48 protein-coding genes and 1 pseudogene are annotated in these 56,398 nt (G+C 71.8%); 18 read left to right on the forward strand and 31 right to left on the reverse strand.

What is annotated here, in order from left to right; translation table 11 throughout:
* Nucleotides 1-16: 16 nt before the first annotated feature.
* The 5 genes from AC07FA_RS22195 to AC07FA_RS22215 all read right to left on the reverse strand — a co-directional run bounded on the left by AC07FA_RS22195 (nt 17) and on the right by AC07FA_RS22215 (nt 8,211).
* The gene (locus AC07FA_RS22195; protein WP_479077650.1) at nt 17-3,361 is read right to left on the reverse strand and encodes a S8 family peptidase; all 3,345 of its coding nucleotides are present in this window, start codon (nt 3,359-3,361) and stop codon (nt 17-19) included.
* A 234-nt stretch (nt 3,362-3,595) separates the two neighbouring features.
* A complete protein-coding gene (locus AC07FA_RS22200) occupies nt 3,596-4,930 on the reverse strand; it encodes a M28 family metallopeptidase (RefSeq protein WP_479077651.1) in 1,335 nt (444 codons plus the stop codon).
* 221 nt (nt 4,931-5,151) lie between these two features.
* On the reverse strand, nt 5,152-5,745 hold the full coding sequence (locus tag AC07FA_RS22205) for a TetR/AcrR family transcriptional regulator (protein WP_479077653.1): 594 nt from the start codon (nt 5,743-5,745) through the stop codon (nt 5,152-5,154).
* A gap of 37 nt (nt 5,746-5,782) precedes the next feature.
* Nucleotides 5,783-7,450 carry an AMP-binding protein gene (locus AC07FA_RS22210; protein ID WP_479077654.1) on the reverse strand — a complete coding sequence of 556 codons (1,668 nt, stop codon included), beginning with the start codon at nt 7,448-7,450 and terminating at the stop codon, nt 5,783-5,785.
* Complete coding sequence (locus AC07FA_RS22215; protein WP_479077656.1) at nt 7,447-8,211, reverse strand: SDR family oxidoreductase; 765 nt, start codon at nt 8,209-8,211, stop codon at nt 7,447-7,449. Before AC07FA_RS22215 ends, AC07FA_RS22210 begins: the two co-directional genes overlap by 4 nt.
* 173 nt (nt 8,212-8,384) lie before the next feature.
* On the opposite strand from AC07FA_RS22215, the gene AC07FA_RS22220 reads away from it, so the two are divergent.
* Both AC07FA_RS22220 and AC07FA_RS22225 read left to right on the forward strand, forming a co-directional pair.
* Nucleotides 8,385-9,647: an exo-beta-N-acetylmuramidase NamZ family protein gene (locus tag AC07FA_RS22220; RefSeq protein ID WP_479077657.1), complete on the forward strand. Its 1,263-nt coding sequence runs from the start codon at nt 8,385-8,387 to the stop codon at nt 9,645-9,647.
* Nucleotides 9,648-9,828: 181 nt separating this feature from the next.
* Entirely contained in the window at nt 9,829-10,455 is a 627-nt protein-coding gene (locus AC07FA_RS22225) for a hypothetical protein (protein ID WP_479077659.1), read from the forward strand.
* A 76-nt stretch (nt 10,456-10,531) separates the two neighbouring features.
* Here the strand turns inward: AC07FA_RS22225 and soxR are convergent, their stop codons facing one another.
* Nucleotides 10,532-11,020 carry a redox-sensitive transcriptional activator SoxR gene (gene soxR, locus AC07FA_RS22230; RefSeq protein ID WP_479077660.1) on the reverse strand — a complete coding sequence of 163 codons (489 nt, stop codon included), beginning with the start codon at nt 11,018-11,020 and terminating at the stop codon, nt 10,532-10,534.
* A gap of 118 nt (nt 11,021-11,138) precedes the next feature.
* Between soxR and AC07FA_RS22235 the strand changes: the two genes are divergently transcribed.
* Nucleotides 11,139-11,600 (forward strand): MaoC family dehydratase, encoded by a 462-nt coding sequence (locus tag AC07FA_RS22235; protein WP_479077661.1) that lies wholly within the window; start codon nt 11,139-11,141, stop codon nt 11,598-11,600.
* Here AC07FA_RS22235 and AC07FA_RS22240 read toward each other — a convergent pair.
* From AC07FA_RS22240 to AC07FA_RS22250, 3 genes are all read right to left on the reverse strand, one after another.
* A complete protein-coding gene (locus AC07FA_RS22240; protein WP_479077662.1) occupies nt 11,591-12,211 on the reverse strand; it encodes a TetR/AcrR family transcriptional regulator in 621 nt (206 codons plus the stop codon). The genes AC07FA_RS22235 and AC07FA_RS22240 overlap by 10 nt on opposite strands.
* A gap of 71 nt (nt 12,212-12,282) precedes the next feature.
* Nucleotides 12,283-12,573: a YiaA/YiaB family inner membrane protein gene (locus AC07FA_RS22245; protein ID WP_479077663.1), complete on the reverse strand. Its 291-nt coding sequence runs from the start codon at nt 12,571-12,573 to the stop codon at nt 12,283-12,285.
* Nucleotides 12,574-12,673: 100 nt separating this feature from the next.
* Entirely contained in the window at nt 12,674-13,825 is a 1,152-nt protein-coding gene (locus AC07FA_RS22250) for an acyl-CoA dehydrogenase family protein (RefSeq protein ID WP_479077665.1), read from the reverse strand.
* Between the two features lie 65 nt (nt 13,826-13,890).
* On the opposite strand from AC07FA_RS22250, the gene AC07FA_RS22255 reads away from it, so the two are divergent.
* Genes AC07FA_RS22255 through ppk2 form a run of 4 tightly spaced genes read left to right on the forward strand, consistent with a single transcriptional unit; the run spans nt 13,891 to nt 17,319 of the window.
* Nucleotides 13,891-14,568, forward strand: a complete 678-nt coding sequence (locus AC07FA_RS22255; RefSeq protein ID WP_479077667.1) for a TetR/AcrR family transcriptional regulator — start codon at nt 13,891-13,893, stop codon at nt 14,566-14,568.
* A gap of 14 nt (nt 14,569-14,582) precedes the next feature.
* Complete coding sequence (locus tag AC07FA_RS22260) at nt 14,583-15,302, forward strand: ArsR/SmtB family transcription factor (protein WP_479077668.1); 720 nt, start codon at nt 14,583-14,585, stop codon at nt 15,300-15,302.
* A gap of 33 nt (nt 15,303-15,335) precedes the next feature.
* Entirely contained in the window at nt 15,336-16,325 is a 990-nt protein-coding gene (locus AC07FA_RS22265) for a DMT family transporter (RefSeq protein ID WP_479077669.1), read from the forward strand.
* Nucleotides 16,291-17,319: a polyphosphate kinase 2 gene (ppk2, locus tag AC07FA_RS22270; RefSeq protein WP_479077670.1), complete on the forward strand. Its 1,029-nt coding sequence runs from the start codon at nt 16,291-16,293 to the stop codon at nt 17,317-17,319. The genes AC07FA_RS22265 and ppk2 overlap by 35 nt, the downstream gene beginning before the upstream one ends.
* A 21-nt stretch (nt 17,320-17,340) precedes the next feature.
* Here ppk2 and AC07FA_RS22275 read toward each other — a convergent pair whose 3' ends face one another.
* From AC07FA_RS22275 to AC07FA_RS22320, 10 genes are all read right to left on the reverse strand, one after another.
* Nucleotides 17,341-18,420, reverse strand: a complete 1,080-nt coding sequence (locus AC07FA_RS22275; RefSeq protein ID WP_479077671.1) for a Zn-dependent alcohol dehydrogenase — start codon at nt 18,418-18,420, stop codon at nt 17,341-17,343.
* Nucleotides 18,421-18,460: 40 nt separating this feature from the next.
* The gene (locus AC07FA_RS22280; protein ID WP_479077672.1) at nt 18,461-19,855 is read right to left on the reverse strand and encodes an aldehyde dehydrogenase family protein; all 1,395 of its coding nucleotides are present in this window, start codon (nt 19,853-19,855) and stop codon (nt 18,461-18,463) included.
* A 295-nt stretch (nt 19,856-20,150) separates the two neighbouring features.
* Nucleotides 20,151-21,506 carry an ABC transporter ATP-binding protein gene (locus tag AC07FA_RS22285; RefSeq protein ID WP_479077674.1) on the reverse strand — a complete coding sequence of 452 codons (1,356 nt, stop codon included), beginning with the start codon at nt 21,504-21,506 and terminating at the stop codon, nt 20,151-20,153.
* Nucleotides 21,507-21,641: 135 nt separating this feature from the next.
* A complete protein-coding gene (locus tag AC07FA_RS22290; RefSeq protein WP_479077675.1) occupies nt 21,642-22,892 on the reverse strand; it encodes an MFS transporter in 1,251 nt (416 codons plus the stop codon).
* On the reverse strand, nt 22,892-24,334 hold the full coding sequence (locus tag AC07FA_RS22295; protein WP_479077677.1) for a CitMHS family transporter: 1,443 nt from the start codon (nt 24,332-24,334) through the stop codon (nt 22,892-22,894). The genes AC07FA_RS22290 and AC07FA_RS22295 overlap by 1 nt, the downstream gene beginning before the upstream one ends.
* Nucleotides 24,335-24,469: 135 nt before the next feature.
* The gene (locus tag AC07FA_RS22300; protein ID WP_479077678.1) at nt 24,470-26,650 is read right to left on the reverse strand and encodes a molybdopterin oxidoreductase family protein; all 2,181 of its coding nucleotides are present in this window, start codon (nt 26,648-26,650) and stop codon (nt 24,470-24,472) included.
* A gap of 147 nt (nt 26,651-26,797) precedes the next feature.
* Nucleotides 26,798-27,418 carry a TetR/AcrR family transcriptional regulator gene (locus tag AC07FA_RS22305; protein ID WP_479077679.1) on the reverse strand — a complete coding sequence of 207 codons (621 nt, stop codon included), beginning with the start codon at nt 27,416-27,418 and terminating at the stop codon, nt 26,798-26,800.
* A 119-nt stretch (nt 27,419-27,537) separates the two neighbouring features.
* Complete coding sequence (locus tag AC07FA_RS22310) at nt 27,538-28,827, reverse strand: hypothetical protein (RefSeq protein ID WP_479077680.1); 1,290 nt, start codon at nt 28,825-28,827, stop codon at nt 27,538-27,540.
* A complete protein-coding gene (locus AC07FA_RS22315; protein ID WP_479077681.1) occupies nt 28,824-29,738 on the reverse strand; it encodes a hypothetical protein in 915 nt (304 codons plus the stop codon). Before AC07FA_RS22315 ends, AC07FA_RS22310 begins: the two co-directional genes overlap by 4 nt.
* Nucleotides 29,735-31,831: a right-handed parallel beta-helix repeat-containing protein gene (locus tag AC07FA_RS22320; RefSeq protein ID WP_479077682.1), complete on the reverse strand. Its 2,097-nt coding sequence runs from the start codon at nt 31,829-31,831 to the stop codon at nt 29,735-29,737. Before AC07FA_RS22320 ends, AC07FA_RS22315 begins: the two co-directional genes overlap by 4 nt.
* 168 nt (nt 31,832-31,999) lie before the next feature.
* Here AC07FA_RS22320 and hmgA point away from each other — a divergent pair, with 168 nt between their 5' ends.
* The 3 genes from hmgA to AC07FA_RS22335 all read left to right on the forward strand — a co-directional run bounded on the left by hmgA (nt 32,000) and on the right by AC07FA_RS22335 (nt 35,474).
* Complete coding sequence (hmgA, locus tag AC07FA_RS22325) at nt 32,000-33,337, forward strand: homogentisate 1,2-dioxygenase (RefSeq protein ID WP_479077683.1); 1,338 nt, start codon at nt 32,000-32,002, stop codon at nt 33,335-33,337.
* 53 nt (nt 33,338-33,390) lie between these two features.
* Nucleotides 33,391-34,167: a GntR family transcriptional regulator gene (locus AC07FA_RS22330; protein WP_479077684.1), complete on the forward strand. Its 777-nt coding sequence runs from the start codon at nt 33,391-33,393 to the stop codon at nt 34,165-34,167.
* Nucleotides 34,168-34,232: 65 nt separating this feature from the next.
* On the forward strand, nt 34,233-35,474 hold the full coding sequence (locus AC07FA_RS22335) for a type ISP restriction/modification enzyme (protein ID WP_479077685.1): 1,242 nt from the start codon (nt 34,233-34,235) through the stop codon (nt 35,472-35,474).
* Nucleotides 35,475-35,480: 6 nt separating this feature from the next.
* Here AC07FA_RS22335 and AC07FA_RS22340 read toward each other — a convergent pair whose 3' ends face one another.
* A complete protein-coding gene (locus tag AC07FA_RS22340) occupies nt 35,481-36,191 on the reverse strand; it encodes a TetR/AcrR family transcriptional regulator (RefSeq protein WP_479077687.1) in 711 nt (236 codons plus the stop codon).
* A 63-nt stretch (nt 36,192-36,254) separates the two neighbouring features.
* Between AC07FA_RS22340 and AC07FA_RS22345 the strand changes: the two genes are divergently transcribed.
* The 3 genes from AC07FA_RS22345 (at nt 36,255) to AC07FA_RS22355 (ending at nt 39,316) form a co-directional block, all read left to right on the forward strand.
* Nucleotides 36,255-37,226, forward strand: coding sequence for an ATP-binding cassette domain-containing protein (locus AC07FA_RS22345; protein WP_479077688.1), 972 nt, complete (start codon nt 36,255-36,257; stop codon nt 37,224-37,226).
* Complete coding sequence (locus AC07FA_RS22350; RefSeq protein ID WP_479077689.1) at nt 37,223-38,050, forward strand: ABC transporter permease; 828 nt, start codon at nt 37,223-37,225, stop codon at nt 38,048-38,050. Before AC07FA_RS22345 ends, AC07FA_RS22350 begins: the two co-directional genes overlap by 4 nt.
* Nucleotides 38,051-38,119: 69 nt before the next feature.
* On the forward strand, nt 38,120-39,316 hold the full coding sequence (locus tag AC07FA_RS22355) for a CaiB/BaiF CoA transferase family protein (RefSeq protein ID WP_479077690.1): 1,197 nt from the start codon (nt 38,120-38,122) through the stop codon (nt 39,314-39,316).
* A gap of 43 nt (nt 39,317-39,359) precedes the next feature.
* Here the strand turns inward: AC07FA_RS22355 and AC07FA_RS22360 are convergent, their stop codons facing one another.
* Together AC07FA_RS22360 and AC07FA_RS22365 are read right to left on the reverse strand one after the other, a co-directional pair.
* On the reverse strand, nt 39,360-39,623 hold the full coding sequence (locus AC07FA_RS22360) for a hypothetical protein (RefSeq protein ID WP_479077691.1): 264 nt from the start codon (nt 39,621-39,623) through the stop codon (nt 39,360-39,362).
* Nucleotides 39,624-39,885: 262 nt separating this feature from the next.
* Nucleotides 39,886-40,692, reverse strand: coding sequence for an SGNH/GDSL hydrolase family protein (locus AC07FA_RS22365; protein ID WP_479077692.1), 807 nt, complete (start codon nt 40,690-40,692; stop codon nt 39,886-39,888).
* Nucleotides 40,693-40,888: 196 nt separating this feature from the next.
* Between AC07FA_RS22365 and AC07FA_RS22370 the strand changes: the two genes are divergently transcribed.
* Complete coding sequence (locus AC07FA_RS22370; protein WP_479077693.1) at nt 40,889-41,983, forward strand: DUF5925 domain-containing protein; 1,095 nt, start codon at nt 40,889-40,891, stop codon at nt 41,981-41,983.
* Nucleotides 41,984-42,044: 61 nt separating this feature from the next.
* Here AC07FA_RS22370 and AC07FA_RS22375 read toward each other — a convergent pair whose 3' ends face one another.
* Nucleotides 42,045-42,416, reverse strand: a complete 372-nt coding sequence (locus tag AC07FA_RS22375) for a GntR family transcriptional regulator (RefSeq protein WP_479077695.1) — start codon at nt 42,414-42,416, stop codon at nt 42,045-42,047.
* Nucleotides 42,417-42,510: 94 nt separating this feature from the next.
* On the opposite strand from AC07FA_RS22375, the gene AC07FA_RS22380 reads away from it, so the two are divergent.
* Both AC07FA_RS22380 and AC07FA_RS22385 read left to right on the forward strand, forming a co-directional pair.
* Nucleotides 42,511-43,431 (forward strand): GNAT family N-acetyltransferase, encoded by a 921-nt coding sequence (locus AC07FA_RS22380; protein WP_479077697.1) that lies wholly within the window; start codon nt 42,511-42,513, stop codon nt 43,429-43,431.
* Nucleotides 43,412-43,912: a ribonuclease FAU-1 family protein gene (locus AC07FA_RS22385; RefSeq protein WP_479077699.1), complete on the forward strand. Its 501-nt coding sequence runs from the start codon at nt 43,412-43,414 to the stop codon at nt 43,910-43,912. The genes AC07FA_RS22380 and AC07FA_RS22385 overlap by 20 nt, the downstream gene beginning before the upstream one ends.
* A gap of 14 nt (nt 43,913-43,926) precedes the next feature.
* On the opposite strand, the pseudogene AC07FA_RS22390 reads toward AC07FA_RS22385, so the two are convergent.
* The 5 genes and pseudogenes from AC07FA_RS22390 to AC07FA_RS22410 all read right to left on the reverse strand — a co-directional run.
* Nucleotides 43,927-45,012 (reverse strand): annotated as a pseudogene (locus tag AC07FA_RS22390) (methyltransferase domain-containing protein); the annotation flags it as partial.
* A 36-nt stretch (nt 45,013-45,048) separates the two neighbouring features.
* On the reverse strand, nt 45,049-45,513 hold the full coding sequence (locus AC07FA_RS22395) for a GNAT family N-acetyltransferase (protein WP_479077700.1): 465 nt from the start codon (nt 45,511-45,513) through the stop codon (nt 45,049-45,051).
* Between the two features lie 61 nt (nt 45,514-45,574).
* Entirely contained in the window at nt 45,575-47,074 is a 1,500-nt protein-coding gene (locus AC07FA_RS22400; protein WP_479077701.1) for a tripartite tricarboxylate transporter permease, read from the reverse strand.
* Between the two features lie 3 nt (nt 47,075-47,077).
* A complete protein-coding gene (locus tag AC07FA_RS22405; protein ID WP_479077702.1) occupies nt 47,078-47,611 on the reverse strand; it encodes a tripartite tricarboxylate transporter TctB family protein in 534 nt (177 codons plus the stop codon).
* Nucleotides 47,608-48,591 carry a Bug family tripartite tricarboxylate transporter substrate binding protein gene (locus AC07FA_RS22410; protein ID WP_479077703.1) on the reverse strand — a complete coding sequence of 328 codons (984 nt, stop codon included), beginning with the start codon at nt 48,589-48,591 and terminating at the stop codon, nt 47,608-47,610. The genes AC07FA_RS22405 and AC07FA_RS22410 overlap by 4 nt, the downstream gene beginning before the upstream one ends.
* A 124-nt stretch (nt 48,592-48,715) precedes the next feature.
* Here AC07FA_RS22410 and AC07FA_RS22415 point away from each other — a divergent pair, with 124 nt between their 5' ends.
* Entirely contained in the window at nt 48,716-49,414 is a 699-nt protein-coding gene (locus AC07FA_RS22415) for a response regulator (protein ID WP_479077793.1), read from the forward strand.
* Between the two features lie 211 nt (nt 49,415-49,625).
* On the forward strand, nt 49,626-50,681 hold the full coding sequence (locus tag AC07FA_RS22420; protein ID WP_479077704.1) for a lytic polysaccharide monooxygenase auxiliary activity family 9 protein: 1,056 nt from the start codon (nt 49,626-49,628) through the stop codon (nt 50,679-50,681).
* A gap of 40 nt (nt 50,682-50,721) precedes the next feature.
* On the opposite strand, the gene AC07FA_RS22425 is transcribed toward AC07FA_RS22420, so the two are convergent.
* The 3 genes from AC07FA_RS22425 to AC07FA_RS22435 form a co-directional block, all read right to left on the reverse strand.
* On the reverse strand, nt 50,722-51,618 hold the full coding sequence (locus AC07FA_RS22425; RefSeq protein ID WP_479077705.1) for an esterase/lipase family protein: 897 nt from the start codon (nt 51,616-51,618) through the stop codon (nt 50,722-50,724).
* A gap of 167 nt (nt 51,619-51,785) precedes the next feature.
* Entirely contained in the window at nt 51,786-52,817 is a 1,032-nt protein-coding gene (locus AC07FA_RS22430) for a DNA polymerase Y family protein (protein WP_479077706.1), read from the reverse strand.
* On the reverse strand, nt 52,814-56,302 hold the full coding sequence (locus AC07FA_RS22435) for a DNA polymerase III subunit alpha (protein ID WP_479077707.1): 3,489 nt from the start codon (nt 56,300-56,302) through the stop codon (nt 52,814-52,816). Before AC07FA_RS22435 ends, AC07FA_RS22430 begins: the two co-directional genes overlap by 4 nt.
* Nucleotides 56,303-56,398: the final 96 nt, after the last annotated feature.

A 56,398-nucleotide genomic window follows, 5' to 3' on the forward strand; every position in this document is an offset into this window, starting at 1 on the left:
CCGGCCTGGGTCACCTCTACTTGCCGAAGAAGGCGTTGTGGATCGTGACCGTCGACTGGTTGTCATTCTTGTCGGTGACGACGGCCTTCAGCGAAATCGCCTTGTCCTTCGCAGGGGCGGGCACCGTGATCCTGTCCGCCCTGACCGGTACGGGCAGCCACTTCTTGCCGTCGTACGACACCAGGACGCGCAGGGCCTTCAGGTTGTCGCCGGCCGCCGCCCCCTGCACCTCGACGGGGACGGTCTGCGTGGCGCCTGCCGGAACAGTGGAGTCCAGCGCGAGCTGCGGCAGGAAGCGGACCGTGGAGACCGGGAGCATGGCCGGGCTCTCGGTGCGGGCCGAGTGGAAGGTCCACGAGGCGTCGATCCGGGTCCCGGTGCGGTTGAACGCCGGGTTGCGGTGGATCGTGGTTGCCACCGTGTACGAGGCGGAGTCCGACGGCAGTGTGAAGGGCTCCTCGTCGATGGCGGAGTCCTTCTGCGCGTAAAGCTCCCCGTTGCGGTGGATGGTGGTGCTCGCCCCTGAGTACTGGGCGAACCCGGAATGGCCCGACCCGTCACTGACCAGCGGCAACGCGCCGTAGATGTCGTCGCCGTCGCGCACGATCCCGTCGTTCGCGTTCATCCGCGGCCCCAGTACCCCGACGTTGAACTTCTCGGTGTACGTCGCCCCCGCCTCGAATCGCTGCGGCCCGTCGAGCTGGTAGGCCGAGTCGAAGCTCCGGTAGCCCGCCGGGTCCGTCTCGCCCAGGACACCCGCGACGATGTTCCAGGCGGCCCCGTCGGCCGTGGACAGATACACATGGCGCGTTCCCAGTGCCGACTGCACCGAGTAGGGGGCCTCGACGCCGCCGCCGTAGTCCAGTACGCCGTGGGCCGCGAGGGCACCCTCGAGGCCGGGTACGGACGACCCGATCCTCGCCTTCACCAGGGCCATGTCCTTGAGCGTGTAGGTCTTGCTGTAGCCGGTGGCCAGCTCCTGGACCGGGCCGCCGGTGAGGACGTTGTACTCGCTGGTGCCCCGCGCCCAGTGCGCGGACCACTGCTGGGCGAGGGCGCCCTCCTCCATCCTGGGACCCTGGTACGCGGTGCGCAGGTTGTCGAAGCTGCCGAACTCGCCCCCCTCGATGATGAAGGTCTCGGGTGTGCTCAGGGTGTACATCACTCCGGCGCGCGTGGGGCGTGCGGCCGCGTCCGGCACCTTGAAGTTCACGGGCCGGGTGGTCCGGGCGTCGAGGGTGACCGTGGTGGGACCGGTCACCGAGAGCTGCGGATTGTTGATCAAATCGGCGCCCTTGCGCGGGTCCGCGGGGTCGACCAGCATGTCGGCGGCCAGGCTGTAGGTACCGCGCGGCAGCCGGACCGTGGCGGAGCCCGACGACAGATCCGGGAAGAACCGCTGGCCTGCGGCGGAGTCGCGGTAACCCTTCAGGTCGGCCTGCCAGTTGGTGCTGGCGGCGCCGTCCCGTCCGATGGTCTTGAAGGTGACGTCGTACGACTCGCTCTCGCGGTCCACCGCTGCCGCGGTGCGCACGGTCTGCCCCCCTCCGGACGCGACGACCGTGGCCGAGTACGAGCCGTCGACCGTACCGCCGAGCCGGGTGTCGGCCGTCAGATTCACGGCGGCGTCGCCGCCTGCCGGGACCGTGATCCGCCGCGTCTCAAGGGTGAAGAACCCTGCCGGGGCGGGCTGTCCGTCTCCGCCGGTGGGCGCCGCCAGCGACAGGTCCAGCGTCACATCGGAGGTGCCGTTGTTCCGGTACCTCACCTGCTTGGTGACGGGTGTGTCGTCGGTGTGGGGCCACTGCTGGGTGCCCAGGCTGACCGAGTTCGGTTCGGAGACGAGCGTCTGGTCGATCGCCTTGTCGACGGCGAGCCGGCCCGCGCCCTGCTGGAAGACCGAGTGGGAGCCGTCCTTGGCCGAGCCCGTCAGGACCGCCTTGATCTGGGCGCCCGTCCAGGTGGGATTCTTCTGCTTGAGGATCGCCGCGGCGCCCGCGACGTGCGGGGTCGCCATCGACGTACCGCTCAGGCTGACGTATCCGGGAGGGTTCTGTCCCGAGGTGCCGGCCGCCGCGGCCGCCGTGATCTCCACACCCGGCGCGGTGATGTCGGGCTTGACGGCGCCGTCCCCGGTGCGGGGCCCGACGCTGGAGAAGTCGGCGATCTGGTCGTCGTCGTCGACGGCGCCGACCGTCAGGGCCGCGTCGGCGCTGCCCGGCGATGCGACCGTGCCCCGCCCCGGTCCGCTGTTGCCCGCGGCTACCGCGAACAGGACGCCCTTCTCCGCGGAGATCTTGTTGACCTGGGCTTCCAGGGGGTCGATTCCCAGGGTGTCGGGGCTGCCCAGGCTCATGTTGATGATGTCGGCGCCCTGGGCGACGGCCCAGTCGACGCCCGCGAGGATGCCGGAGTCGTCACCGACGCCCCGGTCGTCCAGCACCTTGGCGTTGATCAGCCGGGCACCGGACGCCACGCCTTTGAACCGGGCGTCCTTCGCCCCCGTACCGGCCGCGACGGAAGCCACATGTGTGCCGTGTCCGACACGGTCCTGGGCGTCCGGGGAAGCGCTGAAGTTCTGCTCCGCCACCACCCGGCCCGTCAGGTCCGGGTGGGTGGCGTCGATCCCGGTGTCCACGACGGCGATCTTCACACCGGTGCCGTCGTACGAGCGGGCCCAGGCCGCCGGGGCGCCGATCTGGCCGGTGCTGCGGTCGAGCGACGCCTTCCGTACGCCGTCCAGCCAGATCCGCGCGATGCCGGAGGTCCTGGCCGCCGAACCGTCGGCCTGCTGACGGGTCAGGGCGTCCCACAGGGCGCCCGCGCCGTCGGTGGTGCGGGCGCTGGTGACGGCATCGGCGTCGAGGGCCGACAGAGTCCGGCGCACGGTGGTGCCGTCGGATGACCGCACCTCGGCGCGGGCGGACTTGGCCGCCGGTCCCCGGTAGCCGACGATCACCTTGAGCCCGGCCCGGTTGGCCTTGCGGCTCTGCGGTCCGGCGAGTCCGGTGATGTCGAACAGCCGCTGGTCCAGCGTGCCGTCGGCGATCAGCCGCCGGGCGTCACGCGGCACCACATAGGTACGTCCGTCGTGGGTCCGGGTGAAGAAGGGTATGTCCTCGCGGCCCTTCGCTCGCTGGATACCGCCGACCCTGCCACGGGAGTCCACGAGGACCCGGTCGCCGGTGATCAAGGTGACGGTGTGTCCGGTCCTGCCGGCTGAGCCCAAGTCCTGGGCGCCGACCGGGGATGCCGTGTCCGGGCTGCTGCTCTTCGCCGTTGCCGGGCCGGTCATGCCCGCCGTCAGGGCGACGGCGGCCGCAGCGACGACGGCATACGCCTTCTTTGATCGTTTACGCAAGATTGTCCCTGCTCAGGAGTGAATCGGGCGGGCGAAGGCCCGGCCCGCACGGGGACGTGTTCGGATATGTACGGCCCCGGGGCCCTGAAGTATTCCGGGGTCGCTCGGACGCACTCAATGATCGTTGTGTAACAGCCGTTCGGAATGACCGGGCTTTACCCGGGAGGGCCAACGGGGCGCGGATTCCCAGGTCGTGCCCGGGGAGGCGCGCGGTGCGTGCCTCCCCGGGACGGCTCAGAAGGTGAGCTTCCAGCTGTCGATGTAGCCGGTGTCCTGTGCGGCCACGTCCTGCACCCGGAGCTTCCAGGTGCCGTTCGCCACCTCGGCCGAGGCGTTGACCGTGTAGCTCGTGATCACGTTGTCGGCCGAGTCGCTGCTGCTCGAGTTCTTCAGCCGGTAGGCGGTGCCGTCCGGGGCGAGCAGGTCGATGACCAGGTCACCCCGGTAGGTGTGCTTGATGTCCACGCCGGCCTGGAGGGTGGCGGGTGCGTTGCCGGTGCGGCCGGACACCGCGAGCGACGAGGTCACCGCTGCCCCGTTGTCGGGCACGCTCACATCGGTGGTCGTCGAGTAGACGTCACCGGCCGGCGGGGTGACCGTACCGGCGGAGAGGGTCCAGATCGCGTGGGCGACGGCGTCGCTGTTGCGGTCGAGCGCGGTGTCGTTGATGTTGGCCGTGGTGTCGCACGAGGAGTGGTAGCAGCGGTCGAACGCCTGCCCCGCCGTGCCGCCCCACTTCTGGGCCTGAGCGCTCGACTTGGTGTTGCTGGCCCCGGTGAACAGACCGCCCACCGGCACGCCCGCGGACTTGAACGGAGCGTGGTCGGAGCGCCCGTCGCCCTCCGTCTCGATCTCGGTCGGTACGGACAGGGCCGCGTAGTAGTCCTTGAAGGTCTTCTCGATGACGGGGTCGTCGTCGTAGACGAAGTATCCGGGGTTCGGCGAGCCGATCATGTCGAAGTTGAGATAGCCGCTGAGCTTCGAACGCTCCGTGGACGGGAGGTTGTTGACGTAGTACTTGGAACCGATCAGCCCCAGCTCCTCCGCGCCCCACCAGGCGAACCGGAGGTGCTTGTCGGGCGCCAGCTGGGCGCGGGAGACGGCGAGCGCGGTTTCGAGTACGGCGGCGGAGCCCGAGCCGTTGTCGTTGATGCCCGCGCCCGAGGACACGGAGTCGAGGTGCGAGCCGGCCATCAGGACCTGGTTGGGGTCTCCGCCGGGCCAGTCGGCGATCAGGTTGTAGCCGGTGGCTCCGCCGGAGGTGAACTGCTGGAGCGCGGTGGTGTACCCGGCCGCGTCGAGCTTGGCCTTCACGTAGTCGATGGACGCCTTGTAACCCGCCCTGCCGTGTGCCCGGTTGCCGCCGTTGGCGGTGGCTATCGACTGCAACTGGGTCAGGTGGGCCTTGACGTTGGCGAGCGGGATGTCGGGGGCGGCAGCGGCCAGCGGGGCGGCTGCCCCGCCCGGGCCCGCCGCCTGCGCCGCCGGGGCGGCGGTGGCGAGCAGGGCGACGAAGGCGAGTGCGGCGGCTGCCCTGGATCTGCGCAGCGCGAAGCGGTTGGGGATCATGTCGGGGCTCCGGATTCCGTTCGGGGACTGACGGAACGTGCGGGGGGTGACCCGGCCGCGCCGTGCCCGACCGGGTCCTGGAGCTGCTGGTGCGACGTGCGTGACCGATGGTCAGTGAGATGACCGTGCACCGTCAAGAGCGGGAACCGGACATGGCCGTTCTATAAACGGACAGCGTCCCCCGGGGGACGACCGGGGGACGCGTACGCCAACGAGAGGCGCTACGGGCGCAGGGCGCGCAGCAGCAGGTCCGCGAGGTGGTCGGCGACCTCCTGCTGGCTGAGCGGGCCGTCGGGGCGGTACCAGGTGGACAGGTGATGGACCGAGCCGAAGTGGTAGTCGACCACGAGGTCCGCCGGGGTGGCCGTGGAGAACACCCCGGTCTTCTGCCCCTCCTCGATCAGGGCCCGGAAACGCTCGTGGTAGCGGCGCCGCTCCACGCGTACCTGCTTGTTCTTCTCCGGGCTCAGATGGTGCATCGAGCGGAAGAAGATCGAGGCGTCGTCGAGGTTCTCGATGGTCGTCACCACCACGTCGGCCGCCGCGTCGCGCAGTCGCCGCTCGATCGGCGCGTCGGCGTTCGCGTAGGCGTCGAGCCGCTCCTGCTGGAGCCGCAGCACCCTGGCGTACACCTCGTGGAGGAGGTCTTCCTTGGAGCCGAAGTAGTGGTAGAGCGCGCCCTTGGTGACTCCCGCCGCCTCGACGATCTCCTGGACCGAGGTGCGGTCGTAACCGCGCTCGGCGAAGAGCCGGGTGGCGGCGGCCAGCAGCCTCTGAGGGACGGGAGTGCCGTTCCCGTCCGTCGCCTTGGCCATTGCCGCCACCTGCCTTTCGTACGATGCGTGAACTGTTCTAGCGGGGGGAACGCAGTTCCCGCCTGAGGATCTTCCCACTAGCCGTCTTGGGGAGCTCCGTCAGGATCTCGACCTCGCGCGGATACTTGTAGGCGGCGAGCCGTTCCTTGCAGTACGCGCCCAGCTCCTCCGGTCCGGCCTCGGCCCCCGGCCGCAGGCTGACGTAGGCCCGGACGGTCTCGCCGCGGTACGGGTCGGGGACGCCCACGACGGCCGCCTCGCGGACCGCCGGATGGGTGTAGAGCACGTCCTCGACCTCGCGCGGCCACACCTTGAAGCCGGACGCGTTGATCATGTCCTTCTTGCGGTCGACCACGTAGAGCCAGCCCGCCGCGTCCATGAAACCGATGTCGCCGGTGCGCAGCTCACCACCGGGGAAGGCCGCGGCCGTCGCCTCGGGGAGGTTCCAGTAGCCCCGGACGACCTGGGGCCCGCGCACGGCGATCTCGCCCTGCTCACCGAAGGGAACCTCCTGGCCGCTCTCGTCGATGATCCGGACGACCGTGTCCGGCCCCGGGACGCCGACCGAGAGGGTGCCGGACACCGGGTCGACGGGGGCTTCCCGCTCCGGCGGCACGGAGGCGCAGGGGGCCGTGCACTCGGTGAGTCCGTAGCCGTTGCGGATGTACGGGCCGAAGGCCGCCCGGAACTTCTCCACCAGCGCGGGCGGCAGCGGAGCGCCGCCCGAGGAGATCACCTGGAAGGAGGCGAAGTGCCCGGGTGTGACGTCGGGATGGGCGGCGAGCGCCATGAAGGCGGTCGACGGGCCGACGGTGTAGGCGGGGCGGTGCTCGGCGAAGGCTTCGAGGACGACGCTCGTCTCGAAGCGGTAGGCGAGGACCAGGGTGCCCGCGTTGGCGACGCAGGCGGCGAGCTGGCACACCATGCCGGTGATGTGGAAGAGCGGGGCGAGCGCGAAGTAGGCGGAGCCCTCGGCGATGGGGTGGCCGGTGCGCTGGCGTTCGGCGTTGACCATGATGTTGCCGTGGGAGTTCATGGCTCCCTTGGGGGTGCCGCTGGTCCCCGAGGTGTAGCTGATCAGCGCCACGTCGGCGGCGCCGAGCTCCCGGCCGGCCGGGGCGGCGAGGCCCTGGCGGGCGACGGTCACCAGGTCGTCGGCCCAGTCGCCGGCGCCCGGTGCGGGCAGGCGCTCGAAGCCCAGGACGCGGGGGTCGTTCTTCGTCTGGAGGTCCAGCTCGCAGGCGGTGACGGCGATCCGTACGCTCGGGGCCGCCTCGGCCGTGGCCCGCAGATACGAGTCCCAGGCCCGGTCCGAGCAGACCAGTGCGGTCACCTCCGCGTCCTTCAGTACGTGGCCGACCTCGCCGGACTTGTACATCGGGTTGAGGGGGACGACGGTGGCGCCGGCCTTCCAGGCGCCGAGCAGCGCGATGACGAACTGCGGTGTGTTCTGGAGCATGATCGCGACGCGGTCGCCGCGTTCCAGCCCCCGGGCCGCGAGGTGGCCCGCGAAGGAGTCCGAGAGCGCGTCGGTCTCGCGGTAGTCCAGGCGCCCGTCGAAGTAGGCGAGCGCGGTGCGCTCCGGGGCGCGGGCGACGGCGGCCCGGAAGGCGTGGACCAGCGTCTCGGCCGGGGTCACGGGGGCGAGCTGGGCCTCGCTGAGCAGCGCCAGCCACGGCTTGGCCGCGTAGATCGACTCGGTCATGCGCCGGTCTCCTCCCACTTCTGCTGGAGGTGGTTCATATTGCCGAGCCAGTGGTCGGGGTCCTTGGCGCGCGCCCGGTAGTACCCGGCGACCTCGGGGTGCGGCAGGACCAGGAAACGGTCCTGATCGATGGCGTCGAAGAGCGCGTCGGCGACGGCCTCCGGCTCGATCGCGCTGGGGGCGAGCACGAGTTCGCCCGCGGAGCCCGCCGCGGTGAGCATGTCCGTACGGACGCCCTGGGGGCAGATCGCGTGGACCTTGACGCCGCGGTGCCGGTAGGTCAGCGAGAGCCACTCGGCGAAGGCGACCGCGCCGTGCTTGGTGACGCTGTAGGGCGCCGCGCCGATCATCGTGAGCAGTCCGGCGGCCGACGCGGTGGACACGAAGCGGCCGCTGCCGCGCTCCAGCCAGTCCGGGAGCAGCGCCTTCGCCGCGCGGACGTGTGCCATGACGTTGACGTCCCAGGCCGCGGCCCAGACCTCCTCGTCCGCGAAGACGTCTCCGGGCGAGGCCAGGCCCGCGTTGGCGCAGTAGACGTCCACCGTGCCGTCGAGCGCGTCGCGGGCGGCGTCCACGATCCGCGAGGCGTCGCCCGCGAGGGCGGTGCCCCCGATCTCCTCGGCGAGTGCCTTGATCCGGCCGATGTCGAGGTCGTTCACGACGACCCGCGCGCCCTCCGCGGCGAATCTGCGGGCCAGAGCGGCTCCGATGCCGCCTCCGGCTCCTGTGACCACTACGCCAGCGCCCTGCACCGTACTCATCGATCCCGCCTCTCTCAGCCGACTGCACCGGCAGACTAACCAGTCGGTATGTGATCCGGGAAGGGGTAGGCACGAGGACGGGGAATCTACGCGGGTCCGGGTCGTTCCGTGCGGCCCGCGCCCGCGCTAGCGTGCGTGACCATGACAGTCGGCGCGATCATGGAGGTTGACGAATGAGCCTGTCCAGACGTGGTTTGCTTCACGCCGGCGGTGCGATGGGAGCCCTCGCGGTCACAGCGGCCGGGACCGGCAGCGCCGCCGCCCGCACGGGCCAGGGGTCCGGGCGCGGTGTCCGCACCGGTTTCGACCGGCTGGCCGCCGACGGCTATCGGCTGCTGGAGGGACAGAAGGTCGGCATCGTCACCAATCCGACCGGGATCACCTCCGACGTGCGCCACGTGGTCGATGTGATGCACCCCGACGACCGGGTGAACCTGACGGCGGTCTTCGGACCCGAGCACGGCTTCCGCGGCACCGCGCAGGCGGGCGGCTCCGAGGGACGCTACGACGACCCGGCGACCGGGCTGCCGGTGTACGACACGTACCTGAAGAGCGGTCAGGCACTCGCCGACATCTTCACCGCCTCGGGTGTGGACACCGTCGTCTTCGACATCCAGGACGCGGGCGCCCGCTTCTACACGTACATCTGGACGCTCTACGACTGCATGCAGGCGGCGGCTCTCGCCGGCAAGCGGTTCGTCGTGCTCGACCGGCCGAACCCGGTGACCGGCCGGGCCGCGCTCGGGCCCGTCCTGGAGCCGGCGTTCGCGACGTTCGTGGGCCGCCGGGAGATCGCCCAGGCGCACGGCATGACGGTCACCGAGCTGGCCCTGCTCTTCAACGCGGAGTTCCTGGCCGAACGGCCGGTGGAGCTGGACATCGTCACCATGTCGGGGTGGCGGCGCAAGGACTTCTTCGACGAGACCGGACTGCCGTGGGTGCCGCCGAGCCCCAACATGCCGACGCCCGAGACCGCCCTCGTCTACTCCGGGACGTGCCTCTTCGAGGGCACGAACCTGTCGGAGGGGCGGGGCACGACCCGCCCGTTCGAACTGCTCGGCGCGGAGGGCGTCGACCGCCGCTGGACGGCCGCCGCCAACGCCCTCGACCTGCCCGGGGTGGCGTTCCGCGAGGCGTACTTCGCGCCGACGTTCTCCAAGTTCCAGGGGAAGACCATCGGCGGCGTGCAGGTGCACGTCCAGGACCGGGCGGTCTTCGACCCGGTCCGTACGGGCATCGCGCTGCTCGTCACGGCGAAGCAGTCCTGGAGCGGTTTCGCGTGGCGCGCGGACAACTGGATCGACAAGCTGACCGGCAACACCCGGGTCCGCACGATGATCGACGCGGGCGCCGGTACGGACGAGGTCGTCGGAGCCTGGGAGGCGGACCTCGCGGCGTTCCGGGCGATCCGAAAGCAGTATCTCCAGTACCGCTGAACCGGGTCCGCCGGGCGGGCTCGCGTGGCGGGCCCGCCCGGCGGTCACGGCCTCCCGCGCCCGTACCGCTTCACGTGCGCCGTCTCAGGCTCTGGACACGTCACTTTTGAATGGAGCCGAATCGGGAAGCCGTACGTCTCACACGTGACGCCGAAGTACGAGTGACGGAGGTGGCAGTGACGTGGCCGGTTTCCGGAGTCTTGCGAGACAGGTCCGCGATCCGCGGGGCGATCTGGCATTGCGGAGATATTCGCTCCGCAAGTGCCTTGAACGATTCGCCCCTTACGGGCACCGGGCGACCTGGGACCATCTGTGCGCCCGCCACGGGATCGAGCCCGAGGACAGGACCCCGGACCCGGCACGGCTGGTGGGCGCGCTGAAGGAACTGGAAGAGGCGCGGGCCGTCTGGCTCGCCTACGAGTCGGGTTTCGCCGAGCGGCGGCGACGGGAGAAGCGCGACGGGCTGCGCCGCCCGGCCTCCTTCGACGACTGGCACCGGCGGACCTGGGGCGGGAATGGCATCGCACGCTGCGAGGACCCGTGCGTGCACCCCTCCGCACCGCTCGCCGAGGTGCTGGGCCGGCTGATCTCGGCGCTGGGATCGACGCCGGGGACCACCTGTCCGGTCTGCGCGGAGAACGGCATCGCCTGGCGGCAGCAGGAGCGGGAGCAGGAGCGGGAGCAGGAGCCGTGGTCGGGGCCGGTGTGCAGCGGCTGCGGGATCCAGGTGCCCCAGCCCGTGCTGACGCCGGGGGCGCTGGCGAAGGCACGGCGGATACGTCTGCGCGACCTGGCGTCGGCGGCCTGAGAGGGGCGCACCCCGCCCTGCGCGGCGAACGGCCGTGCCCGGCGAGCGGCCCGGCCCCGGTGGTGGGGCCGGGGCCCTACCGGCAGTCGCCGTCCGCCGGTGCGGCCTTCCTGCGCTCGGGCATCAGGCGCGAGCCCGCCATCCGCTCGCCGGAGATGTCGTTCGGGTTGGAGAGCACACAGGCTTCCAGTGAGAGGCAGCCGCAGCCGATGCAGTCGGTGAGGTGGTCCCGCAGCTGGCCCAACTGCTTGATGCGCTCGTCCAGTTCGGTGCGCCACGCCTCGGAGAGCCGTGCCCAGTCCTCGCGGTTGGGGGTGCGCTCCTCGGGCAGTTCGGCGAGCGCGTCGCGGATGGTGGCCAGCGGGATGCCGACGCGCTGGGCCGCACGCACGAAGGCGACGCGGCGCAGTGCGTCCCTGGTGTAGCGGCGCTGGTTGCCGCTGGTGCGTCGGCTGCTGATCAGGCCCTTGGCCTCGTAGAAGTGCAGGGCCGAGACTGCGGCGCCGCTACGCGCGGAGAGCTGGCCGACCGTGAGTTCGTTGAGTGTCTGCGGGATCTGTGGCACCTCTCGAACCCTACTGGTCCTCCGTTGACAGGACAGCACTCACCCAAGGATGCTGAGCAAGCGCTTAGACATGCGGCGCATCCCCAGGGCAGAGAGCCGGAAGGCAGGGACCAGGAACATGGCAGAGCCGAAGATCTTCACGTCCGCACAGGAGCTGCGCGACGGAGTGGGTGAGGAGCTGGGCCACAGCGAGTGGCTGGAGATCGAGCAGAAGCGCATCGACCAGTTCGCCGAGGCCACCGGTGACCACCAGTGGATTCACGTGGACCCCGAGCGCGCGGCCGCCGGCCCCTTCGGCACCACGATCGCGCACGGTTATCTGACGCTCTCGCTCCTGCCCGCGCTCGTACCGCAGATCATGCGCGTCGAGGGCATGAAGATGGGCATCAACTACGGCACCAACAAGGTGCGCTTCCCCTCGACCGTCCCGGTGGGCTCCCGCCTGCGCGCCACCGCGGTGCTCAAGAGCGTCGAGGAGGCGGGCGGCGGCGTGCAGGTCACCGCCGTGGTCACCATCGAGCGCGAGGGCGGCGACAAGCCCGCCTGTGTCGCCGAGTCGGTGTCCCGCTACTACTTCTGAGCCGCGACCATCCGCAGGACGAGGTCGGCGTAGAGTGCGCCGACCTCGTCGGGCGTCCGGCTGCCCTGGGCGTTGAACCAGCGCGCCACGTCGATACAGAGGGACAGCACGGCGAGCGTGGTGCCGGGGACGTCGGGGACGTCGAACTCCCCCGCCGCCACGCCTTCGCTGATGATCCGGCGCACCACCGCGTCGCTCTGCCTGCGCAGCTCGATGATCTCGGTGCGGTGCTCGTCGGCGAGCGCGTCGAGTTCGTACTGCACGACCCGCGCCGTGGTGTGCCGTTCGGCGTGCCACCGGACGAAGGACCGCACGGCTCCGGCGAGCCGCTCCGCCGCCGAACCGTCGCCGCCGGCCTCTGCCTCCAGGAGAGCCAGGGCCCGGTCGTGACCGATCCTGCTGATCCGGTGGAGCAGCTCTTCCTTGGTCTTGTAGTGGATGTAGAGGGCGGCCGGGCTCATTCCCGCCCGGCCGGCGATGTCGCGGGTGGTCGTCGCGTGGTACCCGCGCTCGGCAAAGGCTTCGACGGCGGCGACGAGAAGCCGCCGCGCCGCCTCGGGCGTGACCTCGCCCCACGGCGTGTCGTCGCCGGTGTCCTCCGCCGTGCTCATCGTCACTCGCCCCTTCCATCGGCAGGACGAACACCATACCCCGAACCTGAGCAAGCGCTTAGGGTCTGGTGTCAGAGCTTCTGGAAGGGGTCGTGCTCGGCGAGGATCTTCTCCAGCCTGGCCTGGTCGACCCGGCTGACCAGCTGACCCGCCTCCTGACGGTCCCTGATGACCTTGGCCAGGGTGAAGCACGAAGTGACGAGGTAGAGGACGCCGATGGCGAGGAAGGCGCGCACCCAGGCGTCCGCGTCGAGGAAGAAGATCCCGAGGGACACCGAGCCCATCGCCACCCCGAAGGAGGCGACGGCCTGACCGTAGAACGCCGCTGTGCCCTGCTGCTTGACCGAAGTTGTCTCACTCATGTGCCCCAGCTTCGGGGTCGGTGACGCGGACCACATCGGTGCGGATACTCAGCCCGGTACTCAGACGGCCGTTCGAGTGGCGCGCAGGACGAGACGGTGGTCAGAAGGCGGAGACCCCCGTCAGGGCGCGGCCGATGATGAGCTTCTGGATCTGACTGGTGCCCTCGTAGAGCGTCATCACCCGGGCGTCCCTGACCAGCTTGCCGACCGGGTACTCGTCGATGTACCCGTAACCGCCGAAGACCTGGAGGGCGTTGTTGGCCGCCCGGACGGCCGCCTCGGAGGCGAAGAGCTTGGCCGTGGACGCGGCGGTGGCGAAGTCCTGCCCGCGGTCGACGAGGTCGGCGACCCGCCAGGTCAGCATACGGGCCGCGTCGACGTCCACGGAGATGTCGCTGATCAGCTCCTGGACCAGCTGGTAGCCCGCGATGGGCCTGCCGAACTGTTCGCGCTCGCCCGCGTAGCGCACGGCCGCGTCCAGGGCCGCCTGGGCGATACCCACACAGCCGGCCGCGACCGACATCCGGCCCTTGGCCAGCGCCGACATGGCGATGGAGAAACCCTTGCCCTCGGGCCCCATGAGCGCGGAGGCGGGAACGCGGACGTCCTCCAGGATCACCTCGGCGGTGGCCTGGCCGCGCAGGCCGAGCTTGCCGTGGATGGTGCGGCGGGTGAGGCCGGGGGTGTCGGTGGGCACCAGGAAGGCGGAGACGCCCTTGTGGCCGGGGGTGTCGTTGGTGCGGGCGAAGAGGAGCACCACGTCGGCCCAGGTGCCGTTGGTGATGAACATCTTGGTGCCGTTGATGACGTAGTCATCGCCCTCACGCACCGCCTTCGTCGCCAGGTTTCCGGCGTCGGAGCCGGTGCCCGGCTCGGTGAGCCCGAAGCAGCCGATCGCCTCGCCCGAGGTCAGCTCCGGCAGCCACTGCCGCTTCTGCTGCTCGTCGCCCCAGGAGGCGATGGTCTTGGCGACCAGGCCCAGCGAGACGGAGACGATGCCACGCACCGAGGAGTCGCCGCGGCCGAGCTCCTCGGTGACCAGGCAGTACGCCAGGTGGTCACCGCCGGAGCCGCCGTACTCCTCCGGGACGGTCAGCCCGAGGAAGCCGAGAGCCCCCAGCTTCTTCACGATCGACCTGTCGACATTCTCGGCCCGGTCCCACTCGACGACGTGCGGGGTTATCTCGCGCGCCACGAAGTCCACGGCGAGCTGCCTGACCGCTTCCTGTTCCTCGCTCAGCTCCAGGTTCATCCTGCGCCACTCCACTTTTAATTAGCACTGCTAGTTTTTTGCTGGCAGGCCCTACTATGTGCCGCATGGCCCGACCGCGCAAGCCCCTCCTCAGCCGAGAACGCATCATCGAAGCCGCGAGCGCTCTCGTGGACTCCGAGGGGCTCGACGCCGTCTCGACCCGACGCCTCGCCGCCGGACTCGGGGTCAGCGGGCCGTCGCTCTACAACCACTTCCGCAACAAGGACGAGATCCTCGACGCGGTGGCCGACAGCGTCTCCGCGCAGGTCGACCTGTCGATGTTCGACGAGTCCGACCCCCGCGACTGGGCCGCCGCACTCCACGACTGGGCGGTCTCCTACCGCGCGGCCCTCGCCGCGCACCCGCACATCGTTCCCGTACTCGCCCAGGGCCCCGGCCGCCGCCCGGCCGGTCTGCGGGTCGCCGACGCCGCCTTCGGCGGCATGGTCCGCGCGGGCTGGCCGCCCGCCCAGGCGACGTACATCGGCGCGCTGATGCGGTACTTCGTGACCGGCTCGGCCCTCGGTTCCTTCGCCCGCGGCTTCGTCGACGACGAGACGGCGTACGACCCCACCGACTATCCGCACCTGGGCCAGGCCCACCTGCTCGCCGACCGCCGCCAGCAGGTGGACGAGGGCGCCTTCGAGACGGGGCTGCGGGCGCTGCTCGACGGTCTCGCCCTCCAGTACGGGCAGCTGGTGCGCGGCGACGGCACGCTTCGGCGTTCACCGAACCGCGGCTGACGCATCCTGGTCCCATGGCACGTACGACACCCCCCGACCCGGCCGCGCCCCGGCTGGCGGCGCTCGCCGCGCTGCTCGCCGACGAGACCCGCGCCTCGTTCTGCCTCGCACTGCTCGACGGACGCGCCTGGACCGCCGGTGAGCTGGCGCGCCACGCCCAAGTGGCGCCGTCCACCACCAGCGAGCACCTGGGGAAGCTGGTCGCGGGCGGGCTGCTGGCCGAGGAGCGGCAGGGCCGCCACCGCTACGTGCGGCTGGCCGACGAACGTGTCGCCCACCTCGTCGAGGAGCTCGCCGCCCAGGTCGTCCCGGACGGCGGGGACCGGCCGCGGAGCCTGCGCGCCGCGAGTGTCAGCAGCGCGCTGGCCAGGGGCCGCACCTGTTACGACCATCTCGCGGGGCGGCTCGGCATCACGATCACCGACGCGATGACCGTACGGGGGCTGCTGCGGCAGGACACCGGGTTCGCGCTCACCGACGAGGGCCTCGGGTGGTTCGGCTCCCTGGGCATCAGCCTGGAGTCCGCGACCCGCCGGCCGCTCGTACGGGCGTGTCTTGACTGGACGGAGCGCAGGCCGCACCTGGCCGGAACCGCCGGCGCCGCGCTGTGCCGGCACGCGCTGGACACCGGCTGGTGCGTACGCATCGGATCGGGGCGCGCGGTGAAGGCGACGCCCGAAGGGGAACGGGCCCTGGCCGGGCTGCTCGGAATCGAGGCGGCGACTATTCGGTAGGTGCCGAAGCGTCCGGGCCTTACCGTCGAGCCCATGACAACGACACCGACCGCGCCGGCGGCCACCGGGACGATACCCGTCCGTGACTGGCGCGCCCCCGCCGCGGCCTGCACCACGGTCCTGCTCTGGGCGTCCGCCTTCGTCTCCATCCGCAGCGCAGGCGAGGCGTACTCCCCCGGCGCGCTGGCGCTCGGCCGGCTGCTCGCGGGCACGCTGGTGCTGGGCGCGATCTGTCTCGTACGCCGCGAGGGACTGCCTTCCCGGGCCGCCTGGCCCGGGATCGTCGGGTCCGGGCTGCTCTGGTTCGGGCTGTACATGGTGGTGCTCAACTGGGGCGAGCAGGAGGTAGACGCCGGGACGGCCGCGATGGTGGTCAACATCGGACCGATCCTGATCGCGCTGCTGGGCGCCCGGCTGCTCGGTGAGGGGCTGCCGCGCAGACTGCTGGTGGGCATGGGCGTGTCGTTCGCGGGGGCCGCGGTCGTCGGGCTCTCCATGTCGGGACACGGTGGTTCGTCGGTGCTGGGGGTGCTGCTCTGCCTGCTGGCCGCCGTGGCGTACGCGGGTGGTGTGGTGAGCCAGAAGCCCGCGCTGCGGCACGGCACCGCCCTCCAGATCACCACCTTCGGCTGTCTGATCGGTACGGTCGCCTGTCTGCCGTTCTCCGGGGTACTGGTCTCCGAGGCCGCCGACGCTCCCCTGTCGGCCACCCTGAACATGGTGTATCTGGGCGTCTTCCCGACCGCGCTGGCCTTCACCACCTGGGCCTACGCGCTGGCCCGCACCACCGCGGGCCGGATGGGCGCGACCACCTACGCGGTGCCCGCACTCGTGGTGCTGATGTCGTGGCTGCTCCTCGACGAGGTACCCGCACTGCTCACCGTCGCCGGCGGCCTGCTCTGCCTGGCAGGGGTGGCGGTCTCCCGCCGCCGTCCGCAGACTGGCCTGAGGGCGACGCATCCGGCCACGCCGGTGGAGGGACCTCGTCATGACGCGCAACGAGAGCAGGCCGAACGGCCGTAAGGCCGGGCGCAAGCGGGCCAAGCCTCCCGAGAGCGACTCCGCTTCGAGCCCCGACGCGCGGGCGGCGCGCTACGGCGGTCCGTACCTCGACAACTTCGCCGTCGTCGAGAGCGGTGACGACGATCCGGTGCTGGTGACGCCCGACGGGCGTGCCAGGGACGCGTGGCGCGAGGACTACCCGTACGACCGCAAACTGGCCCGCCGGGACTACGAGGAGGCCAAACGCATACTGCAGATCGAGCTGCTCAAGCTCCAGCACTGGGTGAAGGAGCGCGACCAGCGGCTCGTGATCCTCTTCGAAGGGCGGGACGCCGCGGGCAAGGGCGGCACGATCAAGCGGTTCACCGAGCACCTCAACCCCCGCGGCGCGCGTGTGGTGGCACTGGCGAAGCCCACCGAGCGCGAGCGGACGCAGTGGTACTTCCAGCGCTATGTGGCCCATCTGCCGAGCGCCGGGGAGATCGTGCTCTTCGACCGCTCCTGGTACAACCGGGCGGGTGTGGAGCGGGTGATGGGGTTCTGCACCACCCGCGAGTACCTGGAATTCATGCACCAGGCACCGGACTTCGAGCGGATGCTCGCGCGCGACGGCATCCACCTGGTGAAGTTCTGGTTCTCGGTCTCCCGCAACGAGCAGCGCAACCGGTTCATGATCCGGCAGATCGACCCGGTACGACGCTGGAAACTGAGCCCGGTCGACCTCGCCTCGCTGGACAAGTGGGACGCCTACACGGAGGCGAAGGAGCTGATGCTCTTCCACACGGACACGGCGGACTCCCCGTGGACCGTGGTGAAGAGCAACGACAAGAAGCGAGCCCGGCTGGAAGCGATGCGGCACGTGCTGGCCCGCTTCGACTACCCCGGCAAGGACGCGTCGGTGATCGGGGTGCCGGACCCGCTGATCGTGGGTCCGGCCTCCCGGCTCTTCGAGCAGGGCGAGATGGACGCCCGGCTGCTCACTCCAGGACTGGAGGCGGTACGGGAGGGGTCCTAGGCCGCCGCCGCGCGGCAGCGCCTAGAACACCACCAGGGCCCGGCCGCCTTTGCCCGCGATCATGTTGTCGAAGGCCGCCGGGATGCCGTCCAGGGCGATCCGTTCGGTGACCATCATGGAGAGGTCGAAGCGGCCCGCGCGGATGTGCTCGGCCAGGACGGGAAGGTCGCGCTCCGGGTCGCTGTTGCCGTAGACGCAGCCCGTCAGCGACCGGCCCCAGTGGAAGATCTCCAGGGCGTTGAAGGTCACCTGCTGGTCCTTGCCGCCGATGCCGACGACCGTGGTCCGGCCGCCGCGGCGGGTGGCGTCCCAGGCGGCGCGGATGGTGGCCGGGCGGCCGACGCACTCCACCGCGACGTCCGCGCCCTGCCCGCCGGTGAGGCCGCGGACGTCCTTCGCGGTCCGGTCGGAGGCGATGACGTAGTCCGTGGCCCCGGCCTGCCGGGCCAGGTCCTCCTTCTCCGGCGAGACGTCGACGGCGATGATCTTCGACGCGCCGGCGAGCCGGGCGGCCTGGAGCACGGCGAGACCGACCCCGCCGATCCCGAACACGACGACGCTCTCGCCCGCGCGGACCCGGGCGGAGTGGTGGATCGCGCCGTATCCGGTGAGGACCGCGCAGCCGAGCAGGGCCGCGTCGGTGAGCGGAATCCCGGCCGGGGCCGGCAGGACGCAGTTCGCGGCGACGACGGTCTCCTCGGCGAAGGCCGCCACGTTCAGGCCCGGGTGGAGTTCCGTGCCGTCGGCGGTGCGCGCGTGGATGTTGGCCGCGCCCTTCAGCGCGTTGGCGCAGAGCCAGACCTCGCCGATCCCGCAGTGGTGGCAGCTCCCGCAGGACGGCGCCCAGTTGAGGACGACACCGTCGCCGGGGGCCACATGCGTGACGCCCTCACCGACCGCGACGACCGTTCCGGCGCCCTCGTGGCCGAGGACGGCCGGGACCGGGACCCGCATCGTGCCGTTGGAGAGGGACAGGTCGGAGTGGCAGACCCCGGCGGCGGCGAGGCGCACACGCACCTGGCCGGGGCCGGGATCAGGGAGTTCGATGTCGGTGATCTCCAGCGGAGCTCCGACGGCGGGCAGTACGGCGGCGCGGACCACGAACGGTCTCCTCGGTGATCGGGAGGGCGGGGCGAACAGGTCAGAACTGCAGGGACTTCGTCTGGAGGTACTCGGCCAGACCGTGCGGGCCCAGCTCGCGGCCGACGCCGGACTGCTTGTAGCCGCCGAACGGGGCCAGTGGGTTGAACCTGCCGCCGTTGATGTCGACCTGCCCGGTGTCCATCCTGCGGGCGAAGGCCACGGCCGCGGCGTCGTCGGCGGCCCAGACGGCTCCGGCGAGCCCGTACACCGTGTCGTTGGCGATACGGAGAGCGTCGTCGACGTCCTCGTACCTCAGGATCGAGAGGACCGGCCCGAAGATCTCCTCCTGGGCGACGGTCATGCCGGGGGTGACATCGGCGAAGACGGTGGGGCTGACGTAGTAGCCCGTCGCGTGCGGTGCGTCGGGACCGCCGGCGACGAGCCGTGCGCCCTCCTCGATGCCCTTCTCGATGTATCCCCGCACCCGGGCCTGCTGCTTGGCGTTGACGAGGGGGCCGACCCGCCCGCCGGGGACGTACTTGGCGACCGCTGCCGCCGCGAGGGCGACGGCTTCCTCGTACCGCTCGCCGTCGACGAGCATGCGGGTCCACGCGCTGCACGTCTGGCCGGAGTTGGACATCACGTTGGCGACGCCCACGTTGACCGCCTTGGCGAGATCGGCGCCCGGGAGGATCACGTTGGCCGACTTGCCCCCGAGCTCCAGCGCGACGCGCTTGACCGCGGCGCCCGCCGTCGCACCGATCCGCCGGCCGACGGCCGTGGACCCGGTGAACGAGACCAGGTCGACGCCCTCGTGCTCGGCGAGCGCCTGGCCCGCGACCGGGCCGAGACCGGTGACCAGGTTGAAGACCCCGGCGGGCAGGCCCGCCTCCTCGGTGGCCTCGGCGAAGAGCTGGGCGGTGAGCGGGGTGTCCTCGGCCGGCTTGAGGACGACCGTGCAGCCCGCGGCGAGCGCGGGAGCGACCTTGGCGACGATCTGGTGGAGCGGGTAGTTCCAGGGGGTGATGGCGCCGACGACGCCCACGGGCTCCAGCAGGACGGTGGAGTTGCCCAGCTTCTCCTCGAAGGAGTACGTGGCGGCCAGCTCGGCGTACGAACCGGCGACCAGGACGGGCACCGCGGCGTGTACCGCCTGCGAGAGGGCGAGCGGTGCGCCCAGCTCCGCCGTGATGGTCTCCGCGATCTCGTCCTTCCGCGCGGCCAGGACGTCACGCAGGGCGGCGATCCGCGCGGCGCGCTCGGCGGGCGCGGTGGCGGCCCAGCCGGGGAACGCGCCGCGGGCCGCGCGGACCGCCGCGTCGACGTCCGCCGCGGTGCCCGCCGGGACGTGGCCGATGACCTGCTCGTCCGCCGGATTCACGACCGCGATCGTGTCCGGCCCCTCGGCCGGACGCCACTGGCCGCCGATGTACATCCCGTCATGGGCCTTCATGAGTTTCCTCCCGGGCTCGCGCTGCGTACCGCCGAAGTCGTCCGGCGTACGGCCGCCGTCCGACCCCAAACTAGCGCCGTTAGTTTTTGGGCGCCAGGGACCGGCCGGAGACGCCCGTCACTCCGTGGCCCGCCGGACGGCGGACCGTTCACGCGCCATTGGCTCCCCGGCCCAGCAATTCCCCGGTGACGGCCGCCTCCTGGCGTCCCGGATCAGCCCCCTCCGCTCCTGTCGGGCGCCCGCGACCTCCGCCACAGCGCTTGAGGACAAGCGCCGGGCCCGGGCCGCGCCACCCCTACACGTCCAGCCCCGGCACATCCCCCGGCAGCGGGCAGATCCGTCTCCCGTGGTGGTCGAAGACGTACAGGTGCGCCAGGTCGACCAGCAGCGGCACCTGCCCGCCCCTGCGCAGCCGCATGTCGGGCCCGGTGCGGACCACGAGGTCACCGGCCGTGAGCGCCGGACGGTCGGGGCCGCGCGGGGCACTCCGCTCGGGGCCCGGTTCGTCGAGGACGACGACGGGTCCGCTGACGTGCCCCGTGGCGCGCTCGCGGAGCCGCTCCAGCATCCCCGCCCCCATACCGCCGCCGCCCGCGCGACGCCGCCGCACACCCGGCCGCGGCCGGGCCGATTCCAGCTCCGGCACCACGGCCGGCTGGGAGCCGGTGTTGAGGTGGACGAGCGCCTCGTGCCCCTGGTACTCCACGTGCTCGACGATGCCACTGAGGGCGACCTCGCCGGGACGGGCGTGGCTGGGCGGCGCGATCCGCACCGCCTCGGAGCGCAGGCCCACGATGATCTCCCGGCCCTGCTGGATGCGGAGCAACTGGTGGTCCGGGCTGAGCGGTTCGGGCAGCGCGAGCCGCTGCCGGCCGAGGTCGATCGACATGCGCCCCTCCAGCGGGGCGTGGACCACGGCCCGGAGCAGATTGATGCGCGGGGTGCCGATGAAGGCGGCGACGAACACGTTCTCCGGCAGCGCGTAGACCGCGCGCGGTGTGCTCACCTGCTGGAGCACTCCTCCGCGCATCACGGCCACCCGGTCCCCGAGCGACATCGCCTCCGCCTGGTCGTGCGTCACGTACACCGTGGTGACGCCCAACTCCTCCGTCAGATGCGCTATTTCGGCCCGCAGGTGGTTGCGCAGCTTCGCGTCGAGATTGGAGAGCGGCTCGTCCATCAGGAAGGCGGACGGCCTGCGCGAGATGGCCCGCCCCATGGCGACGCGCTGGCGTTCGCCGCCGGAGAGCTGGGCCGGGTAGCGGTCGAGCACGCTCTCGATACCCAGCATGCGGGCCGTGGACTCGATGCGTTCGCTGTTGTCCTGCCGGGGATTCTCCAGCTTCAGCGGGAAGCCGATATTGGCTCGATTGGTCATGCTCGGGTAGAGCGCGAAGTTCTGGAACACCATGGCCATGCCGCGTTCGCGCGGGGTCATGTGATTCGCCGGTTCACCGTCGAGCAGCAGCGCTCCGTCGGTGATCTCCTCCAGGCCCGCGATCATGCGGAGCACGGTCGACTTCCCGCAGCCCGAGGGGCCCAGCAGTACCACGAACTCCCCGGGCTCGATGGAGAGCGAGAAGCGGTCGACAGCGCGCGGAGCCCGTCCGTACGCCTTGCTGACATGGTGCAGGGAGATGGCGCGAGTCATGGGGTGTCCGCCCGGCAGGGTAAAGGGAACGCGCGGCAGGGAGCGGCGGCGTGGCCTGAAGTTAGCCCACTGGACGGGGTGTGGGAATGACTCGCGCGAAGGTTGGGAAGAGCGGCCCGCGGCGGGCCGCAAGTGTCAGACGGGGTTCCGCTTCGTGGGGGTGCGTGCGGTGCGCCGCGCGGGCCCGGCGGGCTCCGTCCCGGGGGGCCGGGCGCGACCGCCCCGTACACCGAGGCCCGCCGCGCCGAGGAGCAGCGCTCCGAGCATGACGAACGGCGCCGCGGTCCCCGCGAATCCCGCGACCAGTCCGGCGGACGCCGGCGCCGCCACCTGCCCGAGCCGGTTTCCGGTCAGCCGCAGGGCGAGCGCCGTGGAGCGGGCCCGCTCCGGGGCCGCCTGGACGACCGTGGTCATGGACAGGGGCTGCCCGGCACCGAGGCAGAAGCCGAGCACGGCGAGCATCACGGCGAGCACCCATACCGGGACGGGCAGGGCGATGCCCGCGCAGAGGAGACCGGCGAGCAGACAGGTCGTGGTGAGCAGGGCGGTGCGGCCGAGGAGCCGGAGCATCGGCGTCATCGCCAGACGGCACGCGATCGTGGCGGCGGCCCGGAGGCTGAGGAGCAGTCCGATGGTGGCGGGCGCGATGGACCGCTGCTCGCCGACGACGGGCAGGTAGGCCGTGAGGATGTCGGTGGCGGAGAGCACGGCGAGGCTGATGAAGATGCCCGCGGGTACCCCTCGGGTACGCAGGATGCGGCCGACGGGCACCTTCGCCTCCCGGTCCCCGCGGGGCCGGGAGGGGGCGCGGTGTTCGATGCGCCAGAGGGAGACGAAGGAGAGGGCGGCCACAGCCGCCGAGACGACGAGGGCGAGTGCGCTCGTACGGGCCATGGCACCGTCACCCGCCGAGATGACGTATCCCGCGGCGATCGGGCCGATGAGCTGGCCGAGCGAGGCCCCGATGGTGAAGTGCCCGAAGTTGCGGTCCTGTTCGGCGGGGGCCGACTGCCGGGCGACGATGGACTGCGCGCCGATCACGAAACAGAGATGACCGAGCCCCATCACTCCGCTCCAGGCCGCCATCGCCGGGAGGGAGCCCGCCGTACCGCTGAGCGCACAGCCGCCCGCGATCAGGACCACACCGAGCGGCAGCAGGGGGGCGCACCGGCCGTGGTCCGTGCGGCGGCCCAGAGGCACGGCGGCGAAGAGCGGAAGGAGCGCGTACACACCCGTGATCACACCGATCGCCTGCTCGTCCGCACCGAGCGAAAGGGCCCGGTAGGAGACGGCGGGCCGCGCCATCGACACGGCCCCCTGCGCGAACGAGAAGGCGATGACGAGGCGCAGCAGCCAGCCCCTGCCGGGCCCGGATCGGGCGTCCATCAGATGATGCCGAAGAGGATTCCGGCGCCGAGCACCACCAGCGAGGTGAGCGCGGCCCACTTGACGGTGAACTTGGTGTGGTCGCCGAACTCGACCTTCGCCATGCCGACGAGGACGTAGACGGCGGGGACCAGCGGGGACGACATGTGGAGTGCCTGGCCGACCAGGGAGGCGCGGGCGATCTCCAGCGGGGAGACGCCGTGGGCGGCACCCGCCTCGGCAAGGACGGGGACGACGCCGAAGTAGAAGCCGTCGTTGGACATGAAGTACGTCAGCGGAAGGCTCAGTACACCGGTGACGATCGCCATGTGCGGGCCCATGCCCTCGGGGATGGCGCTGACGAGCCAGTCGGCCATGTGCTCGACCATGCCGGTGCCGGTGAGGACGCCGGTGAAGACGGCCGCGGCGAAGACCATGCCGGAGACGTTGAGGACGTTGTCGGCGTGGGCGGCGATACGGGCCCGCTGGTCGGGCATGTGGGGGAAGTTGACCGTGAGGGCGAGCGCGGCGCCGAGCAGGAAGAGCACCGGGATCGGCATCAGTTCCATGATCATCGCGGTCAGCAGGGCGACGGTGAGCCCGGCGTTGAACCAGTAGAGCCTGGGTCGCAGCGTGGCGCGGTCGGGGTCGAGGCCCTTGAACTCCTCGTCGTCACCGTCGTCACCGTCGTCACCGGCGCCGCTCCCGGCTGCCGGCGGTTCGGCGTCCGCACCCGTGCCCGTACCAGTGGAGCCGGAGCCCTTGCGGAGCCGGTCACTGCCGCCGCCCGCTCCGACCAGGACCGTCTCGGACTCCGTCTCCGTGACGAGCACGTCGTCCAGGGAGAGCGTGCCGAGCCGCTTGCGCTCACGGCGTCCGAGCACGAACGCCAGGACGAAGACGGCGAGCAGTCCGACGGCAAGCGCCGGGATCATCGGCACGAAGATGTCGCCCGCGTCCAGCTTGAGTGCGGTCGCGGCGCGGGCGGTGGGTCCGCCCCAGGGGAGGGTGTTCATGACACCGTTCGCGGTGGCAGCCACACCGGTCATCACGACCAGGCTCATCTTGAGGCGCTTGTAGAGCGGATACATCGCCGAGACGGTGATCATGAAGGTGGTGGAGCCGTCGCCGTCCAGCGAGACGATCGCGGCCAGCACCGCCGTTCCGACGACGATCCGCAGCGGGTCCGCCTTGCAGAACCGCAGGATGCCCCGGACGATCGGGTCGAAGAGGCCGACGTCGATCATCACGCCGAAGTAGACGATGGCGAACATGAGCATCGCGGCGGTCGGCGCGAGATTGCCGACGCCTTCGATGACGTAGTCGCCGAGCTTCGCTCCCTGCCCGACGGCGACGCAGAACAGTGCGGGGATCAGGACCAGCGCCGCGATCGGCGACATCTTCTTCGTCATGATCAGGACCAGGAAGGTCGCGATCATGGCGAATCCGAGGATTGTCAGCATGTGGGGTACCTAACGTTCACCTTTGAACTCCCACCGGAGTCGGCGGTCCGGATGACGTTAGGGCTCCCCTCACGGCGTTAACAAGATGTTGACGTGCGAGCAATACGAGCAAAACCCCAGGTCAACGAGTTGATGCTAGGCAATGGCGGTCACCGACACCGGTACGGCGTTGAGCACGGCGGTGCCGGACAGAGGGTCGAGGAGCGTGCCGTCGAGCAGCTGGTTCACATTGACGCCGGGGGCGGCCGAGGCGACGGACATCCGGGTGCCGGGCCGGCTGTGCCCCCAGCCGTGCGGGAGGCTCACCACCCCTGTCCGTACCGCGTCCGTGATCTCCACCGGCGCCTCGATCTCACCTCCGGCCGCCTTGATACGGGCGGTGGCGCCGTCCACGAGACCGAGCCGGGCCGCGTCCTCGGGGTGGATCTGGAGTGTGCAGACGTTCGAGCCCCCGGTCAGGGCGGCGACGTTGTGCATCCAGCTGTTGTTGGAGCGCAGATGCCGTCGGCCGACGAGGACGAGTCCGGCCGGTTCCTGGTCCAGCGCCCGTCGCAGGCGGGGCAGATCGGCGGCGATCGGTGCGGGGAAGAGTTCGATGCGCCCGCTGCGGGTCTTCAGGAGCTGCGGAACGCGGGGCTCCAGCGGGCCGAGGTCGATGCCGTGCGGATGGGCGAGGAGCTGTTCCAGGGTGAGGGCGTACGGGCCGAGGCGCAGCATCAGGTCGAGGCGCCGCTCGGGTCCGCTCACGCCGGACAGTTCGCCCGCGAGCTCCTTCGGCGCCCCGGCGGCGGCGAGGGCGGTGTCGATGACCAGGTCGTCGACCGCGTGCGGCGGAGCGCCGTGCATCCCGCCCACGGCGAGGACGAGCCGGGCGAGGATCTCGCTCTCGTCCATCCGGTCCGCCTCCAGGGGCACGGCGGGGCGGGTGTAGCGCACCTGGTTGCGCACGGCGAAGGAGTTGAACGCGAAGTCGTAGTGGGCGCTCTGCGAGGGCGGGGGCGGCGGCAGGACGACATCGGCGTGGCGTGAGGTCTCGTTGAGGTACGGGTCGACGCTGACCATGAAGTCGAGCCCGTCGGAGAGCGCCCGGTCGAGGCGGTCGCCGTCGGGAGCGGAGAGCACGGGGTTGGCGGCGAGCACGAGCAGGGCGCGGATACGGCCCTCCCCCGGCGTATCGATCTCCTCGGAGAGCGCGGCGATGGGGAGTTCGCCCTTGGCCTCGGGGTGCCCGGAGACCCGGCTCGCCCAGCGGCCGAGCGCGAAGCCCTTGCCGGGTGCGGCGGGGCGGGGCGCCCGCGCGGTGGCGGAGAGGGGGAAGAGTGCGCCACCGGGCCGGTCGAGGTTGCCGGTGAGGATGTTGAGGACGTCGACGAGCCAGCTGGCGAGCGTGCCGTGCTCGACCGTGCAGCTGCCGATGCGCGCGTACACGGCGGCGGTGGGGGCGGCGGCGAGTTCGCGGGCGAGTGTACGGATGGTGGTGGCGTCGATGTCGCAGGCCGCGGTGACCGCTTCCGGGGTGAAGTCCTTGAGGGCTTCGGTGAGTTCGTCCAGACCGTCGAGGTGCTCGGCGAGCGGGCCCGGGTCGGCGAGCTTCTCCTCGACGAGGACGTGGGCGAGCGCGGCGAGGAGCAGGGCGTCGGCGCCGGGCCGGATCGCGAGGTGGCGGTCGGCGAGCCGCGCGGTCCGGGTGCGGCGCGGGTCGATGACGGTGAGGGTGCCGCCGCGTCGCCGCAACGCCTTCAGCTTGCCCGGGAAGTCGGGGGCGGTGCAGAGGCTGCCGTTGGATTCGAGCGGGTTGGCGCCGATGAGCAGCAGATGGCCGGTGCGGTCGAGGTCGGGCACCGCGATGGCGTTGGCGTCCCCGAAGAGCAGTCCGGAGGCGACGTGCTTGGGCATCTGGTCGAGGGTGCTCGCGGTGAAGACGTTGCGTGTGCGGAGCGTCTTGAGCAGGACGGGCGGGTAGAGCGCGCCGGCCATCGTGTGCACGTTCGGGTTGCCGAGGACGACTCCGACGCTCTGCGGACCGTGCTCCTCGATCAGCGCAGGGACACGGGCGGCGATCGTGTCGAACGCCTCTTCCCAGCTCGCCTCCCGCAGGACCCCGTCCGTACGGACGAGGGGGGTGCGCAGCCGGTCGGGGTCGGCGTCGAGCCCTCCGAAGGCGGCCCCTTTGGGACAGATGAACCCCTGGCTGAAGACATCGTCCCGGTCACCCCTGGCGCCGGTGACGGACGTCCCCTCGATGGTGAGGGTGAGTCCGCAGGTGGCCTCGCAGAGGGGACAGATACGCAGAGCGGTACGGGAGTTGGTGGACACGGGTCCTCCCCGGTGAGCGACGGCGGCACGCGGACAGGGGTGAGCATACCGACCGGTACGGATGGTGGGGAGGTGTCGGCGGCCCCGATCCTGCGGGCCGGCCCGGTTCGGCGCACCGGGCGGCGCGTCCCGGGACCCGCGTCCCCGTCAGTCGAGGACGCGGGCCAGGTACGACCGGAGCAGGTGGCGCGTCTCCTCGACGATGGCCGGGTCGCCGGAGGGTTCGATGCGGAAGGCCAGCTGGAACAGCGCGTCGGCGGCCTCGACGCAGACGAGGATCATGCGGAGCAGGTCCTCGTCCGGAAGCCGGCCGAGGTGGGCGGCGAGCAGGTCGGCCAGCCGCCCGGCGACCCGGACGTTGGCGTCGCCGCCCGGGTCGTCGACGGGTGCCGGTGCCCCGAAGTCGACGAGGGCGAAGCCGGGGACCGAGCGCTTCATGGCCAGGTACTCGTCGAGCACGGCATCGATGGCGGCCTGCCAGTCGTCGCCCGGGATGACGGCGAGGCGGGACGTGATGCGCTCGGCGTACCTGTCGAGGTTGCGGTGGGCGAGGGCGTCGACCAGGGCCCTCTTGTTCGAGAAGAACCGGTAGACGGAGCCGATGGGCACCTCCGCGCGCGCGGCGACGGCCCGTGTGGAGAGCTGTTCGTAGCCGGTCTCGTCGAGCAGCTGGGCGCAGGCGTCGAGTATCCGGGCGAGGCGTTCGGCACTGCGCTGCTGCACGGGGGCGCGGCGGAGGCTGGTATTGGCAGGGGGCACGGGCTCCATGATGCCGTGGCGTCTCCTCTCCGGGGCGGTCTCCCTGGCCCCGGGGTGGTCTCGGGGCCCCCGGGTGGTCTCCAGGTCCCCGCGGCGGTCTCCTGCGTGGGCGGTGGCCGCCGGGCCCGTCAGGCGATGAGCAGGGTCAGCCCTCCGATGGTGTACGCGATCATCAGGATGAGCAAGGGCAGTTGCCCCGCGACAGCCCGGCCGGGCGGGAACAGCCGGACGGACCGGTCGTGTGCGGCGATGACGCCGAGGACATGACCGAGAACGACGGCGGAGACCTGAAGGACCGCGAGCCCGCCCGGCCCCAGGGGCGGTTCGGGCGCGACCGGATTGTCAGTGCCGGATGCCACCATGACTGTGCGTGGTCCTTCGGTGACGAGGAGCGTGAAGTAGTGGGCGACGAGATAACCCAGGGCGATGGGGACGAGCGAGTGCGCGAAGGCGGTGAGGGGGTGGGGCAGGGGGCCGCAGATCAGTCGGGTGGCTCCGGCACAGAGGGCGTAGAGGGCGGCGACGAGGGAGACGGCGCCGAGTAGTCCGAGGGTGCCTGCGGTGGTGCGGCCGAGCGGGGAGGTCTGCGTGGCGGAGATCCAGGACGGGGCGTCGGAGAAGCCGTCGTACGCGGTGGACCCGAGCAGGACGCAGACGGTGGCGACGAGGCCGGGGACCTGGGGGGTGGCGTCGAGTCCGTTGAACGGGGAGCGCAGGACGAGACGGCGGTCGGCCGGGCGGCGGCCGAGCGGGGAGAGGCGGGCGAACAGCCCGGAGCAGACCTCGAAGGCATCGGCGTGCGCGAACCAGCGGGAGCCGTGGCGGGCGGCGCCCACCAGCTGGAATGCGGCGTAGAGCCCGAGAAAGAGGAGGAGGGTCCCGCTCGACGCGGGTGCGGGGGCCACGAGTTCGAGCCAGGTGAAGGCGAGCAGCCCGGCGGCGGCCGGCCACAGGCCGAGATACGCGGGCAGGGGCCGGCCGGCACGGGGATCGCGGCCGAGTGCGCGGCAGAGGAGGAGGTGCAGGGTGCGCAGGGGGTTGAGCAGACGCCAGACGGGGCCGAGGAGGAGCGAAGCGGGGACGAGCCCGACCCACAGGATGACGTAGACCGTGCCCGCGGCCGGGTTGCGCTCCGGGTCGTCCGGCCCGAACAGGAGGTGCCCCAGGACGAACAGGGCAGCGGCCAGACCGAGTCCGCGGGCCGCGGTCCGGGACGGCCGGGCGTCGGCGAGGCGCTGGAGGAGACCGGGAAGCGGACGGCCGGCCTCGTCGCCGCGGAAGCGGGAGGCGGACCAGAGCAGGCCGAGTGCGAGGAAGGAGACGAAGAGGGCCGCGAAGGCACCCGCGAAGGCGTAGAAGGGGGACAGGGGCAGATCGTGCCGGGAGCCGATGCCGTGGGCGAGGGCGCCGCCCGTCACCGGACGACGAGTTGGGTCAGGAGCAGCCCGGACTCGTGTGTCTCGACCTCGAAGAGCCCGGTGCGGTCGGCGGTGACGACGAGGGTGGTGGTCCTGCCCGCGGGCAGCCGGACCTCCTTGTCGTAACCGTGGACATGGAGGGTGTCGGCACGGTCGCTGCGGACCCGGAGCGCGATCCGGTCCCCCTTCTCGACCTCGGTGCGGCCGGGGCGGGGACGGACCACGCCGTGGCTCACCTCGATGTCGACGGTCCGGTCGGCGGCCGCGGTGGGGGCGGTGCTGGGTGCGATGGTGCCGGTGGTGCCGGTCGTCAGCGGGATGGTGGCCTGGATCGGCTTTCCGTCGACGGCCCAGGCGGTGTGGTCGTCGGCGTACAGCCGCGCGGTGAGGGAGGCTCCACCGCCCGTCTCCCGGACGAGGGCCGCGGGGAGGTGGTGCCACGCACCGTACATCCGGGCCAGCGGTCGGCCGTCGAGGAACAGGCGGGCGTGCCCGCGTCCGGGGAGGGCGGCGCCGCCCACACTGTCCGGGGTGAAGCGGAAGTCGCGTACGGACAGATGGAGGTTCCAGCCGTCCTCGGAGTCGGGCCGGGCGGACAGTGTCACCCCGGGGGCGCCGGCGGCGTCCACCTGGCGCAGCCGGTGCCCGGTTCCGTCCTCGGTGGCGAGCAGCCGGCCCACGCTCCCTTCGGCCTGCTCGTGGCTGGTGCCGGGCTTGTGATGGGTGGTGGCACGCCCACCGCAGCCGCCGGTGCCCAGCACGAGTCCGGCGGCGAGGAGGAGGGTGAGGAGTGCGACGCCCCGCCGGGTCCCCCGCCCCGCCCGGCACACGGCGCCGGGCGGGGACGCGGAGTGGGGGTGGCGCTCCCGGGTGCGGCAGGCAGCGCACTCCTGGGCGGGGGCACGCCTCATGACGGCTCGCCTTCAGTGGCGCTCTTGCCCCCGCGCGCGACGCCCACGGCTGGTCGTCCCTCGCCGTCCGGACCGCCCACACCGCCCTGCCCTCCTGGCGCCGCGCCCTTGCGGGCCGCCGCGGCCACGGCCCAGAGCACCCAGGCCACACCCAGGAGGGTGCGGAGCCATGCGGGGCTCAGGGGAATCCACGGGATCATCAGGACCGCCTTGTCGAAGGCGTCGAGCAGGGTCAGAGCACCCAGCACCACGGTGGTCCAGCCCAGGCCGGGGCGTTCGTGCCGCAGGGCGAGGCCGATGCCGGTCCACCACGCTCCGGTCAGCAGCAGCGCCACCGCGGGGAGATAGGAGGAGGTGAGGCCCGTCGTCGATCCGGCCACGTCGAGCGCGAGACCGATCGCGCCCACCACCGTGGCCACGGTGCCCAGGCGGCTGTGGCGCAGTCTGCGCCACCACAGCACCCCGCCGACCAGCGCGAGCACCACCGCGACGCCCAGGGCCGCCTGCACCTCGACGCGCTCGATGCCCCGCGCCCCGTACCAGTCGCAGCCGGCCGGCAGCCGTCGCGCCTGCACGTTGTAGTCGGCGCAGACCAGCAACTGGGCGAGTTTCACCGGTTCGCCGACCAGCCGGTCCGTGCCGCCTGACACCGCGCCGCGCTCCGTCCCGCACTCGGGCAGGGTGCGCGGGGTCGCGGCTCCGGTCCCGGGCTGCCAGCAGTTGCCCTCGCCCTGGCCGTCCCACCACACGTCGGTGCGGTTGGGCCGGGCCTTGCCGTTCCGGTCGGTGCCGAGGTGGTTTCCGGCGTACCGGTTGTGGTGCGAGGTGTCCGTCTGCTTGGACAGTGCCTCCTCGCCCCTAATGAAGGCGGGAGCGGCGCTCAGGAAGAACGCGGCGCGCCGGTGTCCGTAGATCCAGTTGTTCTCGTAGAGGTTCCAGTTGCCGCCCGCGGTGATGATGCCGGTGCCCGGCGGCATGGAGATCTGCGGGCAGACCACGCCCTCCTCGTAGCCGCGCTCGACGGGCGGCTTGGCGCACGTACCGTCGGCGACGTACGGGTAGTAGTCGGCGTTGTTGTCATGGATCAGATTGCGCTCGAAGCGGGCGTGGTTCTGGGGCAGGCCGGGGTGTCCGGGGAAGGCGCTGTCCATCGAGGCGCCGCCCATGTTGTGGTCGAACTCGTTGTCGTGGACATAGACCGAGTCGCCCGCCGTGCCCGAGTAGCCGACCATGTTGTGGTGGCTGCGGCAGCCGGTGATCTCGATGGCGTAGCGCGGCACGTCGTAGCCACGCGTGTTGTTGATGTCGGACGCGCTGCCGGGATAGATCCCGGAGTCGCCGTTCCCGTACGACTCGCAGTTCTTGTACAGCCCGTGGTCGCTGGCGAAGGTCAGGAAGCCGTACTCGTCGTTCCAGCGGGTGAGTACGTCGTCGATGACGAAGCCGTCCTGGGCCAGCACGTACAGGGAGTTGAACGTGGTCCGCTGGGCGGTGAAGTTCTTGAAGTAGATCCCGTCGGACCCGTCGGCGCGGATCGCGTTGAGCTTCTGGTACTTGGCGTCGATGACGACGTCCGTGCGCGCGGCGCCGGTGCCCTCGATCTGGAGGTTCTTCTTGCCGAGGATCGCGACCAGGTTCTGGTTGTGCGGGCACCGCTTCTGCTGCGCGTAGCTGAGAATCTGGTACCCGAGCTGCGACTTGGGGGCCTTCAGCCGGGCGCACGCGCCGGCCGGACCGGTCAGCGAGGGCTCCTCCTCGTACAGGCCGGGCAGGACCGCGATGTTCATGCCGGGCCGGCCGACCGCGTCGACGGCCTGCTGGAGGTGCCGGTAGCCGGACTTCAGGCAGCGGTCGAACAGCTCCAGGTTCCGGGCCTTCAGAGGGGCGGGGAAGCCGGATATCCGCCGTGCGAAGTCCGCCCGGCCGCTCTTGCAGACAAGCAGATCGGGTTCGCCCGCGCGGTGGGCGGGGACACTGCCGGTTCCGTCGGGCAGGGTCACGGGACGTTCCTCGTGCGCCTGGGCGGCGGGGGACGTCACGAGCGCGGCGGCGAGGGCCGCCAGAACCACCAGGAGTCTTCGTGTCCACGACATGTGCCGGAGAGTAGAGCATTGTTCAGCTTTTGGAACCCCCCCGTGCAGTTTTCGGAACCCCCGTGCACCACGAATGCCGTTGACGCGCACTGTTCCGATTCCTACGGTTGACCATAGGATTCCTCGTCCAAGGGGTCCAAGGGATTCCGATCGCACCGGGAGCGCATCATGAGCGGCATCGAGCAGGCGAGGAAAACGGCGGAGGGACTGGCGTACTCCACCGGATTCGGCAATCAGCACAGCTCCGAGGCGATCCCGGGCGCGCTGCCGCTCGGCCGCAACTCACCGCAGCGCGCGCCGCTCGGGCTGTACGCGGAGCAGCTGAGCGGTTCGGCCTTCACCGAACCGCGGGCCCACAACCGCCGCTCCTGGCTCTACCGCATCCGCCCCTCGGCCGCCCATCCGCCGTTCGTCCGTACCGACAACGGGGCCATGCGCTCCGCGCCCTTCACCGAGACCGTCCCCGACCCCAACCGCCTGCGCTGGGACCCGCTCCCCGACCCCGCGCCCGGCACCGACTTCCTGGCCGGCCTGTGGACGCTCGGGGGCAATGGCGACACCACCCAGCGCACCGGCATGGCCGTGCACCTCTACCACGCCGACTCCTCCATGACGGACCGCGTGTTCAGCGACTCCGACGGCGAACTGCTGATCGTCCCGGAGCGCGGCGGCCTGCTGATCCGTACCGAGTTCGGCCTGCTGCGCGCCGAGCCCGGCGAGGTGGCCCTGATCCCCCGCGGCGTCCGCTTCCGCGTCGACCTGCTCGACGCCACCGCCCGGGGCTATGTCTGCGAGAACTACGGCCAGCCGTTCGTCCTGCCCGACCTCGGCCCGATCGGCGCCAACGGCCTCGCCGACGCACGGGACTTCCGGGCCCCGGTCGCCGCGTACGAGGACGACGGGGACGCGGGACGGCCGGTCGAGGTGATCAACAAGTTCTGCGGCAACCTCTGGTCGGCGACGTACGACCACTCGCCGCTCGATGTCGTCGCCTGGCACGGCAACCACGTGCCGTACGTCTACGATCTGCGCCGGTTCAACGTGATCGGCTCCATCAGCTACGACCACCCGGACCCGTCGATCTTCACGGTGCTGACCTCGCCGTCCGACACCCCCGGGCTCGCGGGCGTGGACTTCGTCGTCTTCGCACCGCGCTGGCTGGTCGGCGAGGACACCTTCCGCCCGCCGTACTTCCACCGCAACGTGATGAGCGAGTACATGGGCCTCATCGAGGGCGCCTACGACGCCAAGTCGGCCGGAAAGGGCGGGTTCGTCGCGGGCGGGGGCTCGCTGCACAACATGATGTCGGCGCACGGCCCGGACCGGGAGACCTTCGACCGGGCGAGCGCGGCGGAGCTGAAGCCGCAGAAGATCGACGACGGCCTTGCCTTCATGTTCGAGACGCGCTGGCCCGTCACGGCGACCGGTCAGGCGGCGGGCGCCGGCCATCTCCAGCGCGGATACGACGACGTGTGGCAGGGTCTGAGCCGCAACTTCCGGCCGTAGGAGAGCACTCCCGGACCGGCCCCACCGCAGCACGGAGACTCCAGGTGAACCGGATGAATCAGGTGAACGAGGTGAATCACACGCCCGCCTTTGCTCCCGACTCACTGGTCCTGAACCGGAAACTCCCCCTGTGGTACCAGGTCTCGCAGTCCCTGCGGGCGTCGATACTCGGCCGCCCGCAGGACGCCTCCCTGCGGCTGCCCACCGAGGAACAGCTCGCCGGGCACTACGGCGTCAGCGTCCTCACCATGCGCCAGGCCCTCAAGGAGCTGGAGACGGAGGGCCTGATCAGCAGGCACCGGCGGCGCGGCACGTTCATCGAGCCGCGGGCCCGGCGCGTCTCACCGGTCCGGCTGCTGGGGTCGATCGACGCGATCGTCGCCCAGCAGTCGGGTGAGCGGACGACCGTTCTCGGCCACGGCCCTGCTGCCGTGCCGGGCGATCTCGCCGAGTTCTTCCCCGGCTGCGCCGAGGTGGTCAGCTACCGGCGGCTGCGCCGCGACGGAGAGACCGGTGAGCCCACGAACTGGGCCGAGAACGCGCTGCACCCCGAGATCGCCCAGGGGCTCGACGTGGCCGATCTCGAACGGTGGCCGATGACCAAGGTGCTCCGCGACACCCTGGGGGTACGGATCTCCCGGATCACCGACACCGTCGAAGCCCGCCTGGCCGACCCGGTCACCGCCGACCTGCTCCACGTGCCCCTGCTGAGCCCGATCCTCCACTACACGGGCGTGACGTACGACGAGAGCGGCCGGGTGGTGGACGTGGCCCGCATCCGCTACCGGGGGGACCGTTTCTCCTTCTCGGTGACGGTGGAAGCGCACTGACCCCCCGCCTGGTACGCCGTTACGATGCCGGGGGCGGCGGACCTGGCGACGGGGAGGGCGACACGGTGGCAGCGCGGGTGACGGCCGGAGCCGGCGGGGACGAGGACGTACCGCTGCTGGACGAGCTGATGCCGTGGTCGGTGCGGCCGCTGCGGACGGGCCGTCCCTGGGTGACCGCCCCCGACCCTGCGACGCTGAGGGCCCGCTGGGAGCTGCTGGTCCGGGCCGAGGGCCCCGAGCAGGAACGGCTGTTCCGGCCCAGCCGCTCGCGTACACCGCACACGGCGGTCGCCGCGCTGCCGGGGCAGGCCACCGGAACGGGCAGGTTCGCCCGCGAGCCGGGGCCGTACCCGGAGCCGGTCCGGGTCCTGCACGGCCCGTTCGACGAACAGTGGCTGATCCCCGATCACCGGCTGATCGACGCGGCCCGCCCCGAGCTGTGGCGGGTGGCGGACGAACACCAGCTCTTCGCGGTCGAGCACGGCCACGTACCCCAGGCCGGCGGGCCCGCCCTCTCCGTGACGGCGCTGCTGCCCGACGGGCACTCCCCCGCGGGCCGCCCCGGCCGTATCCGTCCGCTCCACCGGCGGCCCGGGGGCCGGGAACCCAACCTGGCGCCCGGCCTGCTCGGTCTGCTGCGCGCGCGGTACGGGGACACGGGTGGGCACGAGGTCACCGCGGAAGCCGTCCTGGCGTGGTCGCTCGCCGTCGCCCGGCCCTCGCCTGCGGGCTGCCGCGTACCGCTGCCCGCCGACAGCGCTCTCTGGCGGGCCGGTGTCGAACTGGGCCGGGAGCTGCTGCGCCTCCATCTGCGCGGCGCGCGCGGCGGGGAACGCCCCCGGCTGCCGGGAGGCCGCCGCCCCTATGTGCGCGCCGCCATACCGCCGGAGCCGGCCACGCTGCGCTACGACCCGGATACCGAGGTGCTGAGCCTGGGCGAAGGCCGAATCTCGCCCGTCCCGGCCGGGGCCTGGGAATTCCGGGTGGACGGCGTACGCATGCTGGAGCTCTGGTTCGAGCGGCGGACCGCGGCGGCCGGGGGCGGCGGCCTGGAGGCGCTGCGCCCGCGCGGATGGCCGCAGGAGCGGACCTCGGAGCTGCTCGAACTGATCACCGTGCTCGCGCTTCTCGACGGACTCCGCCCCAGGCAGGAGGCGTTGCGCGGCCGGCTCGCGCAGGCCCCGGCACTCTCGCGCGGCGAACTGCGGGCGGCCGGAGTCCTCCCGGTCCCGACGGGAGCCCGCCGCCCCGCCTCCGTACTCGGCCACCAGGAGGAGGGCCCGGAAGGGCAGTTCGCGCTGCTGTGACCGGACCTACGCGCCGAACGAGGCCAGCACCCTGCCCAGGGCCCGTTCGAAGAACACGTCCAGATCGACCGGTCCTGGCTCCTCGGCGAATCCGGCCGCCATGCGCGGGTACTTCCCGGTGGACATCTCGCCGATCAGATAACCGGTGCGGGCGGCCTTCTCCTGCTCCTCGGTCCACGGCAGGGACCGGCTGTGCTCCGCCGTGGCGATCTCGTTGGCCACGAACGTGGTGACCACACCCTGGACGAGGGAGATCAGCTCAATCTTCTCGCCGAACGGCACGTCGAGCCCGTCCAGCAGGCTCAGCGCGTGCTCCAGGAAGGCCAGCACGTTCGGGCTGAAACCGTAGACGCCCGACATGATCCCCGGCACCCAGGGGTGGCGGTGCATCAGCGAGCGTGTCTGACGGGCCAGCGCGACGACGGCGGCCCGCCAGTCGTCCGAGGGCGGGGCCGTCAGGTCGTACTCGGCGCTGATCGCGTCGACCATCAGCTCCAGCAGGTCCTCCTTGCGCGGCACGTAGTTGTAGAGCGACATCGTGCCGCAGCCGATCTCCGCGGCCACCTTCCGCATCGACACCGCGTCGATGCCATCGGCGTCGGCGATGCGCACGGCGGCTGCCGCGATGTCGGCCCTGCTGAAAGCGGGCTTCGGGCCACGGCCCGCACGTTCGGGACGGGCCCAGATCACTTCGGGTACAGCGGGTCGCCCCACCATCGATCACCACCTCACCCACCATCCTAGTTACGTACACCGTACGTAGTGCGGTACCTTGAGCGCATGACTACTACGTACGCTGTACTTAGTGAGGGTCTGGAGAAGCGCTACGGGGACGTCCACGCGCTCCGCGGACTCGACCTCGCCGTGGCCGAAGGCAGCGTCTGCGGCGTTCTGGGGCCCAACGGCGCGGGCAAGACCACCGCCGTCCGCGTGCTCACGACGCTGACCGCCCCGGACGGCGGGAGCGCCAGGATCGCGGGCCACGACGTGGTCCGCGAGGCCGCTGCCGTGCGAGGGGCGATCGGGGTCACCGGCCAGTACGCGTCGGTCGACAGCGATCTCACCGGCCGGCAGAACCTGCGCCTCTTCGCACGGCTGCTCCGCTTCCGCGGCGAGGCCGGCCGCTCCCGCGCCGACGCACTCCTCGAACGCTTCGAGCTGACCGAGGCCGCCGACCGTCCCGCCCGCACCTACTCCGGCGGGATGCGCCGGCGCCTCGATCTCGCCGCCAGCCTGCTCACCCGCCCGCAGGTCCTCTTCCTCGACGAGCCGACCACCGGACTCGACCCGCAGAGCCGCAACCAGATCTGGGCGGCGGTACGCGAACTCGCGGACCGGGGCACCACGGTCCTGCTCACCACCCAGTATCTGGAGGAGGCCGACCGGCTGGCCGACGACATCGTGCTCATCGACCACGGCAGGGCCGCCCACCGCGGGACCCCCGCCGAACTCAAGGCACACATCGGGAGTTACGCGGAGGTGGTCGTCGCGCACGCCTCGGCGCTCGCCCCCGCCGCGGGCGTACTGGACCAGCTGACCGGGACCGAACCGGTACTCGACCACGAGCGCCGCACGGTCGGCGCGGTCACGACCGACTCCACCCTCACCCTGCCGCACATCGTCCGCGAACTCGACGCCGCGAACGTGCCGGTGATCGACGCGAGTCTGCGACCGCCGACCCTCGACGAGGTGTTCCTCCGCCTCACCGCACGCGGTCCCCGCGGCAACGCACCGAAGGAGCAGGCAGCATGAGCACCACCGCCCTGGTCGCCGAGCACAACCCGGCACCCGCCACCGGCACCCTGATCGCCGACGGACTGGCCATGACCGGCCGCCATCTGCAACGGCTCAAGGCCTCCCCCGGCATCCTCGTCCTGACCCAGACCATGCCGATCACGATGCTGCTGTTCTTCGGCTACGTCTTCGGCAGCGCCCTGGCCACCCCCGGCCAGGAGTACCGCGCCTTCCTGGTGCCCGGGCTCGTCGCCGCGACGGCCGCCAACGGGATCATGATCGGGATGTTCACCGCCGCGCAGGACTGCGACCGCGGGGTGATGGACCGCTTCCGTACGCTGCCCATGAGCAGGGCCGCAGTGCCGCTCGGGGCCAACACCGCCGATGTGCTGACCACGGCGCTCGGCATGATTCCGCTCATGCTCGTCGGACTGGCGGTGGGCTGGCGCGTCGAGGACGGCTGGGCTCCGGCGCTCGGCGCGTTCGGCCTGCTGCTCCTCTTCCGGTTCGCGACCTGCTGGGTGGGCTACTTCCTGGGCCTGGTCGTCCGCAAGGAGGAGGCCGCCGGTCAGCTGGGCAGCGCCACCTTCATCCTGCCCCTGCTCTCCAGCGCGTACGTCCCGACGGACAACCAGCCGGACTGGCTGCGCACCGTCACGGAGTGGAACCCGATCAGTGCCATGGCCGCGGCCACCCGTGACCTCTTCGGCAACGCGGTCCCGGCCGCCGACGCCGCCTGGCCGGTCGCCCACCCGGTCGCGGGCACGCTGGCCTGGTCGGCGGTCATGCTCCTCGTGTTCGTACCGCTGACCGTGCGGCGGTACACACGGGACGGCGCCTGAGAGGGGCCGATGCCGCCCGCCCGCCGGCCGGGGATGACAAAGGTGCCGGATGCACGGTAAGTACGGCGCATGAGCACTCAGCCCCTCCCCCTCGAAGGCGTGACCGTCGTCGCCGTCGAGCAGGCCGTAGCGGCCCCCTTCGCCACCCGGCAGCTGGCCGACCTCGGCGCCAGGGTCATCAAGATCGAGCGCCCGGACGGTGGCGACTTCGCCCGCGGCTACGACACCGCGGCCCGGGGCCTCGCCTCGCACTTCGTGTGGTGCAACCGCGGCAAGGAGTCCGTCGCGGTCGACCTCAAGGACCCCCGCGGACTGGCGCTGGTGCGCCGACTCGTCGCGGACGCCGATGTGTTCGTACAGAACCTGGCCCAGGGAGCCGCCGCCCGGCTGGGCCTGGACGCCGCCACCCTCTGCGCCGGACACCCTCGCCTGGTGGCCGTCGACATCTCCGGATACGGGGCCGAGGGGCCGTACGCCCACAAGCGGGCCTACGACATGCTCGTCCAGTGCGAGGCGGGCCTGGTGTCGGTGACCGGGACTCCTGATCAGCCGGTGAAGGCCGGGATTCCCGCGGCCGACATCGCGGCGGCGATGTACGCCTTCTCGGGTGTGCTCGCCGCCCTGCTGCGGCGCGCCACCACCGGGCGCGGCGGGCCCGTGGAGATCTCCATGCTGGACGCGCTGACCGAGTGGATGGGCCACCCCCTGCACCACGGGATGCACGGAGGCGCATCCCCGGCGCGCACCGGGCTCGCACACTCCGTCATCGCCCCGTACGACGCCTACGTCACAGCGGACGGGGAACGGGTCCTGCTCTCCGTACAGAACGACCGGGAGTGGCGCCGGCTGGCGGAACAGGTACTGGGACAGCCGGAGTTGGCGGACGATCCGGGCTTCGCCACGAATGCGGCGAGGACCGTGAACCGGGAGCGGACCGACGCGGTGGTGGCGCGTGCGCTGGGAGCGCTGACCGGGAAGGAGGCACTCGCCGAGCTGGACGCGGCGGGAATCGCCTGCGCCCGGCTGAACACCGTGGCCGATGTCGCGGCACATCCGCAGCTGGCCGCCCGCGACCGGTGGCGGGAAGTGGAGTCACCGGCCGGGGCGCTGCGCGCACTGCTGCCGCCCATCACGCTGCCGGGCGGGGCGGAGGCACGGATGGGCGCCGTACCGGCGCTGGGAGAACATACCGACGCAACCCTGCGTGCCCTGGGGATGACGGACGAACAGACGGCAGCGCTGCGCCGGGACGGTGTGATCGCCTGAGCCGCCCCGCGGGGGGCCGGCCCAGTGGTGACGTGCCGTCGGGTCAGTGGCGACTGCCGAAGAGCGAGCGCCGCAGTCGCCGCAGCGGGGCGAAGAGCGAGACACGCGCGCTCCTGCTCCGGCGGGTGTGCGCGGCGTCGCGCGAGGTCAGTTCACGCATCAGCAGCGTCGCTTCCGCCGACTCGCGCTGCGGGACGGCGGGGCCGCCGAGCACTGCGAGATGGCGGTCGAGGCGCGAACTTGTCGCACTGCTCCCACACGTGATGGCAGGCACACGCGGCCTGCTGCGCACCGTTATCTGTTCCATGTCACTCCCCACCCGTACGAGGGCACCCGGCCCGGGCAGGTTAACCCTATCGCTCCTCGGCGGCACTCGTGTATCCCGGTCCGAGGATTGCGCACACGTATACGGAGGTTGACGATCAGTCACCAGATCCCACCGATTCCAGGGCGAGTTGGACATGCCGGAGGCCGGGGCCGGACCCACGAGCGGGAGACCCCGGCGGACGGAGCCTCCCACCCGGCGGCCGACGGCCCGGCCGGGCCGTGAACGAGCGGTGCGGGTGCGGTCAGTCGTTCGAGTTCAGGACGGGCAGGTAGCCGCCCGACTGCCCGGCGGCGGTGGGGTGGTAGGACTCGCCGATGTTCAGCCAGTTGACGCTGTGCAGCCAGGCACTGCCGGAGCAGATCTCGTGCCCCGTGAAGGACGGTGCGACATCACCGAAGGTGAAGCCGTGGTTGGCGGCCCGCTTGGCGGTGGCCGCGTTGAGGTAGTCGGCGGCGCCGTTGATGGCGGCGCGCTCGTTCTCGCTGAGGCCGGCGACGCAGCTGCCGCCGAGCTTGTAGAAGCGGGGGTAGCCGAGGACGACGACGTGGGCGGCCGGGGCTTTGGCGCTGATCGCCGAGTACACGGAGTCGAGTCTCGCGGGCAGGGTCGAGTCGACGTAGGCGCGGGCCGTGGCGACACGGCTGAGACAGGTGGCCTCCGACTGGAGGACACAGGTGGTCATGACGTCGGCGAAGCCCGCGTCATTGCCGCCGATGGAGATCGAGACCAGGTCGGTCGAGGAGTTCAGCGGGCCGAGCTGACCGGCTGTCACGTCGTTGGTGCGGGCGCCCGAGCAGGCGGTGAAGGCGAACGAGGTGGGCGAGTTGGCGGCCGCCCAGAGCGAGGGGTAGGCGCGGGTGCTGCGCTTGCAGTCGCCGCTGGAGCTGATGTAGCTGCCGGCGCCGACTCCGGAGGAGTAGGAGTCGCCGAGTGCGACGTAGTCGACGGCCGCGGATTCCGCGGCGTGAGCGGCGCCTGCGCCGGTGAGCGCGAGGACGGCACCGAAGAGGAGAGAGGACGAGAACGCCACGAGCCGGGACATTTTCATGGAACCTCCTAGAGCAGGGTTTCTGCCTACTCCGTGGTAGCAGTACCGCCGCCACTTTTGGAAGTGTTCATGCCAAGAACAATCGACGAGTGCTCCCTGAAACCCCCCTGAGCGCGCGTCACACCGGGGTCGCGCGGGTGACACCGGCTGACGAAACCGGGTGCACCGGGTGGCCCCGTGCCGGATCATGGACGCCATGCCTGCCAACCCCGAGTCCGCACTGCCGATCCGGCTGAATGTCGACGACAGCGATTCACCGGCCGACGTCGTCGACGCGCTGTTCCTCGGCCGCTTCGCGACGGGCGAGCAGCCGTACTCGCACAGTTCCTCGCTCGACCGTGTCAAGAAGGCGGCGACACTGCTGCCCCCGGCCGCGACGGTGCTGCGGGCGGCCCGCGACGACGACCGCAGCGCCACCCTCGCCGAGGGCGAGGGGTGGACGCTGCTGATCTCCCGGTGGAACCGGGGCGCCGATGTCACCGTCACCGCGACCAGCCCGGAACTGGCCGAAAAGATCCTGGGGCAGGCGACGGAAGGCGCCCAGGACGCACCCGAACCACAGCCCGAGAACGTGACCATGGGCTTCTGGTACGTCTCCCCGCGCCGCGGCCCGCACCGCACCACCCGGCAGATCGCCGCCGGTACGTGGGACGAGGTCCGCCGCAACTACACGGCACCGGTGGCCGATGCGATGGACCGGCTGATGAAGGTGACACCGGACGACATCGCGGGCCGGCTCCTCCTGCTGCACGGCCCGCCGGGCACGGGCAAGACCTCCGCGCTGCGTACGCTCGCCCGGTCCTGGCGCGACTGGTGCCAGGTCGACTGCGTACTCGATCCGGAGCGGCTCTTCAACGACGTCGGCTATCTGATGGACATCGCGATCGGCGAGGACGACGGGACGTCGAAGGAGCGGTGGCGGCTGCTGCTCCTGGAGGACTGCGACGAGCTGATCCGCGGCGAGGCCAAGCACACCGCGGGCCAGGCGCTCTCCCGGCTCCTGAACCTGACGGACGGACTGCTGGGCCAGGGCCGCAACGTACTGGTCGGGGTGACGACCAACGAGGACCTGGAGCGGCTCCACCCCGCGGTCGTCAGGCCCGGCCGCTGTCTGGCCCGGATCGAGGTGGGCTCACTGACCCGTGAGGAGTCGGCCGGCTGGCTGGGTACGGAGGACGGGCTCGGCCGGGAGGGCGCGACGCTCGCCGAGCTGTACGCCCTGCGGCGCGGCAGCGGCCCGGCGTCGGTTCCGAAGCAGGACGTGGGCGCGGACGCGGGGCTGTACCTCTGAAGGGGCGCGGCGTGGGAACGACAGGCGCGGCGGCCCGGGCTGTCACGGCCGCTCACCCCGGTCACCGCGCGTACGCCGCCCGCACCGCGTCCTGCGCGAGGGACAGCGCCTCCGCCCGCGACAGCCCCAGCCGCCGCGCCTGTTCCGCGTACTCCTGCGCGGCTGCCGCCGCCTTGCGGTCCGCCGCGCCCCCCGCCGCCGCGATGAACGTGCCGTTGCGGCCGCGGGTCTCGATCACCCCGTCGGCCTCCAGCGCCCGGTACGCCTTGGCGACGGTGTTCGCGGCGAGGCCCAGTTCTTCGGCGAAGCCGCGTACGGTCGGCAGTCTGTAGCCGACGGGCAGGGCCCCGGAGCGGGCCTGTTCGGAGATCTGCGTGCGCAGTTGCTCGTACGGGGCGGCGGCGTCCGGTTCAAGAGCGATCTTCAGGGTCACCGCACGATTGTCCCCCACGGCGGTCCTCGCGGCCGTCCCGCACGTCCGGAAAATCGGAGGCGACCGGTGCGCCGCTCCACGTAGCCTCCGGCGCATGACTGTGATCGTTCGCGACGTGCGGCCCGCCGACATGGAGGCCTGGGTGGCGGTGCGGCGAGCCGCGCTGCCGTACATGGTGACCACCGCGGAACAGGCGGCGTTCGACCTGGCCCGCGCGCACCCCGACAAGAAGTACCGCCAGCTGGTCGCCGAGGAGGACGGGGAGATCATCGGCACGGCGCAGGTCGGCTTCGCCTACGACAGTCCCGAGCCCGGCCAGGGCTTCTGCAATCCGTACACCAGGCCGGACCGGCTCGGGCGCGGGGCGGGCTCGTTGCTGCTGAGCACGGCCGAGGGATATCTCGCCGAGGCCGGCGCCGTCGCGGTCTTCACCTGGGTGCTCGACGAGCCGGCCAACCGCGAGTTCGCCCGCAGGCGCGGTTACGTGGCGAGCCGGTCGGCGCACTTCCTCCACCTCGATCTGGCCCACGGCACCCTGCCGGAACGCCAGGTGGTCCCGGCTGGCGTCGAGTTGCGTACGGCCGCCGATTTCGGCGACGACCCGCGACCGCTGTTCGAGGCCGACGCCGAGACGACGGCGGACGAGCCGAGCGACACCCCCACCGAGTTCACGGACTACGAGGACTGGCTGAACCACACCTGGCGCCATCCCGGCCTGGACCGGGAACTGACCTCGGTCGCGGTGGTGGACGGCGTGGTGGCGGCGTTCAGCGCGGCCACCACGGACGGTCTGAGCCGCTACTCCACGGGCATGACCGGCACCCGGCGGGCCTACCGGGGCCGGGGCCTGGCGAAGCTCGTGAAGAACGACTCCCTGCACCGGGCCAGGGCCGCGGGATACACGGACGCGTACACCGGCAACGACGCGGACAACGGCCCCATGCTCGCCATCAACCGCTGGTTCGGCTACGAGATCTGTGCCACGGAGGTACGTCATGTCCGCACGTTCGCCTGAGCCGGCGGCCGTTCTGACGGTCACCCTGACGAAGGCGGGCCGGACCAAGATCCGCTATCCGGCGGACCTGGTACGCGACGACGGCAGCCATGTGACGGTGCGGGCGCCCTGGGCCGGGCCCGGAGTCCGGGACTTCGGCTTCGTGCGGTTCGAACCGGGCGACGTCTTCATCGAGCACTACTGGCGCGACCGCTGGTTCGCGGTCAAGGAGGTCCGCACCGGGGACGGGGAACTGAAGGGCTGGTACTGCGACGTGACCCGCCCGGCCGTGCTCCGGGACGGTGAGCTGCTGGTCGAGGACCTGGATCTCGACCTGTGGGTGTCGGCGGACGGCTCGTCCGTCCTGCGCCTGGACGAGGACGAGTTCGAGGACAGCGGCCTCGCCGAGCGGGACCCGGAGGCGGCACGGTCCGCGCTCCGGGCCCTGGACGACCTGGACCACCTCGCCCGCACGGAGGGCCTGACCGGACTGCTGCTCTAGGGGGCGGCCGGACTCCCGCTCTGCGGCAGCGGCACCGCCCGGCCCGGCCCTCCCGGGGTGTACGCGACCGGGTCGTCGTCCTCGTGCCAGTGGACCAGGAAGCGCTGCCCCGCCCGGTAGGCGTCCAGCCCCGCACGGCAGTACGCGACCATGTCGTCCGGGAGGGCGTCGAGCGGGGTCCAGGTCAGTTCCGAGCACTTGTCGGGTTCGGCGTTGCGCGGTGGCCGGGCGGGGTCGTACCGCGCCTCGAAGAACCAGCCGACGCGAGGTGCGCCGCCGGGGCCGCGGTGCTGCATGACCAGGGCCACCCGTACCTCCTCCGGGTCCAGGGCGATCCCGATCTCCTCCGCGGTCTCGCGGATCACCGCCTCGCGGACGTCCTCGCCGTCCTCCACGTGGCCCGACGGCGCGTGGAGCAGGCCGTCCGCGTATCCCGTGCCGGCGCGGCGGGCGAGCAGGATCTCGGAGCCGCGGCGCAGGACGAGATGGACGTCGACGACCTCGGTGTGTCTGTGCGGCGGCCGGGCATGGGCGACCACCGCATACCGCTCGTCGTCGACCCGCTTGCCCCAGAGGGCCGGGTCGTCGGAGAGGGGCTCGTGGTGCACGCGCTCCGCGAGCGGTGCGAGCAGTGCGGTCAGCCGGCCGGCCGGAATGCCCACCCCGCCCCAGACGCCTTCGACGAGCACGAGCCGGCCGCCGGGCTTCAGCAGGCCGGACCAGTGGCGCAGGGCGGCCGCCGGGTCGGGCAGCAGCCACACCACGTGGCGGGCCAGGATCACGTCGAAGGCGCGGTCACCGACCGGGGGTTGCCCCGCGTCCCCGACCAGCACCTCGGCGCCGGTCCCGGCGAGCTTGGCCCGGGCCCGGTCCGCCATGCCCCGTGAGGCGTCCACGGCCGTGACCCGGTGGCCCCGCTCGGCGGCGAGCAGCGCGAGGCTTCCGGTGCCGCACCCGAGGTCGAGGACGTCGGAGGCCGTGGCGGGCAGCCAGGTCTCCAGTCTCCGCGCCCAGGCCGCGCGGACCAGGGGGTCGAGCAGCCCGTGATCGGGCTCCTCGTCGAAGGAGTCGGCGGCAGCGTCCCAGTCGGTCGTCGTCATGCGTCCGATGGTGACAGCCGCCACTGACAACGCCGGTCAGCCCGTGAGCCGTTTGCGGTAGTGGAACCGGTCGTACGGCCCGTCCACCCGCCGCTCCACCAGCTCGTAGCCGTACCGGGGGTAGATCTTCCGGTTCTCCCACATCAGGGCGTTCGTGTAGAGCCGGACCTCGGGGAGGCCGAGGCTGCGGGCGTGTGCGTCGGTGAAGGCGAGGAGGCGCCGACCCACTCCCCTGCCCGCCGCGTCCGGGTGGACAGCGATGCTCTCCAGGAAGAGGTGGTCCTCGTGCGGGACGAGGACCAGGACCCCGACGACGTCCGGGGCTCCGGTGACGTACACCTGGCCCGCCGCGACGTCCGCCGCGTGGTCCGCCTCCATGGGGGCCGGGACGACGCCGATGCGGGCGATGTAGTGGCGGTAGGCGGCATCGGTGACGGCCCGGACGGCGGGCACGTCGGCGGCGGTGGCGGCACGGATCTCGTCGGCCGGGGCGGCTGTCATGGACGAACGGTACGAGGGGGCGGCCCGGCCAGGAACGGGCGGCCCCCTCGTACGGCCGTGGCTACTCCGGCGCCGTAGCCGTGCGGCGCGTCACCAGCCTCTTGACCAGGGGCCAGGCCAGGATCAGTACGACCACCACGTACACCGTCACGGAGAACGGCGTGTTGACCAGACCGGAGACGCTGCCGTCACTGATCTGCAGGGCGCGCCGCAACTGCTGTTCGGCGGCCGGGCCGAGGATGACGCCGATCACGGCGGGCAGCACCGGGAGTCCGTACCTCCGCATGCCGAGCCCGATCAGACCGATGATCAGCAGGATCACCAGGTCGAAGGCCTCCCCGCCGACGGCGTACGCCCCGACGGCGGCGAAGAACAGGATGCCGGCGTAGAGGTAGGGGCGCGGGATGCGCAGCAGCTTCGCCCACAGCGGGGCGAGCGGCAGGTTGAGCGCGAGGAGCAGCACCATGCCCACGAAGAGGGAGGCGATGAGACCCCAGACCAGTTCCGGTTCGCGCTCGAAGAGGAGCGGGCCCGGCTGGATGCCGTACTGCTGGAACGCGGCCAGCATCACCGCGGCGACGGCGGTGGTGGGCAGCCCGAGGGTGAGCATCGAGACGAGGGTGCCGGCCGCCGAGGCGGAGGCCGCGGATTCCGGTCCTGCGACGCCCTCGATGGCGCCCTTGCCGAACTGGTCGCGGTGCTTGGAGAGCCGCTTCTCCGTGACGTACGACAGGAAGGTGGGGATCTCCGCGCCGCCCGCCGGGATCGCTCCGAAGGGGAATCCGATGACGGGGCCGCGCAGCCAGGACTTCCAGGTGCGCCGCACGTCGTCCCTGCCGAGCCAGGGGCGTCCGACGGGGATCGGCTCCCCGGTGGAGCGGCGCAGGTGCGCGGCGACCCAGAGCGCCTCGCCGATGGCGAAGAGGCCGACCGCGACGATCACCACGTCGACGCCGTCGGCCAGTTGGAGCGAGCCGAAGGTGAGCCGCTGCTGGCCGGTCATCTGGTCGAGGCCGACCAGGCCGATGGTGAGGCCGATGAGCAGGGAGGCGAGACCGCGGATGCGGGAGGACCCGAGGACGGAGGTGACGGCGATGAAGGCCAGCACCATGATCGCGAAGTAGTCGGGGGCGCCGATGCCGACGGCCAGCGAGGCGATGGTGGGGGCGAGGACGACCAGCAGGATCGTGCCGATCATGCCGCCCGCGAAGTGGCCGATCGCGGCGGCGGCGAGTGCCTGCGGTCCGCGCCCCGCCTTGGCCATCGGATGGCCTTCCATCGCGGCGACGACGGCCGCGCTCTCCCCGGGGGTGTTGAGGAGGATGGAGGTGGTGGAGCCGCCGAACATCGCTCCGTAGTAGATCCCGGCGAACATGATGAAGGCGCCGGTCGGTTCGAGTCCGTAGGTGACCGGCAGCAGGAGTGCCACGGCCATGGCCGGGCCGATGCCCGGGAGCACGCCGATCGCGGTGCCGAGCAGGACGCCGAGGGCGGCCCAGAGCAGATTGACGGGCGTGAGCGCCGTACCGAAGCCGTCGAGGAGGGAGTTGAGGGAATCCATCGGTCAGAGCACCCCCATCAGCGGGCCGCCCGGCAGGGGGACTCCGAGCAGGTTGTCGAAGACGAAATAGGTGACGAGGGAGAGTCCGGCCGCGATGAGCGGATCGCGGTCGTAGTGGCGGCTGCCGAGTGCGTACGCGGAGCCCCAGAAGAGCAGGGCGCCCGAGACGGGGAAGCCGAGCGGGCCGATGAGGACGGCGTTGGCGAGGAAGACCCCGGTGAGCAGGAGGACCGTGCGCCAGTCGGCGGGCTCGGCCAGGTCGATGTCCTCGCCGCCCTCCGCCTCTCCGCGTCCGCCGCGCAGGACGTCGACGGCGAGGAGCACGGCGATGACCAGCAGCCCGCCGCCCACGACGAGGGGGACGGTCCTGGGGCCGACGGGTCCGCGCTGGGTGATGTCGACACTCATGGTGAGGGCGTCGCTGAGGACGAGGACGCCGAGGGCCAGGAGCAGGACGCAGACGCCGAGTTCGGAGTGGTCGCGCAGCCAGGTGCCGCGCTTGGGCGCGGCAGTGGGTTCGGGGGTCCCGGCGGTCACAGCCCCAGCTCCTTCAGGACGGTGGCGACGCGCTGGTCCTGGGCGTCCAGGAAGTCCCCGAAGGCGTCGCCGGTGAGGAAGGCGTCGTCCCAGCCGTTCTTCTTCATCGATTCCTTCCACTGCGGTGAGTCGTGCAGCTTCCGGATCAGGGCGACGAGCTTGTCGCGTTCGGCGCCGGAGAGGCCGGGCGGGGCGACGATGCCGCGCCAGTTGGTGAAGTCGGTGTCCAGGCCCGACTCGCGGAGGGTGGGCGCGTCGAGGCCGGGGACCCGCTTCGGACCGGTGACGGCGAGCAGCCGGAGCTCTCCCGCCTCGATCTGGTCGAGGTATTCACCGACCCCGGAGACGCCGAAGGCCACCTTGCTGCCGAGGATCGAGGCGAGGAGTTCGCCACCGCCGTCGAAGGGGATGTAGTTGACGTCCTTCGGGGCGATTCCGGCGGCCTTCGCCATCAGCATCGGGGCGAGGTGATCGGGCCCGCCGGGCGAGGAGCCGCCGCCGACGGGGAGCTTGCCGGGGTCCTTCTTCCAGGCCTCGACCAGCTGCCCGATGGTCTTGTACGGGGAGTCCTTGGCGACGACGACGATGTCCTGCTCCTCGGTGAGCCGGGCGATCGGGGTCGTGTCCCGAAGCGTCTTCGGCGACTTGTTGGTGTGGACCGCGCCGACCACCCCCAGTCCCATCGACATGGCGAGCTTGCCGTTGCCGTGTTCCCCGACGAGCCGTGCCAGGCCGACGGTGCCGCCCGCGCCGGGGAGATTGAACACCTCCACGTTGTGGGTGAGTCCGGCGTCCTCGGCGTTCTTCGCGGCGGTGCGCGCGGTGATGTCGTACCCGCCACCGGGGGTGTTGGGGACCATGAGGCGCAGTCCGGGAATCTGCGTCCCGGTGTCGGAGCCGCTGCCCGTGGAGAGCAGCGGTGGTGCCACCAGCACCAGGAGCGCCGCCCCGGCCAGGGCGAGTGGAGTGCGCAGTCGCACGGGTTCCGCCTTTCTCTGTGAGGTGGCCCACATGTTGCCCGCGCCTCAACGAGCTGTCTCCGTTCCGGAATCAACGGACGTTGTGGTCGTTGTGGTCGCGCCCTACCGTGTCGACGTGACAAAAGTGCTGGTGGTGGACGACGACTTCATGGTCGCGAAGCTGCACTGCCGCTATGTGTCCGTGATGGACGGGTTCACGGTGGTCGGCGCGGCCCACAGCGGGGCCGAGGCGCTGCGCGCGGCGCGGGAGCTGCGTCCCGATCTGGTCCTGCTCGACATCTATCTGCCCGATATGGACGGCATCAGCGTGCTGCGCGAACTCCGTGCGGCGGAGGACCCTGCCACGGACGGGCACAGCGTGGACGCGTTGTTCATCACGGCGGCCCGCGACGCGGGTGTGGTGCGGGCGGCGCTGCGGGCCGGCGCGCTGCACTATCTGATCAAGCCGTTCCACCCGTCCGCGCTCCAGGAGCAGGTGCGGCACGTGGCCTCGCTGCGCAACCGGCTCGACGCTCTCGACGAGGCGCGCCAGGAGGCCCGGCAGGAGGACGTGGACCGGATCTTCGGCACCCGCCCGCCGGGCTCGCGGGAACTGCCCAAGGGCCTCGCGGCGCACACCGCCGATCTGGTGGAACGGGTGCTGCGCGAGCACCCGGAGGGGCTGTCCGCGTCCCAGTGCGCGGAGGCGGGCGCCCTGTCACGGGTCAGCGCCCGCCGTTATCTGGAGTACTTCGCGGAGACGGGGCGCGCCGAGGTGACGCTGCGGTACGGCGGAACGGGGCGTCCGGAGCGGCGGTACCGCGCTGTTCTTAATCGCTTCTGAGTGGCTCCTTAAGCCCGCCATAACGATGGCCGCCAGGCCTTCTCCGCAGCCGGATCAGCCGTGGGCGGCGGCTAGTTTGCTGATCACCGGGACGGGGCCCGTCCCGTCGGCGCCATCCGTACGGGGGGTCGCGCCGCCGTGCGGGCCCTGCCCCGCATCCCCGCACCGGACGTCCGCACACAGACGTGCCCCGTCGAAGGAGAACGCCACCATGCCCGCCATCACGACCGTCCCTCGCACGCTCGCCGGGATCTTCGCCCTGGGTGTCGCGCCTCTCGCGCTGACCGGCCTCTCCGCCGCACCGGCCGCCGCCCACGGTTCGCTGACGGACCCGGTCAGCCGGGTCTCGGCCTGCTTCGCCGAGGGCCCGGAGAGCCCTAAGTCGGCCGCCTGCCGGGCGGCGGTCGCGGCGGGCGGCACCCAGGCGCTGTACGACTGGAACGGGGTCAACATCGCCAACGCGGCGGGCAAGCACCGTGAGCTGATCCCGGACGGCAAGCTGTGCAGCGCGGGCAACGACAAGTTCAGGGGGCTCGACCTGCCGCGCGCCGACTGGCCCGCGACCACGGTGAAGGCGGGCAGCCACACGTTCCGCTTCCGGGCCACCGCCCCGCACAAGGGCTCGTTCGCGCTGTATCTCACCAAGGCCGGTTACGACCCGTCGAAGCCCCTGAAATGGTCGGACCTGGAGGAGAAGCCGTTCGCCCGGGCCACCGACCCGGCCCTGGCGAACGGCTCGTACAGCTTCGGCGGCACGCTGCCGGAGCGTTCGGGGCGGCAGCTGATCTACACCGTCTGGCAGCGTTCGGACTCCCCCGAGGCGTTCTACGCCTGCTCCGACGTGGTCTTCGGCGCGGCGGCGGGCGGCAGTGGTCAGGGCGGCGCGAGCCCGGCGCCCCCGGCCTCCGCCCCCTCCGAGGAGGAGATCACCGAGGGCGCGGACAAGTCGTCCGTCGAGCACGGCGGCCACGGTGACGACGACGCCGGTACGGCGGCGGAGGTCACCGAGGCGTCCCCGGCCGCCGGAACGCAGACGCCCGAGGCGGCGGCCCCCGGCACGGCGACCCCCGGGCCCACGGCCTCCGGGCCGGCCAACGCGCCGGTGGCCAACGGCTCCGGCGCGGGCGATGAGCTCGCCGAGACCGGGGGCACGAGCAGCAGCCCGTACCTCGCGGTCGGCGGTGCGGCGGCCCTGGCCGTCGGCGCGGCGGCCCTGTTCGCCTCGGCCCGTCGCCGGGCGGCCGCCGCCGCCCGGCACAGCCGCTGACCGCCCGGACCTCACCCGTGCGGTGACCGCGCCGCCGGGGTCAGCCGATCACCGAGAGGCAGTTCGTCGGGGTGGCGTGCGCCGGATCGAGGGCGTTCTCCACCTCGTGGAAGGCGATCCGGTCGATGGTCCCGATCGCCACATGCTCGGACAGGTCGACCGCGCACAGGTCCTGGAGGAGGACATTGCGTACGTTCGGTCCGTCCAGGTACTGCGTGCGGTACGGGGTCACGACCTCGTCGTACCGGGTGGCGATGACGGTGTAGCGGACCCCGGGCACGGTGTCGCCGCCCGCGTTGAGCCTGGTCATGAACGCGGACCCGGCGACCTGGTCGGCGAGGCCCGGGGTGGTGGCGGTGAGCAGGTCCTCGGCGCCGGGGAAGTACGGCAGCAGCTTGGTCAGCCCGAGGAGGGTGGTGCCGTGGTTGTCGGGGGCGATACCGATGAGGGCGTTGACCTTCGCGGCGCCGCCGAGGAACTTCAGGTAGTGGTTCGGCATCATGCCGCCCTGGGAGTGGCCGACCAGGTCGGCCTTCGGTGCTCCGGTGGCGGCGAGCACCTTGTCGACGAACACGTCGAGCTGTCCTGCCGACTTGTCGATCGGGCCGAGTCCGTGGAAGAACGGGACGCCCGGGAGCTGCCCGTAGTCGAGGGAGAAGACGCAGTACCCCCGGCTGACGAGGTAGGGGGCGAGGACGAGCCAGTTGTCGACCGAGTTCCCGAACGTGCCGTGGACCAGGACGACGGGGCGGGGATGGGCTGCGGAGGGCTTGCAGGTGTAGTCGTTCCAGCCACGGGACGTGGTGGTGGTCTCGGCTGTGGGGGTGGCGGCGGTCGCGGTCGCCGTGGGGGCGGCGAAGGCCGCGACGACCAGGAGCAGCGCGGTCAGCGTCCGGCGCGCGCGCCAGGTGCGCACCGGACGTTTCCAGGGCAGCATCGTGTGTTCTCCTTGCGGCTCAAGGGAGGTGCGATGTCTGTACGCCCTGCGGCCCGGACCACAAGAATTATGTGCTCATGCCAAATTACGCACGAGTAAGGTAGCTAGGGAAGTTACGCGTCGGTAAAAACTGACACGGCATCAACACGCATGGTGGCCGGGCGGATTCAGGCGGCGAGACGCCCCGGCTTCACCGCCTGCGGTCCGAACCTGGCGCGCAGACGGTCCGACACCGCCTCGATGCGCCGCGCCCGCTCGTCCACCGGGTCGAAGGTGAGCTGATGGGCCGCCCGCTCCGCCTCGTACAGCCCCTCCGCCCGCAGCGCGATCCCCCGCACCCGGGCCCGCTGGAGCCCGAACGAGTCCTGGATGCGGTACGCGAGTTCGGCGAGCGCCACCGAGTGGGCGGTGGGCTCCCTGAGCGTACGGCTGCGGGTCAGCGTCGCGTATCCGGTGCGGGCGGCGTAGCGCACGGTGACCGCGAGCGAGCGGCACACCTGCCCCTCGCCGCGCAGCCGGGTGCCCAGCTCCTCGGTGAGCGAGAGGAGCGCGCGGCGGTGCTGCTCCGGGTCCAGTTCGTCGCGGGGGAAGGACCGTTCGGCGGCGATCGACCGGGCGGCGGCGTTCGGGACGACCCGCGTACGGTCGATGCCGTTCGCCCGCTCCCACAGTTCGCGCCCGGTCCGTACGCCGGTGATCCGTTGCAGGGTGGAGAGCGGCGCGGCGGCGATCCGGCCGACGGAGTCCAGACCGTATCCGCACAGGGTGCGTGCCGTGGCCGCCCCGACACCGTCCAGCGCGGCGGCGGGCCTGGCCGCGAGGAACGCTGCGGCCCCGTCCCCGGGCACCACGAAGGTCGTCCCGGGCGCCGCCTGCCGCGCCGCCATCCTGGCCAGCATCGGGTTCACGGCCGCCCCGATCGCGCAGTCCACGCCGTGCAGGGCGAGCGCGCGGACCCGGATCACCGAGGCCAGACCGGTCACGTCCTGACCGAAGTAGCGCAGCGCGCCGCTCACGTCGGCGAGCGCCCCATCGGGCGGTGCGGCCTCGACGACCGGGGTGAACGCGCCGAGGAGGGCGATCAGCCCCTCATAACCGGCGCTGTCCGGAAGCCCCCCGCCGATCCGGCGGAAGCGCAGGCACAGGACCGACGGCTGTTCGCCCGTCGTCGTACCGCTCGTTCCGTGGTCCCGCATCATCCCGCGCTCCCGGGGCTCTGGTGCCACAACTTCCGTCCCGTGGGCATCCCTTCACCGGCCGGCTGGAGGTCGGACCAGGGGTTCATCTCGTAGCCGGTGGACATCTGGATGCGGCGGCCGTTTCCGGCGGGAGCCGTATCCGGGGCGCCGGCCTCCCCCGCCGCCTCCTCCGGGGGCACCTCCGCGAGCCGGGACGCGACCGCGTCGAGCCCGCCGGTGCGCCGCAGTTCGGCCAGCTCCGCCAGATTCCAGGCCGCCACGCCCACCACACTCAGGCTCTGCGGTCCGCGCCGCTGCACCACCCCGCGCACCAGCAGCAGCCAGGAGTGGAAGACGGTGTGCGCGCAGGCGGCATGGCTGTCGTCGAAGAAGGCCAGGTCGACCAGGCCCGTACCGTCGTCCAGGGTGGTGAAGATGACCCGGCGGCCGGAACGGACCGGCGGGGTCTGGGTGGCGGCCTTGGCGCCCGCGACCAGCACGGTCTCCCCGTGCCGTGCCTCCCGCAGCCGCTTGGCGGACACCGCGCCCAGCTCCGTGAGGAACGCGTGGTGGTCCCCCATCAGATGGCGTGACACATCCATGTTCAGCACGCCGAGTTCGGCGCTGAGGCGTTCCGCCTCGTTGAGGTCGGGCAGGCCGATGGAGCCGGTACGCCGGCCGTCCCCGAGCGGGAGCTGCGCGCCCCGGGCCCCCGGCCCCGAGCTCCGCTGGGCGCGATGCAGCTCGGAGAGGTGCAGCAGCAGATCACGACGGTTGGCACCGAAGGCGTCCAGCGCGCCGACCTTGGCCAGCCGTTCGGCGGCCGGTCTGCCCGGCCGGGCCCGCTGCCAGAAGTCCAGCAGCGAGGCGTAGGGCTGCCCGGCCTCGATCCTGGCGACCTCGGCCTCGCTGATGCCGTGGACGTCCGAGAGCGCCAGCCGCAGCCCCCAGGCCTCCGCCCCACCCTTCTTATCAGACGTCAGTTCGATTCTATGAGTGGCTGCCGACCGGTTCACGTCCAGCGGCAGCACGGGCACTCCGCGCCGCCGCGCGTCCGCGAGCAGCAGTCGCTTCGGGTACATCCCCGGATCGTGCGTGAGCAGCCCGGCGTAGAAGGCCGCCGGATGATGGGCCTTGAGCCAGGCCGACTGGTAGGTGGGCACGGCGAAGGCGACCGCGTGGGCCTTGCAGAAGCCGTACGAACCGAACGCCTCGATGATCTCCCAGGCGCGGGCGATCACCTCGATGCCGTACTTCCTCTCCGCCGCCCGCCGCGCGAACCACACCTTGATGCGCTCCTGCGACTCGGGGTCGGAGAGCCCGCGCCGCACTCGGTCGGCCTCGCCCCGGCCGCAGCCGGTCATGATGTCGACCATCTCGATGATCTGCTCGTGGAAGACGACCACCCCGTACGTCTCGCGCAGCGGCCCTTCCAGATCGGGATGCGGATAGCGGACGGGCGCGCGGCCGTGCCTGGCCTCGATGAACGGCCGCACCATGTCGGCGGCGACCGGCCCCGGCCGGAACAGCGAGATGTCGACCACGAGGTCGTGGAAGGTCGCGGGCTGGAGCCTGCCGACCAGATCGCGCTGGCCGGGCGACTCGATCTGGAAGCATCCCAGCGTCTCGGCGGTCCTGATCAGCCGGTACGTCTCCGGATCACCCGGCGGTACGGCGTCCAGGTCCAGCTCCTGCCCCGAGGCCCGCTTCAGCTCGGTGACCGCGTGCGCCATCGCCGACTGCATCCGTACACCCAGCACATCGAGCTTGAGCAGCCCGAGATCCTCCACGTCCTCCTTGTCGAACTGCGCCATCGGGAAGCTCTCCCCACTGGTGGGGACGACCGGTGTCCGGCGCAGCAGCGTGGCATCCGAGAGGAGCACCCCGCACGGGTGCATGGCGATACCGCGCGGCAGGGCGTCGAGCCCCTCCACCAGCTCCCACAGCCGCCCGTACTTCTCCTTGTCCGCGGCGACCTTCCGCAGTTCGGGCAGTTCCTCCATGGCCGCGCGGGCATCACGGGCCCGGATGTGCGGGAACGCCTTGGCCAGCCGGTCGGTCTCGGCCGGGTCCATGGAGAGCGCGGCTCCGACGTCGCGGATGGCGTGGCGCACCCGGTAGGTCTCGGGCATGGCGACGGTCGCGACCCGCTCGGTTCCGAAGCGCCCGATGATCGCGCGGTAGACGTCGAGGCGGCGGGCCGACTCCACGTCGATGTCGATGTCGGGCAGCACGAAGCGCCGCGTGGAGAGGAAGCGTTCCATGAGCAGCCCGTGCTCGACCGGGTCGGCGTGCGCGATACCGAGGAGGTGGTTGACCAGGGAACCCGCCCCGGAGCCGCGGGCGGCGACGCGGACGCCCATGCCCCGTACGTCGTCGACGACTTGGGCGACCGTCAGGAAGTACGAGGCGAAGCCGTGGTGCGCGATGATGTCCAGCTCCTGGTGCATCCGCTCCCAGTACTCCCGCCTGCGGTCGTGGCCGCGCAGCACCATGCCCGCGGCGGCCCGGGAGGCCAGCACCCGCTGGGCGGTGCGCCGGCCGGCGCCGACGAGGTGCGGTTCGGGGAAGTGGACCGCGCCGATGCCGAGGTCATCGGCGGGGTCGACACGGCAGGCGTCGGCGGTACGCCGGGTCTCCGCCAGCAGCCCGGCGCCCGCGTCCGGCCCGAGACCGGCGGCGGCGGTGATCCGTCCGGCGGTCTCCGCCATCGCGCGGGCGTCCTTGAGCCAGCGTTCCCCGCTGTCGAGGGGGGAGCGGCGCGGGTCGACCGGGACGAGCCTGCGGGCGGCGTCGAGCACGTCGGCGATCCGGCTCTGCCCGGCGTCGGCGTACCGGACGGCGTTGGTCAGCACGGCCCGTATCCCCTGCTCGGCGGCGAAGCCGACGGTACGGGCGGCGAGCCGCAGCGATCCGGGGCCGGTCCCCTCACGACCGTGGTGAACGGCTTCGAGGCGCAGGTCGTCGCCGTAGACCTCCCGCCAGGGCGCGAGCAGCGCGGCGGCCAGATCGGGCCGTCCGGCGGTCAGTGCCCTGCCCACCTCGGAGGCGGGGCCGAGCAGCACGGTGAGCCCTTCGGCGGGCAGCTCGGACCAGTCGACGACGGGCTGTACCGCGCCTGCGGGCGGGCCGGGCGGTGCGGCGTGGGCGGCGGTGACGAGCCGGCACAGTTCGGCCCAGCCCTGGGCGCCGTCCCGGGCGAGAAAGGTGACCCGGGGGGCGGATTCATCGACAAAGGCACCGCCGCGTGCCGGTGTCCGCCGGTGCGTACGCCCCTCTTCCCCCGTACGCCGCGCCACCGCGAGGTCCACCCCGAACAGCGGCCGCACCTCTGCCGCCCCGCACGCCTTGGCGAAGCGGACCGCGCCCGCGAGGGTGTCGCGGTCGGTCAGCGCGAGGGCGTCCATGCCCCGCTCGGCGGCGCGCTCGGCCAGCCGCTCCGGGTGCGAGGCCCCGTACCGCAGGGAGAATCCGGAAACGGTGTGCAGATGCGTGAACCCGGACATCCGCACCTCCTGGACCGATCCCTACTCATCACCCCCCTTGCTCTCCACCATAGACCAAATTTCGAACACTCGTACGATAACCGGGGCGGGGGGCAC

This window comes from Streptomyces sp. NPDC045968 (assembly GCF_056430475.1).

What these genes read in the sequence shown, in the direction of transcription:
- AC07FA_RS22200 (WP_479077651.1), bottom strand. Translation starts at nt 4,930, where the DNA reads ATGATCCCCAACCGCTTCGCGCTGCGCAGATCCAGGGCAGCCGCCGCA.
- AC07FA_RS22340 (WP_479077687.1), bottom strand. Translation starts at nt 36,191, where the DNA reads ATGGTGGGGCGACCCGCTGTACCCGAAGTGATCTGGGCCCGTCCCGAA.
- AC07FA_RS22380 (WP_479077697.1), top strand. Translation starts at nt 42,511, where the DNA reads ATGACTGTGATCGTTCGCGACGTGCGGCCCGCCGACATGGAGGCCTGG.
- AC07FA_RS22345 (WP_479077688.1), top strand. Translation starts at nt 36,255, where the DNA reads ATGACTACTACGTACGCTGTACTTAGTGAGGGTCTGGAGAAGCGCTAC.
- hmgA (WP_479077683.1), top strand. Translation starts at nt 32,000, where the DNA reads ATGAGCGGCATCGAGCAGGCGAGGAAAACGGCGGAGGGACTGGCGTAC.
- AC07FA_RS22385 (WP_479077699.1), top strand. Translation starts at nt 43,412, where the DNA reads ATGTCCGCACGTTCGCCTGAGCCGGCGGCCGTTCTGACGGTCACCCTG.
- AC07FA_RS22235 (WP_479077661.1), top strand. Translation starts at nt 11,139, where the DNA reads ATGGCAGAGCCGAAGATCTTCACGTCCGCACAGGAGCTGCGCGACGGA.
- AC07FA_RS22365 (WP_479077692.1), bottom strand. Translation starts at nt 40,692, where the DNA reads ATGAAAATGTCCCGGCTCGTGGCGTTCTCGTCCTCTCTCCTCTTCGGT.
- AC07FA_RS22315 (WP_479077681.1), bottom strand. Translation starts at nt 29,738, where the DNA reads ATGAGGCGTGCCCCCGCCCAGGAGTGCGCTGCCTGCCGCACCCGGGAG.
- AC07FA_RS22320 (WP_479077682.1), bottom strand. Translation starts at nt 31,831, where the DNA reads ATGTCGTGGACACGAAGACTCCTGGTGGTTCTGGCGGCCCTCGCCGCC.
- AC07FA_RS22420 (WP_479077704.1), top strand. Translation starts at nt 49,626, where the DNA reads ATGCCCGCCATCACGACCGTCCCTCGCACGCTCGCCGGGATCTTCGCC.
- AC07FA_RS22285 (WP_479077674.1), bottom strand. Translation starts at nt 21,506, where the DNA reads ATGACTCGCGCCATCTCCCTGCACCATGTCAGCAAGGCGTACGGACGG.
- AC07FA_RS22260 (WP_479077668.1), top strand. Translation starts at nt 14,583, where the DNA reads ATGGCACGTACGACACCCCCCGACCCGGCCGCGCCCCGGCTGGCGGCG.
- AC07FA_RS22305 (WP_479077679.1), bottom strand. Translation starts at nt 27,418, where the DNA reads ATGGAGCCCGTGCCCCCTGCCAATACCAGCCTCCGCCGCGCCCCCGTG.
- AC07FA_RS22280 (WP_479077672.1), bottom strand. Translation starts at nt 19,855, where the DNA reads ATGAAGGCCCATGACGGGATGTACATCGGCGGCCAGTGGCGTCCGGCC.
- AC07FA_RS22215 (WP_479077656.1), bottom strand. Translation starts at nt 8,211, where the DNA reads ATGAGTACGGTGCAGGGCGCTGGCGTAGTGGTCACAGGAGCCGGAGGC.
- AC07FA_RS22360 (WP_479077691.1), bottom strand. Translation starts at nt 39,623, where the DNA reads ATGGAACAGATAACGGTGCGCAGCAGGCCGCGTGTGCCTGCCATCACG.
- ppk2 (WP_479077670.1), top strand. Translation starts at nt 16,291, where the DNA reads ATGACGCGCAACGAGAGCAGGCCGAACGGCCGTAAGGCCGGGCGCAAG.
- AC07FA_RS22240 (WP_479077662.1), bottom strand. Translation starts at nt 12,211, where the DNA reads ATGAGCACGGCGGAGGACACCGGCGACGACACGCCGTGGGGCGAGGTC.
- AC07FA_RS22265 (WP_479077669.1), top strand. Translation starts at nt 15,336, where the DNA reads ATGACAACGACACCGACCGCGCCGGCGGCCACCGGGACGATACCCGTC.
- AC07FA_RS22210 (WP_479077654.1), bottom strand. Translation starts at nt 7,450, where the DNA reads ATGACCGAGTCGATCTACGCGGCCAAGCCGTGGCTGGCGCTGCTCAGC.
- AC07FA_RS22330 (WP_479077684.1), top strand. Translation starts at nt 33,391, where the DNA reads ATGAATCAGGTGAACGAGGTGAATCACACGCCCGCCTTTGCTCCCGAC.
- AC07FA_RS22425 (WP_479077705.1), bottom strand. Translation starts at nt 51,618, where the DNA reads ATGCTGCCCTGGAAACGTCCGGTGCGCACCTGGCGCGCGCGCCGGACG.
- AC07FA_RS22355 (WP_479077690.1), top strand. Translation starts at nt 38,120, where the DNA reads ATGAGCACTCAGCCCCTCCCCCTCGAAGGCGTGACCGTCGTCGCCGTC.
- AC07FA_RS22205 (WP_479077653.1), bottom strand. Translation starts at nt 5,745, where the DNA reads ATGGCCAAGGCGACGGACGGGAACGGCACTCCCGTCCCTCAGAGGCTG.
- AC07FA_RS22295 (WP_479077677.1), bottom strand. Translation starts at nt 24,334, where the DNA reads ATGCTGACAATCCTCGGATTCGCCATGATCGCGACCTTCCTGGTCCTG.
- AC07FA_RS22430 (WP_479077706.1), bottom strand. Translation starts at nt 52,817, where the DNA reads ATGATGCGGGACCACGGAACGAGCGGTACGACGACGGGCGAACAGCCG.
- AC07FA_RS22220 (WP_479077657.1), top strand. Translation starts at nt 8,385, where the DNA reads ATGAGCCTGTCCAGACGTGGTTTGCTTCACGCCGGCGGTGCGATGGGA.
- AC07FA_RS22255 (WP_479077667.1), top strand. Translation starts at nt 13,891, where the DNA reads ATGGCCCGACCGCGCAAGCCCCTCCTCAGCCGAGAACGCATCATCGAA.
- AC07FA_RS22250 (WP_479077665.1), bottom strand. Translation starts at nt 13,825, where the DNA reads ATGAACCTGGAGCTGAGCGAGGAACAGGAAGCGGTCAGGCAGCTCGCC.
- AC07FA_RS22350 (WP_479077689.1), top strand. Translation starts at nt 37,223, where the DNA reads ATGAGCACCACCGCCCTGGTCGCCGAGCACAACCCGGCACCCGCCACC.
- AC07FA_RS22290 (WP_479077675.1), bottom strand. Translation starts at nt 22,892, where the DNA reads ATGGACGCCCGATCCGGGCCCGGCAGGGGCTGGCTGCTGCGCCTCGTC.
- AC07FA_RS22370 (WP_479077693.1), top strand. Translation starts at nt 40,889, where the DNA reads ATGCCTGCCAACCCCGAGTCCGCACTGCCGATCCGGCTGAATGTCGAC.
- AC07FA_RS22435 (WP_479077707.1), bottom strand. Translation starts at nt 56,302, where the DNA reads ATGTCCGGGTTCACGCATCTGCACACCGTTTCCGGATTCTCCCTGCGG.
- AC07FA_RS22400 (WP_479077701.1), bottom strand. Translation starts at nt 47,074, where the DNA reads ATGGATTCCCTCAACTCCCTCCTCGACGGCTTCGGTACGGCGCTCACG.
- AC07FA_RS22245 (WP_479077663.1), bottom strand. Translation starts at nt 12,573, where the DNA reads ATGAGTGAGACAACTTCGGTCAAGCAGCAGGGCACAGCGGCGTTCTAC.
- AC07FA_RS22395 (WP_479077700.1), bottom strand. Translation starts at nt 45,513, where the DNA reads ATGACAGCCGCCCCGGCCGACGAGATCCGTGCCGCCACCGCCGCCGAC.